The 55,196-nt window shown below is 74.2% G+C and carries 56 protein-coding genes, 1 tRNA gene and 1 pseudogene (2 of these 58 only partly in view); 34 read left to right on the plus strand and 24 right to left on the minus strand.

Going from position 1 to position 55,196, the window contains the following annotated elements:
• Positions 1-287: the beginning of a winged helix DNA-binding domain-containing protein gene (locus GVV04_RS12180; protein ID WP_161687613.1), read on the minus strand. 790 nt of this gene lie to the left of the window's left edge; only the first 287 of its 1,077 coding nucleotides appear in the window; the start codon lies at positions 285-287; its stop codon lies beyond the left edge, outside the window.
• A 65-nt stretch (positions 288-352) separates the two neighbouring features.
• Positions 353-778 (minus strand): VOC family protein, encoded by a 426-nt coding sequence (locus GVV04_RS12185; RefSeq protein ID WP_161687615.1) that lies wholly within the window; start codon positions 776-778, stop codon positions 353-355.
• 62 nt (positions 779-840) lie between these two features.
• Between GVV04_RS12185 and GVV04_RS12190 the strand changes: the two genes are divergently transcribed.
• Positions 841-1,821 carry a helix-turn-helix transcriptional regulator gene (locus tag GVV04_RS12190; protein ID WP_328822332.1) on the plus strand — a complete coding sequence of 327 codons (981 nt, stop codon included), beginning with the start codon at positions 841-843 and terminating at the stop codon, positions 1,819-1,821.
• Here the strand turns inward: GVV04_RS12190 and GVV04_RS12195 are convergent.
• From GVV04_RS12195 to bcp, 4 genes and pseudogenes are all read right to left on the minus strand, one after another.
• Positions 1,801-2,331: pseudogene (locus tag GVV04_RS12195) on the minus strand (N-acetyltransferase family protein); the annotation flags it as partial. The gene GVV04_RS12190 and the pseudogene GVV04_RS12195 overlap by 21 nt on opposite strands.
• Positions 2,332-2,419: 88 nt before the next feature.
• A tRNA-Leu gene (locus tag GVV04_RS12200) sits at positions 2,420-2,493 on the minus strand.
• Entirely contained in the window at positions 2,484-3,080 is a 597-nt protein-coding gene (locus GVV04_RS12205) for an HNH endonuclease signature motif containing protein (RefSeq protein ID WP_161687617.1), read from the minus strand. Before GVV04_RS12205 ends, GVV04_RS12200 begins: the two co-directional genes overlap by 10 nt.
• A 31-nt stretch (positions 3,081-3,111) precedes the next feature.
• Positions 3,112-3,588 (minus strand): thioredoxin-dependent thiol peroxidase, encoded by a 477-nt coding sequence (bcp, locus tag GVV04_RS12210; protein WP_161687618.1) that lies wholly within the window; start codon positions 3,586-3,588, stop codon positions 3,112-3,114.
• 160 nt (positions 3,589-3,748) lie between these two features.
• Here bcp and GVV04_RS12215 point away from each other — a divergent pair, with 160 nt between their 5' ends.
• The 4 genes from GVV04_RS12215 to GVV04_RS12230 are packed head-to-tail and all read left to right on the plus strand — an operon-like array spanning position 3,749 to position 6,460.
• A complete protein-coding gene (locus GVV04_RS12215) occupies positions 3,749-4,468 on the plus strand; it encodes an energy-coupling factor ABC transporter permease (RefSeq protein WP_161687619.1) in 720 nt (239 codons plus the stop codon).
• On the plus strand, positions 4,465-4,917 hold the full coding sequence (locus tag GVV04_RS12220) for a PDGLE domain-containing protein (RefSeq protein WP_235965973.1): 453 nt from the start codon (positions 4,465-4,467) through the stop codon (positions 4,915-4,917). The genes GVV04_RS12215 and GVV04_RS12220 overlap by 4 nt, the downstream gene beginning before the upstream one ends.
• A gap of 11 nt (positions 4,918-4,928) precedes the next feature.
• Positions 4,929-5,699 (plus strand): cobalt ECF transporter T component CbiQ, encoded by a 771-nt coding sequence (gene cbiQ, locus GVV04_RS12225; protein ID WP_161687620.1) that lies wholly within the window; start codon positions 4,929-4,931, stop codon positions 5,697-5,699.
• Positions 5,696-6,460, plus strand: a complete 765-nt coding sequence (locus tag GVV04_RS12230; RefSeq protein ID WP_161687621.1) for an energy-coupling factor ABC transporter ATP-binding protein — start codon at positions 5,696-5,698, stop codon at positions 6,458-6,460. The genes cbiQ and GVV04_RS12230 overlap by 4 nt, the downstream gene beginning before the upstream one ends.
• Positions 6,461-6,503: 43 nt before the next feature.
• On the opposite strand, the gene GVV04_RS12235 is transcribed toward GVV04_RS12230, so the two are convergent.
• From GVV04_RS12235 to GVV04_RS12250, 4 genes are read right to left on the minus strand one after another with little or no spacing between them, the layout of a single operon-like run.
• Positions 6,504-7,661: a hypothetical protein gene (locus GVV04_RS12235; RefSeq protein ID WP_328822333.1), complete on the minus strand. Its 1,158-nt coding sequence runs from the start codon at positions 7,659-7,661 to the stop codon at positions 6,504-6,506.
• Complete coding sequence (locus GVV04_RS12240) at positions 7,658-8,371, minus strand: DsbA family protein (protein ID WP_161687622.1); 714 nt, start codon at positions 8,369-8,371, stop codon at positions 7,658-7,660. Before GVV04_RS12240 ends, GVV04_RS12235 begins: the two co-directional genes overlap by 4 nt.
• Positions 8,364-8,885, minus strand: a complete 522-nt coding sequence (locus GVV04_RS12245) for a MauE/DoxX family redox-associated membrane protein (RefSeq protein ID WP_161687623.1) — start codon at positions 8,883-8,885, stop codon at positions 8,364-8,366. The genes GVV04_RS12240 and GVV04_RS12245 overlap by 8 nt, the downstream gene beginning before the upstream one ends.
• Before the next feature lie 31 nt (positions 8,886-8,916).
• The gene (locus GVV04_RS12250; RefSeq protein ID WP_328822334.1) at positions 8,917-9,531 is read right to left on the minus strand and encodes a sigma-70 family RNA polymerase sigma factor; all 615 of its coding nucleotides are present in this window, start codon (positions 9,529-9,531) and stop codon (positions 8,917-8,919) included.
• A 107-nt stretch (positions 9,532-9,638) separates the two neighbouring features.
• Between GVV04_RS12250 and GVV04_RS12255 the strand changes: the two genes are divergently transcribed.
• The 4 genes from GVV04_RS12255 (at position 9,639) to GVV04_RS12270 (ending at position 13,549) form a co-directional block, all read left to right on the plus strand.
• Complete coding sequence (locus GVV04_RS12255) at positions 9,639-10,283, plus strand: zf-HC2 domain-containing protein (RefSeq protein WP_161687625.1); 645 nt, start codon at positions 9,639-9,641, stop codon at positions 10,281-10,283.
• Between the two features lie 101 nt (positions 10,284-10,384).
• Positions 10,385-12,052 (plus strand): copper resistance CopC/CopD family protein, encoded by a 1,668-nt coding sequence (locus GVV04_RS12260; protein WP_161687627.1) that lies wholly within the window; start codon positions 10,385-10,387, stop codon positions 12,050-12,052.
• 15 nt (positions 12,053-12,067) lie between these two features.
• Positions 12,068-12,790: a YcnI family copper-binding membrane protein gene (locus tag GVV04_RS12265; RefSeq protein WP_161687629.1), complete on the plus strand. Its 723-nt coding sequence runs from the start codon at positions 12,068-12,070 to the stop codon at positions 12,788-12,790.
• 159 nt (positions 12,791-12,949) lie between these two features.
• Entirely contained in the window at positions 12,950-13,549 is a 600-nt protein-coding gene (locus GVV04_RS12270; protein ID WP_161687631.1) for a hypothetical protein, read from the plus strand.
• Positions 13,550-13,816: 267 nt separating this feature from the next.
• Here GVV04_RS12270 and GVV04_RS12275 read toward each other — a convergent pair whose 3' ends face one another.
• Entirely contained in the window at positions 13,817-15,106 is a 1,290-nt protein-coding gene (locus tag GVV04_RS12275; RefSeq protein WP_161687633.1) for a glycosyltransferase family 87 protein, read from the minus strand.
• A 67-nt stretch (positions 15,107-15,173) separates the two neighbouring features.
• On the opposite strand from GVV04_RS12275, the gene orn reads away from it, so the two are divergent.
• The gene (gene orn / locus GVV04_RS12280) at positions 15,174-15,770 is read left to right on the plus strand and encodes an oligoribonuclease (RefSeq protein ID WP_161687635.1); all 597 of its coding nucleotides are present in this window, start codon (positions 15,174-15,176) and stop codon (positions 15,768-15,770) included.
• 42 nt (positions 15,771-15,812) lie between these two features.
• On the opposite strand, the gene GVV04_RS12285 is transcribed toward orn, so the two are convergent.
• Positions 15,813-16,010: a DNA repair protein gene (locus GVV04_RS12285; RefSeq protein ID WP_161687637.1), complete on the minus strand. Its 198-nt coding sequence runs from the start codon at positions 16,008-16,010 to the stop codon at positions 15,813-15,815.
• 385 nt (positions 16,011-16,395) lie between these two features.
• Between GVV04_RS12285 and GVV04_RS12290 the strand changes: the two genes are divergently transcribed.
• From GVV04_RS12290 to GVV04_RS12300, 3 genes are all read left to right on the plus strand, one after another.
• Positions 16,396-16,845 (plus strand): DUF4396 domain-containing protein, encoded by a 450-nt coding sequence (locus GVV04_RS12290; protein ID WP_161687638.1) that lies wholly within the window; start codon positions 16,396-16,398, stop codon positions 16,843-16,845.
• A 155-nt stretch (positions 16,846-17,000) separates the two neighbouring features.
• A complete protein-coding gene (locus GVV04_RS12295; protein WP_161687640.1) occupies positions 17,001-17,663 on the plus strand; it encodes a GNAT family N-acetyltransferase in 663 nt (220 codons plus the stop codon).
• A 95-nt stretch (positions 17,664-17,758) separates the two neighbouring features.
• Positions 17,759-19,201 carry a cation:dicarboxylate symporter family transporter gene (locus tag GVV04_RS12300; protein ID WP_161687642.1) on the plus strand — a complete coding sequence of 481 codons (1,443 nt, stop codon included), beginning with the start codon at positions 17,759-17,761 and terminating at the stop codon, positions 19,199-19,201.
• Between the two features lie 246 nt (positions 19,202-19,447).
• Here the strand turns inward: GVV04_RS12300 and GVV04_RS12305 are convergent, their stop codons facing one another.
• A complete protein-coding gene (locus GVV04_RS12305; RefSeq protein ID WP_161687644.1) occupies positions 19,448-20,899 on the minus strand; it encodes a glycoside hydrolase family 3 N-terminal domain-containing protein in 1,452 nt (483 codons plus the stop codon).
• A gap of 176 nt (positions 20,900-21,075) precedes the next feature.
• Here GVV04_RS12305 and GVV04_RS12310 point away from each other — a divergent pair, with 176 nt between their 5' ends.
• Complete coding sequence (locus tag GVV04_RS12310) at positions 21,076-22,245, plus strand: ROK family transcriptional regulator (RefSeq protein ID WP_161687646.1); 1,170 nt, start codon at positions 21,076-21,078, stop codon at positions 22,243-22,245.
• Positions 22,246-22,325: 80 nt separating this feature from the next.
• On the opposite strand, the gene GVV04_RS12315 is transcribed toward GVV04_RS12310, so the two are convergent.
• On the minus strand, positions 22,326-23,336 hold the full coding sequence (locus GVV04_RS12315; protein ID WP_161687648.1) for an ABC transporter permease subunit: 1,011 nt from the start codon (positions 23,334-23,336) through the stop codon (positions 22,326-22,328).
• Positions 23,333-24,349, minus strand: a complete 1,017-nt coding sequence (locus GVV04_RS12320) for an ABC transporter ATP-binding protein (protein WP_161687650.1) — start codon at positions 24,347-24,349, stop codon at positions 23,333-23,335. Before GVV04_RS12320 ends, GVV04_RS12315 begins: the two co-directional genes overlap by 4 nt.
• Before the next feature lie 131 nt (positions 24,350-24,480).
• Between GVV04_RS12320 and GVV04_RS12325 the strand changes: the two genes are divergently transcribed.
• Both GVV04_RS12325 and GVV04_RS12330 read left to right on the plus strand, forming a co-directional pair.
• Positions 24,481-25,323, plus strand: a complete 843-nt coding sequence (locus GVV04_RS12325; protein ID WP_161687652.1) for an ABC transporter ATP-binding protein — start codon at positions 24,481-24,483, stop codon at positions 25,321-25,323.
• A 19-nt stretch (positions 25,324-25,342) separates the two neighbouring features.
• On the plus strand, positions 25,343-26,242 hold the full coding sequence (locus tag GVV04_RS12330; RefSeq protein ID WP_161687654.1) for a ribokinase: 900 nt from the start codon (positions 25,343-25,345) through the stop codon (positions 26,240-26,242).
• A gap of 50 nt (positions 26,243-26,292) precedes the next feature.
• Here GVV04_RS12330 and GVV04_RS12335 read toward each other — a convergent pair whose 3' ends face one another.
• The 4 genes from GVV04_RS12335 to GVV04_RS12355 all read right to left on the minus strand — a co-directional run bounded on the left by GVV04_RS12335 (position 26,293) and on the right by GVV04_RS12355 (position 30,166).
• A complete protein-coding gene (locus GVV04_RS12335) occupies positions 26,293-27,018 on the minus strand; it encodes a hypothetical protein (protein WP_161687656.1) in 726 nt (241 codons plus the stop codon).
• A gap of 77 nt (positions 27,019-27,095) precedes the next feature.
• Positions 27,096-28,028 (minus strand): alpha/beta hydrolase family protein, encoded by a 933-nt coding sequence (locus GVV04_RS12340; protein WP_201753310.1) that lies wholly within the window; start codon positions 28,026-28,028, stop codon positions 27,096-27,098.
• A 442-nt stretch (positions 28,029-28,470) separates the two neighbouring features.
• Entirely contained in the window at positions 28,471-28,953 is a 483-nt protein-coding gene (locus GVV04_RS12350) for a DUF6232 family protein (protein WP_161687660.1), read from the minus strand.
• 691 nt (positions 28,954-29,644) lie between these two features.
• Positions 29,645-30,166, minus strand: coding sequence for a DUF6232 family protein (locus GVV04_RS12355; protein WP_161687661.1), 522 nt, complete (start codon positions 30,164-30,166; stop codon positions 29,645-29,647).
• Positions 30,167-30,263: 97 nt separating this feature from the next.
• Between GVV04_RS12355 and GVV04_RS12360 the strand changes: the two genes are divergently transcribed.
• The 3 genes from GVV04_RS12360 to GVV04_RS12370 all read left to right on the plus strand — a co-directional run bounded on the left by GVV04_RS12360 (position 30,264) and on the right by GVV04_RS12370 (position 33,025).
• On the plus strand, positions 30,264-31,037 hold the full coding sequence (locus GVV04_RS12360) for an enoyl-CoA hydratase/isomerase family protein (protein ID WP_161687663.1): 774 nt from the start codon (positions 30,264-30,266) through the stop codon (positions 31,035-31,037).
• A 71-nt stretch (positions 31,038-31,108) separates the two neighbouring features.
• Positions 31,109-32,731: an acetolactate synthase gene (locus tag GVV04_RS12365; protein WP_161687665.1), complete on the plus strand. Its 1,623-nt coding sequence runs from the start codon at positions 31,109-31,111 to the stop codon at positions 32,729-32,731.
• 111 nt (positions 32,732-32,842) lie between these two features.
• Entirely contained in the window at positions 32,843-33,025 is a 183-nt protein-coding gene (locus tag GVV04_RS12370) for a hypothetical protein (RefSeq protein ID WP_235965975.1), read from the plus strand.
• Positions 33,026-33,135: 110 nt separating this feature from the next.
• On the opposite strand, the gene GVV04_RS12375 is transcribed toward GVV04_RS12370, so the two are convergent.
• The 3 genes from GVV04_RS12375 to GVV04_RS12385 are packed head-to-tail and all read right to left on the minus strand — an operon-like array spanning position 33,136 to position 34,266.
• The gene (locus tag GVV04_RS12375) at positions 33,136-33,549 is read right to left on the minus strand and encodes a PLD nuclease N-terminal domain-containing protein (RefSeq protein ID WP_161687667.1); all 414 of its coding nucleotides are present in this window, start codon (positions 33,547-33,549) and stop codon (positions 33,136-33,138) included.
• 28 nt (positions 33,550-33,577) lie between these two features.
• Entirely contained in the window at positions 33,578-33,877 is a 300-nt protein-coding gene (locus GVV04_RS12380; RefSeq protein WP_161687669.1) for a DUF202 domain-containing protein, read from the minus strand.
• Positions 33,874-34,266 (minus strand): YidH family protein, encoded by a 393-nt coding sequence (locus GVV04_RS12385; RefSeq protein ID WP_161687671.1) that lies wholly within the window; start codon positions 34,264-34,266, stop codon positions 33,874-33,876. The genes GVV04_RS12380 and GVV04_RS12385 overlap by 4 nt, the downstream gene beginning before the upstream one ends.
• Positions 34,267-34,307: 41 nt before the next feature.
• On the opposite strand from GVV04_RS12385, the gene GVV04_RS12390 reads away from it, so the two are divergent.
• From GVV04_RS12390 to GVV04_RS12430, 9 genes are all read left to right on the plus strand, one after another.
• Positions 34,308-35,105 (plus strand): GNAT family N-acetyltransferase, encoded by a 798-nt coding sequence (locus tag GVV04_RS12390; RefSeq protein WP_161687673.1) that lies wholly within the window; start codon positions 34,308-34,310, stop codon positions 35,103-35,105.
• 2 nt (positions 35,106-35,107) lie between these two features.
• A complete protein-coding gene (locus GVV04_RS12395; protein ID WP_161687675.1) occupies positions 35,108-35,515 on the plus strand; it encodes a hypothetical protein in 408 nt (135 codons plus the stop codon).
• Positions 35,516-35,755: 240 nt separating this feature from the next.
• Positions 35,756-36,535, plus strand: a complete 780-nt coding sequence (locus GVV04_RS12400; RefSeq protein WP_161687677.1) for an electron transfer flavoprotein subunit beta/FixA family protein — start codon at positions 35,756-35,758, stop codon at positions 36,533-36,535.
• Between the two features lie 11 nt (positions 36,536-36,546).
• Positions 36,547-37,506 (plus strand): electron transfer flavoprotein subunit alpha/FixB family protein, encoded by a 960-nt coding sequence (locus GVV04_RS12405; RefSeq protein ID WP_161687679.1) that lies wholly within the window; start codon positions 36,547-36,549, stop codon positions 37,504-37,506.
• Between the two features lie 369 nt (positions 37,507-37,875).
• Positions 37,876-39,051 (plus strand): cysteine desulfurase family protein, encoded by a 1,176-nt coding sequence (locus tag GVV04_RS12410; protein WP_161687681.1) that lies wholly within the window; start codon positions 37,876-37,878, stop codon positions 39,049-39,051.
• 135 nt (positions 39,052-39,186) lie between these two features.
• Entirely contained in the window at positions 39,187-40,260 is a 1,074-nt protein-coding gene (mnmA, locus tag GVV04_RS12415) for a tRNA 2-thiouridine(34) synthase MnmA (protein WP_161687683.1), read from the plus strand.
• 18 nt (positions 40,261-40,278) lie between these two features.
• Positions 40,279-41,283 (plus strand): uroporphyrinogen decarboxylase/cobalamine-independent methonine synthase family protein, encoded by a 1,005-nt coding sequence (locus tag GVV04_RS12420; protein ID WP_161687685.1) that lies wholly within the window; start codon positions 40,279-40,281, stop codon positions 41,281-41,283.
• A 36-nt stretch (positions 41,284-41,319) separates the two neighbouring features.
• A complete protein-coding gene (locus GVV04_RS12425; protein ID WP_201753312.1) occupies positions 41,320-41,688 on the plus strand; it encodes a VOC family protein in 369 nt (122 codons plus the stop codon).
• A gap of 48 nt (positions 41,689-41,736) precedes the next feature.
• A complete protein-coding gene (locus tag GVV04_RS12430) occupies positions 41,737-42,738 on the plus strand; it encodes an ADP-ribosylglycohydrolase family protein (RefSeq protein WP_161687689.1) in 1,002 nt (333 codons plus the stop codon).
• A 120-nt stretch (positions 42,739-42,858) separates the two neighbouring features.
• Here the strand turns inward: GVV04_RS12430 and GVV04_RS12435 are convergent, their stop codons facing one another.
• On the minus strand, positions 42,859-43,437 hold the full coding sequence (locus tag GVV04_RS12435) for a type II toxin-antitoxin system PemK/MazF family toxin (protein ID WP_161687691.1): 579 nt from the start codon (positions 43,435-43,437) through the stop codon (positions 42,859-42,861).
• Positions 43,438-43,763: 326 nt separating this feature from the next.
• Between GVV04_RS12435 and ligA the strand changes: the two genes are divergently transcribed.
• The 6 genes from ligA (at position 43,764) to GVV04_RS12465 (ending at position 54,553) form a co-directional block, all read left to right on the plus strand.
• Positions 43,764-45,887 (plus strand): NAD-dependent DNA ligase LigA, encoded by a 2,124-nt coding sequence (gene ligA / locus GVV04_RS12440; protein WP_161687693.1) that lies wholly within the window; start codon positions 43,764-43,766, stop codon positions 45,885-45,887.
• A 213-nt stretch (positions 45,888-46,100) separates the two neighbouring features.
• The gene (locus GVV04_RS12445; RefSeq protein WP_161687695.1) at positions 46,101-48,590 is read left to right on the plus strand and encodes a putative bifunctional diguanylate cyclase/phosphodiesterase; all 2,490 of its coding nucleotides are present in this window, start codon (positions 46,101-46,103) and stop codon (positions 48,588-48,590) included.
• A gap of 197 nt (positions 48,591-48,787) precedes the next feature.
• The gene (gatC, locus tag GVV04_RS12450) at positions 48,788-49,093 is read left to right on the plus strand and encodes an Asp-tRNA(Asn)/Glu-tRNA(Gln) amidotransferase subunit GatC (RefSeq protein ID WP_117666131.1); all 306 of its coding nucleotides are present in this window, start codon (positions 48,788-48,790) and stop codon (positions 49,091-49,093) included.
• Entirely contained in the window at positions 49,090-50,565 is a 1,476-nt protein-coding gene (gene gatA / locus GVV04_RS12455) for an Asp-tRNA(Asn)/Glu-tRNA(Gln) amidotransferase subunit GatA (RefSeq protein WP_161687696.1), read from the plus strand. Before gatC ends, gatA begins: the two co-directional genes overlap by 4 nt.
• Positions 50,566-50,578: 13 nt before the next feature.
• Positions 50,579-52,078, plus strand: a complete 1,500-nt coding sequence (gatB, locus tag GVV04_RS12460; protein WP_161687698.1) for an Asp-tRNA(Asn)/Glu-tRNA(Gln) amidotransferase subunit GatB — start codon at positions 50,579-50,581, stop codon at positions 52,076-52,078.
• Positions 52,079-52,195: 117 nt separating this feature from the next.
• On the plus strand, positions 52,196-54,553 hold the full coding sequence (locus tag GVV04_RS12465; RefSeq protein ID WP_161687700.1) for a transketolase-like TK C-terminal-containing protein: 2,358 nt from the start codon (positions 52,196-52,198) through the stop codon (positions 54,551-54,553).
• Between the two features lie 588 nt (positions 54,554-55,141).
• Here the strand turns inward: GVV04_RS12465 and GVV04_RS12470 are convergent.
• Positions 55,142-55,196, minus strand: the end of a protein-coding gene (locus GVV04_RS12470; RefSeq protein ID WP_161687702.1) for a metallophosphoesterase. 1,529 nt of this gene lie beyond the right edge of the window; only the last 55 of its 1,584 coding nucleotides appear in the window; its start codon lies off the right edge, out of view; it ends in the stop codon at positions 55,142-55,144.

Below are 55,196 nucleotides of genomic sequence, written 5' to 3' on the forward strand. Positions count from 1 at the left end.
TGGTGGCGTGGCCGCCAGTTCCATGCGTCGTCCGCGGTGACGAGGTGCATGGTGCGGCGCATGAGGTGCAGCCGTACCAGGGCCCGCTGATCGAGGAGCCGGGTGAGTTCCTCGGGGTCGAAGCCGTTCATCCGGGACCAGAGGCCGACGAAGGGTTCCTGCGGTTCCTGGGCCTGCAGTCCGCCCAACTGGGCGACCATGCTGAGCACGGTCGTGTCGGTGCGTTCGAGCAGGAATTGGCGTGCCAGGGTCGCTCGGTTGAGCGCGCGGGCGTCGAGCGTGGTCACAGCTGCTCCGTCATGGTCAGGGCAGGCGGCCCGGGCGGCCCGGGCCGTGTGCATCGGGCGGGGTGTCAGCCGGCGTTGTACTCGACCGCGACGTCGAGAACCCAGGTGACGCCGAAGCGGTCCTTGAGCATGCCGTAGAGCGGGGCCCAGCCGGCGGGGCCGAGGTCCTGGATGACGGTCGCGCCTTCGGACAGGCCCTTCCAGCAGATGGTGATCTCGTCGTCGTCCTGGCCTCGGACGGAGACGAAGACCGGCTTGTCACCCGGGCTGTAGGACTGGTTGCCGGGCACGTCGTAGGCCATGACGTGGAAGCCGTTGTCGGCCTGGACCTGGCCCCACATGACCTGGTCGGCCTCGGCCGGGGCCGAGACGTTGTGGGCGTCGGAGTAGGTCACCAGGGCGAGCTGGCCGCCGAACACGGACTGGTAGAACTCCAGCGCCTCGCGGGCGTCGCCGCGGAAGTTCAGGTGGGTGGTGGTGATGATCGTCATGAGACGAGACTCGCAGCAGTAGGTGCCAGGATGTGGCACCTACTACGGGCAGAATCGAATTCATGCCGAAAACCTCCGCCCGACTGCTGGCCCTGCTGTCGCTGCTGCAGGCCCGCCGGGACTGGCCCGGCACGCTGCTGGCCGAACGCCTGGACATCAGCCTGCGCACCGTGCGCCGCGACGTCGACCGGCTACGCGAACTTGGCTACCCCATCGCCGCCGTCAAAGGCCCCGACGGCGGCTACCGGCTCAGCGCCGGCACCGAACTACCCCCGCTGCTGTTCGACGACGAACAGGCCGTCGCCCTCACCGTCGCCCTGCAGATCGCCGCCACCACCCCCGGCGACGGCCTCGCCGAAGCCGCCGCACGGGCGCTGAACACCATCCGGCAGGTCATGCCCGCCCGGCTACGGCACCGCGTCAACGCCCTGGAAGTCACCGCCGTCGAGCCGCCCACCACTCGGCCGGTCGCACCGGTCGACGGCGACGTGCTCCTGGCGATCAGCGCAGCCGTCCACGCCCACGAGGTGCTGCGCTTCGACTACGGCTCCGAGAGCGCGGACAGGCCCCCGCGCCGCGTCGAGCCCCACCACGTCATCACCTGGGACGGGCGCTGGTACCTCGTCGCGTGGGACCTCGACCGCGACGAGTGGCGCATCTTCCGCGTCGACCGGATCATCCTGCGCACCCCCAACGGGCCCCGGTTCACCCCACGCACGCTGCCCGGAGGAGACGTCGCCACCTACGTCATCGGCAGGTTCCGCGGCTCCGACGACGCCTCCGGGGGCTGGCCCTGCCGAGGCACGGTGATCCTCGACCTGCCCGCCGCCACCGTAGCCCTCTACACCAGGGACGGCGTCGTCGAGGAATTCGGCCCCGACCGCTGCCGGCTCACCCTCGGATCATGGTCATGGCCCAGCCTCGCCGCCGCCGTCGCCCGATTCGACGCCGACATCGACGTCATCGGCCCCGACGAACTGACCAACGCCTTCGCGCACCTCGCCCGCCGGTTCACCAGAACCGCGGCCGGCACTGGCGGTTAGGTCGAGCCACATGAGGACCTCGTCCCGGTCGTCGCCCAGGGCAACCCGCAGCGCGCCCGGCAGCCGGCCCACCTCCCGGTACCCGAGCCGCGCGTAGAACCGCTCCAGCCCCAACCCGCCCCGCACCGTGACGTGCAGCGCCTCCCGCCCCAGCTCGCGGCCGAGCCGCTCCGCCTCCCGCATCAGGGCCGAGCCGAACCCCCGGCCCTGGGTGTCGGGGTGCACCATCACCCGCTTCAGCACGCACCAGTGCGTTTTGAGGTGGAACCGGTTGTCGGCGAAGACCAGCACGGCGACGGGGCGTACGCCGTCGTACCCGACGAGCAGCCGGTCCGGGCCGTCGACGAGATCGGCGAAGGTCGCCTCGGCGGTGGGGCGGACGTCGGCAACGGTGACCGGCGCGACGAAGCCGACCGCGCCGCCGGCGTTGGTGGCGTCGACCCAGAGGCGGACGATCTGCTCGCGCAGTTCGGGGGTCAGCTCGGGATCGAGGACGAAACGCAGACTCACGCCGCCATCCTGGCCCAGCCGTCAGCGGGGGCACTACGTGTCGTGACGTGCGTGACACCATCCTCGGCGAATGGTGTCAGGTGTTAAGTAGGGCCGACGGGATTCGAACCCGCACTGGTACGGACCTAAACCGTATGCCTCCTGCCGTTGGGCTACGGCCCCTTTACCGCGTACACCGCCATCTTCCACGACCACTGAGGCGGCCGACGAAGTCGCCGGCCGATCGGAAAGCCCGTTGGTGTCACGGCCATCGGATCGTAGACCACATCGGGTGCGACCACAGCCGGCCGGCGGGCCCCGGCGTACGTGGCGGTCTGACTGTGGCAGTTCGGGCAGAGTAGCCGCAGGTTGTGCGGCCGGTTGTCCAGAAAATCGCCGTTGATGTGATCGACGTGCAGCGTGAGGGCCGCCCCTTGCCAGTTCGGGCCGGTGTCGCACACCTCGCACTCCTCCGGCAGCCCGATCAACGCCAGCGCTCGCTTCAGCCGGCTCCCGGCGACCCGTCGCGATCCCTCAGGCCGCCGGACCAGGAGCGCCGACGCCGGAACCCGGATGTTGCGCTCTCCCCGGTTGTGAGCACCTCCGGTGAAGTGTGAGGTGTCGATACCGAAGCGTTTGAGCTGACGGCTGATGTGCGCGTGCGAGCCGCCGCTGAGACGCACGCCCAGCAGCCGCATCACCTCGGTGATGCTGCGGGCCTGTGCCGCCGCAGTAGCCAGCGCCTCCGGCGGGTATTTGTAACGGGCCATGTGCGAACGGTAGTGGCCCGGTGCGACAGGCTCAGTCCAGGCCGAGGTCGCGGCGCAGCTTGGCGACGTGGCCGGTGGCCTTGACGTTGTAGAGCGCCCGCTCGATCTTCCCGTCCGGGTCGATGACGAAGGTGGACCGGATCACCCCGGTCACCGTGCGGCCGTACGACTGCTTCTCGCCGTACGCGCCGTACGCGGTGAGCACCGCCCTGTCGGCGTCGCCGACCAGCGGGAAGGTGATGGCGTCCCGTTCGCGGAACTTCGCCAGCTTCTCCGGCTTGTCGGGGGAGATGCCGACCACCTCGTATCCGGCTGCCTGGAGCGAGGCGAGCGAGTCGCGGAAGTCGCACGCCTGCTTGGTGCAGCCGGGCGTCATCGCGGCGGGGTAGGCGTACAGGATGACCTTCCGGCCGCGCAGGTCGGCCAGGGAGAGGGTCTCGCCGGTGTCGGTCGGCAGGGTGAACTCGGGCGCGGGGTCACCGGGGTTGAGGCGGGCGGGCGCGGTCATGGCGGAAACCCTACCGCCGTCCCGGCGCGGGCCGGCGGGGGCGACGCGCCGGCATTCGTGATCAACTTCATGCTTGTTGCAAGCTATTGGCAACAGTGCTGCTCTGGAAATAAACTCACCCCGTCGGTGTGGGCCCGCCCACCGCACCCCGGGAGGTCGAGTGGAAACCCTGGCGATGCACATCTCCAACGGGATCGTCAACGGTCCCGTCGCCGCCCTGTTCGCCGTCCTCGCGCTGGCGGTGCTGGCCCTGTGCGTGCTGCGTGGCCGGCGCGACCTGGACGACCGGCTCGCCCCGATGGCCGGCCTGGTCGCCGCGTTCATCTTCGCCGTCCAGATGCTCAACTTCCCGATCTTCACCGCCGGGGTGAGCGGTCACCTGCTCGGCGGCGCGCTCGCCGCGATGCTGGTCGGCCCGTGGGTCGGCGCGCTCTGCGTGGCGGTCGTGCTGGTCGTGCAGGCGCTGGTCTTCGGTGACGGCGGGGTGGCCATGCTCGGCCTGAACATCAGCAACATGGCCGTCCTCGGCACCGCCGCGGCGTACCTGCTGATCACCCTGCTGCTGCGGGTGCTGCCCCGCACTCCGGCCGGGCTCGGCGTGACCGCCTTCGTCTCGGCGCTGGTCAGCGTCGTCGTGGCGTCCCAGGGCTTCGTGCTCCAGTACTGGCTGGGCGGCACCACCGACCTGGGCGGCAACCTGGCCGGCCTGGCCGGCACCATGGCCGGCGCACACCTGCTGATCGGCATCGGTGAGGGCCTGATCACCGCGACCACCGTGGTCACCGTCGCGAAGGTCCGCCCCGATCTCGTGTACGCGCTGCGCGCCCTGAAGCCGGCCGCGCCGGCTCCCGTCGTCCCGGTCGCCGGAGGTGCCCGATGAGCAAGCGTCCCTGGGGATTCGTCGTCGGCGGCCTGCTGGTCGCCCTGCTGCTGGCCGGCGTGGTCAGCAACTACGCCTCGGCACACCCGGACGGGCTGGACTCGTCGCTGCTCAAGGGCTGCACGGTCAACGCCGAGGACGAGATCACCGGCGGCAGCTGCCCGGCCCAGCAGGCGCAGGACCACGAGCTGGCCGACAGCCCGCTGGCCGACTACGGCATCCGGGGCGTGGACAACGAATTCCTCTCCACCGGCCTCTCCGGCGTCCTCGGGGTGCTGCTCACCTTCGCCGTCGGCGGCGGCGTGTTCTGGCTGCTGCGCCGCCGGGGCCCGGCGCAGCGCGCCGGCCACGCCACCGCCGCCGGACCGGCCGGCGATGGCCGGGCCGGGGACGACCCGGTCGGCGGCGGGCGCGGCGACGACGCCTCGCGCGTGACGAACAGCCGGTAGGCGGGGCTGCGATGGGGGCCGGCCACGCCCACGTGCTCTACCGGGAGTCGACCTCGCCGGTGCACCGCCTCCCGCCGGAGGTGAAGATCGCCGCGATGGTGCTGTTCACCCTCGCGGTGGTGGCCACCCCGCGCGCCGCGTTCTGGGCCTTCGGCGGGTACGCCCTGCTGGTCGCGGTGGTGGCCGCGCTGGCCCGGGTGGGGCCGGGCTGGCTGCTGCGCCGGGCGGCGATCGAGCTGCCGTTCGTGCTGTTCGCGTTCGCGCTGCCGTTCCTCGGGGCGGGCGAGCGGGTCGACGTGGCGGGGCTGAGCCTCTCCGTCGACGGGCTGCTCGGCGGGTGGAACATCATCGCCAAGGGCACCCTCGGCGTACTGGCGTCGTTGCTGCTCGCGGCGACCACGACGACCCGGGACCTGATCGTCGGCCTGGACCGGCTGCGCTGCCCGCAGATCCTCACCCAGATCGCCACCTTCATGCTGCGCTACCTGGACGTGCTGGTCGGCGAGGCCCGCCGGATGCGGGTGGCCCGGGTCTCCCGGGGTGACGACCCGCGGTTCCTGTGGCAGCTGCGCGGCTTCGCGGCCGGCATCGGGGCGCTGTTCCTGCGCGCGTTCGAGCGCGGCGAGCGGGTCTACCTGGCGATGGTGTCGCGCGGCTACTCCGGCCGGATGCCGGCGGTCTGGCAGGGCGCGGGCGCGGCGACCGCCGGGCAGTGGCTGGCCGGGGCGGTGGTGCCGCTGGTCGCGGCCACCATCGCCGGCTCCGCCGTCGTCCTGCAATGATCGGGTACGTGCAGACCCCCGATCCTGTCTCCCTCGACGTGCGTGGCGTGCGGTTCGCCTACCCGGACGGGCACGTCGCCCTGCACGGGGTGGACCTGACCGTGCCGCGCGGCGAACGGGTGGCGCTGCTCGGCCCGAACGGCGCCGGCAAGACCACCCTGGTGCTGCACCTGAACGGCATTCTCACGGCCACCGAGGGTTCGGTGCGCGTCGGCGGGCTGACCGTCAGCCGGGACCGGGCCACCCTCGCGGAGATCCGCCGCCGGGTGGGCATCGTCTTCCAGGACCCGGACGACCAGCTCTTCCTGCCCACCGTCGCCGAGGACGTGGCGTTCGGGCCGGCCAACCTGGGGCTGCGCGGGGCGGAGCTGACGGCCCGGGTGGACGAGGCGCTGGCGGCGGTGGGGATGGGCGAGCACCGGGACCGCACCCCGCACCACCTGTCGTTCGGGCAGCGCCGCCGGGTGGCGGTGGCCACCGTGCTGGCCATGCGGCCGGAGATCCTGGTGCTCGACGAGCCGTCGTCGAACCTCGATCCGGCGGCCCGCCGGGAGCTGGCCGGGATCCTGCGCGCCCTGCCGGTGACGCTGCTGATGGTCACCCACGACCTGCCGTACGCGCTGGAGCTGTGCGACCGATCGGTCATCCTCGACGAGGGACGCATCGTCGCCGACGCCCCCACCCGCACCCTCCTGGCGAACGAGGAGCTGCTGTCGACCCACCGCCTGGAACTTCCCTACGGCTTCACCCCCCACCCCTGACCCGGGGCCATTCGGGGAGCCGTGGCGCCCGGTGGGCGGGGCGCTAGGACGGTTCGTTCCCCAGCGCGAGCCCCTGATCGACGCCGGAGGGCGGCGGGGCGGGGCGGGCCGCGGCGGCGGCGCGGAGGCGGAGGACGCCGGCGGCCGTGGCGCCGGCTCCCGCGGCCAGGACCAGGGTGACCAGGAGACGGGCCAGGCCGCCGGGCCAGGGGGCCGGGGGAACCGAGCGGCCGAGGACGGCGAGGTTGGTGACTCCGACGAACAGGGTCAGGCAGGCCCCGGCCAGCGCCAGCGCGAAGTCGGCGGCGGGGCGGCGGGCCAGCGCGTACCCGCCCGCCGCGAGCGCCCCCAGGCCGGTGAGCAGCGCCCAGACCTGCCCGGCGAGCAGGCCGGCCAGCACCCCGCCCACCCCGGACGCCCCGGCGTCCAGCTCCCGGCCGACGGTGAGCACGATCGCGGCCACCCCGCCGACGGCCAGCGCCGCGCCGACCCCGGCCAGCGCCCGCGCCGCCGCCCCGGTGCCGGCGGCCAGCAGCCCGGCGGCGCCCAGCGCGAGGAAGCCGAGGGTCGCCGCCACCCACCACGGGTACGGGTCCGGCGGCGGCACCCAGTCGAGGGTGCCCCGGACCTCCACGGGCTCGGCGCCGTCGCGCAGTGGCACCGCCCAGTCCAGGACCCGCTGCTCCCGGGTCGGGTCGGCGCGCACCCGCGCGGGCGGCTCGGGCTCCTGCCACCGGATGCGCCGGTCGTGCCAGCGGGCCGCCGGCCCGTCGTCGATCCGCCGCCAGTCCGGGGCGGCGGCCGGGTCGGCCTGGGCGGGCAGGGTGGCGTCCCCCGACAGGGTCCGGTTCAGGTATGTCGCCGGGGAGCGGCTGTTCTCGAACACCCCGTCGGGCCCGACCCGCAGGTACGGCTCCCCGGAGTAGCCGATCACCTCGACCGGCCGCCCGGTGTGGTTGACCAGCTCCAGCCGGGCCCCCGCCTCCACCACCCGGACGGTCAGCCCCGGGCGGGCCGGGGCGATCCCGATCGTCTCGGCCCGGTAGTCGGTGCCGTCCGGGGCCTCCCCGCCGTGCGCGGCGGCCGGCGCGGCGGCGCCGAGGACGGCGACCAGCGCGGCGGCGGCGACCAGCCCACCCCGGCGGGCCGCCCGCCCAACCCGGCGTAGCGGCCCGCCCCGGCGCAGTGGCGCGAGGGTCACTTGCCGGCCGCCACCGCCGCCGTGATGCCCTCGGGGCTGCGGTCGGAGAGCTCCTTGCCGTTGACCTTGATCGTCGGCGTGCCGGTGATCCCGGCCTTGCTCGCCTCCTCGGTGACGTGCTCGGTCCACGCCCGGTACGTGCCGTCGGAGAGGCAGGAGGAGAAGTCGTCCCGGTTCAGCCCGACGCCGGCGCCGATGTCGGCCAGCTCGTCGTTGCTCAGCCCGGCGCCGCCCTCCGGCGGCTGCCGCTCGAACAGCGCGGCGGCGAACTCCCGGAACTTGCCGCCCTTCGCCGCGCACCCGGAGGCGGCCGAGGACCGGCTGGAGTATTCGGTGGTCGAGAACCGGTTGAGGTAGGCCACCGGGTGGAAGACGACCCGGGCCTTGCCCTCGTTGACCAGCTGCTCGATCGTTGCGCCGCTGGTCTGCTGGAACTGCTTGCAGGCCGGGCAGATGAAGTCCTCGTACAGGTCGATGGTGGCCGGTCCGTCCCCGTACGCGACGCCGGTGCCGTTCTCGGTCGCGCCGGGCGGGGCGGTGAAGGTGTCGGAGCGCTGGCTGGACCAGACGGCCCAGCCGATCCCGCCGGCGATCACCAGCACGGCGACCGCCGCCACCGAGGTCCAGAGGGTCCGCCGCCGGCGGCGTTCCCGGGCCAGTTGTTGCCGGACCACCCGGGCGGCGTCCCGCTGTCCCTTGCGACTACTCATCCTCGTCCTCCACAGGTGCGTCCGCGAGCCAGCCGTCCACGGAGACGGGGGTGCGGGGCCAGCTCAGCAGGAATCCGGCCAGCGCCAGGAATCCCAGGTCCCGGAGGATCTCCGGGAGGTAACTCGGGGCCTGCCCGGCGGCGAGCTGCCCGCCGCTGCCGAAGCAGCCGCAGTCGATGGCCAGGCCACGGGCCCAGGCCGAGGCGATGCCGGCGACGAAGACCACCAGCAGCGCGGCCGACACCCCGGCAGCCAGCCGGGTGGCCAGCCCCACCAGCAGCAGCAGCCCCAGGGCCAGCTCGACGAAGGGCAGCGCCGCGCCGATCACCGTCGCGACGTCGTACGGCAGAACCTGGTACGCGTTGACGGCGCGCCCGGAGGCGGCCAGGTCGCCGACCTTGGTCCCGCCGGCGACGAGCCAGACGGCGGCTAGCCCGAGCCGGGCGGCGACGCCCAGCCACGGGCGGACGGCGGGCCAGCGAAGGGCCCCGATGTGTCGTGCGGTCATGGTCATTGGTCGCCCCGGCTCCGACGGAAGTTCCCGGTCATCCGGCGAGCGCGTCGTCGACCGCCTCGACCAGGTCGGCGCGGGCCCGGGCCACCCGGGAGCGGATGGTGCCGACGGGCACCCCCTCCACGGCGGCGGCCTCCGCGTACGACAGGCCGAGGAGCTGGGTGAGCACGAACGCCCCGCGCCGCTCGGCGGGCAGCCGGCGTACCAGATCGGTGGCGCCGAGCTGCCCGGCGGGGTCCGGGTACGGGCGGTCGGCGTGCGCGTGGCCGACCAGCCGCTCGGCGAGCCGTCGCCGACGGACCACGGTGCGCAGGTGGTCGGCGCAGGCCCGGCGGGCGATGCCGAGCAGCCAGGTCCGGACGCTGGAGCGCCCCTCGAAGCCGGGCAGCGCCCGGAACGCCCGCAGGTAGGTCTCCTGGGTGAGGTCGTCGGCGCTGTCCCGGTCGACCAGCGCGGCGGCGAACCGCCACACCTCGGCCTGGGTGGCCCGGACGAACGCCGCCTGGGCGACGGGGTCGCCGCCGCGCGCGGCGAGCGCCCAGTCGGTCGCGCCGTCCCGGGCGGCGTCGCCCGCCGGACCCCGGGCACCGGCGACCGCGGCATCGGGCGGACCGACGGCGGCGGGGTCGCGCGGGGCGGGGATCACGTCACATCAGGGTACGCGGCAGATTTGGGCCGGGCAGGGTCCTTCGGCCCTTCCATGGCGTGGCCCACTCGGGGAACTTTCCCGGTGCCCGGCCCGACTATCCGCTCATGACATGCGACGACGTGCGCGCGGCGTTGTCGGCGCGGCTGGACGGCGAGGACCCGCAGGCGCGGGCGGCGGCGCTGGACGGGCACACCGGCTCCTGCCCCGGCTGCCGGTCCTGGCTGGCGCGGGCCGAGCGGGTGACCCGGCTCACCCGGCTGCGGCCGGTGGAGGTGCCCGACCTGACCAGTTCGATCCTCGCGGCGGCGGCCGCCGACCGGGCGTCGGCCCGGGACGTCGCCGCCACCACCGCGCGGGCCCGGCGCCAGGTGCTGCGGGTGGCGGTGGCGGTGGCCGCGGTCGCCCAGCTCGCCGTGGCGCTGCCGGTCCTGCTCGCCGGGTTCGGGGTGGGCGCGGACCCGCACACCGGCCGGGAGATGGCCTCCTTCGACGTGGCGCTCGCGGTCGGTTTCGCGCTGGCGGCCTGGCGGCCCGAGCGGGCCCGGGCGTTCCTGCCGGTGGCGGTGGTGCTGGCGGCCTGCCTGGCCGCCACCAGCGCCCTGGACATCGCCAACTCCACCACCGCGCTGGTGCACGAGGTGGGGCACCTGGCTGCGGTGGCGCAGGCGGGGCTGCTGTGGGCGCTCGGGCGGGCCGGCGGGGAGCCGGACCGGCCGCTGGGCGTTGCCGTCGCGGCGGGGCGCGGGTGAGGCCCGTCACCCCGGCGGGCGCTCCCGAACACCGGGTCCGGGCCGACACGGGTGCCGGCCCGGGTCGCCGATCGGCCCCCGCGTCGGCGAGCATGGCCGACATGACTGCTGCCAATCTCCGGCCTCCCCGCCGCCGGCTCGCGCGGGTGGGCGCGCTCGCCGGCCTGCTGGTCACCGTCGTCGCCCTGCTGCTGGCGCCGGCCACCCCCGCAAGCGCCCACGCGGTGCTGGTGAGCAGCAGCCCGGCTGCGTCCGCCGTGGTGCCCGGCGGGCCGGCCGAGGTGGTGCTGACGTTCAGCGAGCCGGTGCGCAAGGTGGCCGGGAAGATCCGGGTGATCGCCCCGGACGGCGCGCGGGCCGACCGGGGGGAGCCGGCCTTCGAGAGCACGGTGGTGACCGTGCCGGTGGACCCGTCCGCCGGGCGGGGCACCTACCTGGTCAGCTACCGGGTCATCTCGGCGGACAGCCACCCGGTGTCCGGCGCGTTCACCTATTCCGTGGGCGCCCCGTCGACGCCGCCGACGGACGCGGGGTCCGACAACCGGGCCGACCCGGTGGTGGAGAACGGGGTGAAGGTCGCCAAGTACCTCGGGTACGCGGGGCTGCTGCTGCTGGTCGGCCCGGCGCTGGTGCTCGGCGCGCTGTGGCCGCGTCGGCTCTCCCGCCGGGGGCCGGCCCGGCTGGCCTGGACCGGGCTGGGCCTGCTGGTGTTCGCCACGCTCGCCGAGCTGTGGTTGCAGGTGCCGTACACCGCCGGGGGCGGGCTGTTCGACGTGACCGGGGCGGGCCTCGGCGACGTGCTGGGCAGCACGTACGGCGCGACGCACCTGGTCCGGCTGGGCCTGCTCGCGGCGGCGGCGTTCCTGCTCCGCCCGCTCTTCGTCGGGCCGGTGGGCCGCACCGACGGGGTGATCCTGGCGATCCTCGGCGGCGCGGCGCTGCTCACCTGGCCGCTGGCCGGGCACCCGGCCGCCTCGCCCGCCCCGGCCGTGTCGGTGGTGGTCGACGCGGTGCACCTGGGCAGCATGGCGGTCTGGCTGGGCGGCCTGGTGATGCTCGGCGGGTTCCTGCTGCGCCGGGCCGACGAGCGGGAGTTGGGCGCGATCCTGCCGATCTGGTCGCGCTGGGCGGCGCTGGCCGTCGCGGCGCTGCTGCTCGCCGGCACGGTGCAGGCGCTGATCGAGGTGGCCACCCCGACCGCCCTGGTCGACACCACGTACGGGCGGCTGGTGCTGGCCAAGATCGTGCTGTTCGTCCTGGTGCTCGGCGTGGCCGCGTACTCCCGGGCGCTGGTGCGCCGGCGCACCGCCGCGGGGCGGCCGACGCCGGTGCGGCGGGCGGTGTGGGTGGAACTGGCGATCACCGCGGTGGTGCTCGCGGTGTCGGCGACGCTGGTGCAGACGCCGCCGGCCCGCACCGCCGGCGCCGACGTGGCCGGCACGCAGGCAGGCCTGTTCACCACCACCCTGTCCAGCCCGCTCTACTCCCTCCAGGTCGAGATGGACCCGGCGGAGCGGGGCAACAACTCGCTGCACCTGTACGCGTACACGTTGGACAACCGGCCGCAGCCGGTGGAGGAGTGGAAGGCCACCGCCGCGCTGCCGGCGGCCGGGATCGAGCCGATCGAGATCCTGCTGCTGCCGCTGACCGACAACCACGCGACCGGGGAGATCAACCTGCCCGCCGTGGGGGAGTGGCAGTTCCGTTTCACCGTCCGGACCTCGGACATCGACCAGGCCACGGTGAGCGCCACCGTGAGCATCCGCTAGAGAGAGGCAGTTCCCATGCTCCGTCACCGGCGTTCCGCTACCGCCGCCGTCCTGGCCCTCGGCGTCGCCGCCGTGGTGCTCGGCGTGGCCGCGCCCGCCTCGGCGCACGTCTCGGTCAACCCGAAGGAGGCGACCCAGGGCGGCTACGGTCGGTTTGCGTTCCGGGTGCCGAACGAGAGCGACGAGGCCTCCACCACCAAGGTCGAGGTGGTGCTGCCGGAGAACGCTCCGGTGGGTTCGGTGTCCACGATGCCGGTGCCGGGCTGGACGGTGGCGGTGGAGAAGCGCAAGGTGGACCCGCCGGTGCAGGTGCACGGCAGCGAGGTCGCCGAGGCCGTGTCGAAGATCACCTGGACGGCGACCGGCGACGCGGCGGTCAAGCCGGGCCAGTTCCAGGAGTTCCCGGTCTCGATGGGGCCGCTGCCGGAGGTGGACACGATGGTGTTCAAGACGCTCCAGACGTACTCGGACGGCAACGTGGTGCGCTGGATCGAGGAGCCGTCCGCCGCCGGCGCCGAGGAGCCGGAGAAGCCCGCGCCGGTGCTCACCCTCACCGGGGCGGCCCCGTCGGCGGGGGCGTCGGCGCCGGCCGCCGCAGCCGCCGACGACGATGACGACTCCGACGGCGGGGCGGGCACCGCGTTCGGGGTGGCGGGGCTGGTCGCCGGGCTGGCCGGCCTGGCCCTGGGCGGCCTCGCGTTCGCCCGTACCCGGCGGGAGCCGGCCGCGAGGTCCTGAGCCGTCCCGTCCCGTACCGCCCCTGGCCCGCCGGTCCACACCGGCGGGCCAGCCCCTTTTCCCGCGTCGCCGTACGCCGTTGCTGGTGATATCGGGTGATTGTGTGATTTGCATCGGTATGGTCGTCCGGGTACCCGGCCACGGAAGGAAACGACACGGATGCGGTTCGCTCGCACGCTCGTCGGCATGCTGCTGCTCACCATCGGGATCCCGGCGCTGCTGGCCGGCGCCGCCCTCGGCCTCGCGACCCGGCGCGCAGACCCCGCCGACGGCATCGCCGCCCGGATCGGCGCGGTGGACCTACACGCGGAACTCGCCGCCGGCTGGCTCCCCGTGGCCGTCTGGGCGCTGATCGTCCTGGGTGGCCTGCTGGTGGTGTCCGCCGCGCTCCTGCTGCGACCGGTGCGCCCCCGCGAGGTGGTCTTCGTGGTCGAGCCCGACCAGGTGCCGGTGCTCGCCGGCCGGCTCGGGATGACCTCGCTCGACGCGCTCGGCGCCCGCCCCGCGCCGGCCCCGGCGGTCTCCGCCGAACGGCAACTGGTGGCGGTGGGTCCGCCTGCCGGCCGCCCCCGCCCGGCGCTGGGGCCGGCCCCGGCCCGCCGCCCGGCCACCCTGGCCGACCTCACCCCGCCGTCCCGGTCGGCGTCGCTGGCCTGGCCGCCGCTGAACCCGGAGGCCACGGCCCGGCCGGTGCGCATCGAGCCCCGCCGCATCCGCCCGGCCGCGCCCGGCCCGGCCCGCGCCCGCCAACCCTCCTGACCGGTGCGTGCCCCGGCCCGGCCCGCGCCCGCCAACCCCCGTGGCCGGTGCGTGCCCCGGCCCGGCCCGTGCCCGCCAACCCCCGTGGCCGGTGCGCCGAGCCCGCGCCGTGGGGCGGGTGCGCCTGTTCGCCGGAGGCGTTGACGGGAGAATTCGTCCGTCGACGGCGAGCGGCCCTCCGCGCTGCCGACGCGGAGGGCCGCCTCACCGGGGGATCGGTGCCACGGGAGATACCCGACGTACGGGCAAGATTAGCCGGTATTGGCGCTACTCGGGGGTTCTGTCCAGTTGGTGCGATTTTTTGTCCCGGGCGGCGGTCGGCCCGCCCCGTCGGGCGACCGGCAGAGCCACCAGCAGCAGCAGGCTCAGCAGCACGTACGTGTTGCGGATCAGGAACTCCCCGGGCGAGTCCGTGCGGACCGGGGCCACCCCCCAGTTCTGGAACGAGACCACCCCGTAGACGATCACCGCGCCGGTGAGCACGGCCAGCCCGGTCAGCCACCGGCGCCGCCGCGCCCCGCCGGGCGTGGCCGGTTCCGCGCCCAGCGCCGTGTCGGCCAGCACCACCATCGCCGGGACGAACCAGTAGATGTGGTGGGTCCACGTGATCGGGCTGACCAGCGCACCCACCAGCCCGGTCAGGGTCAACCCGGTGAGCACGTCCCCGGCCGAGGCGGCGCGGGCGGCCCGCCACAGCCCGTACCCGGCGACGAGCAGGGCCAGCGCGAGCCACAGCGCCCGGTTCGGCTCGGCCGGCGCGGTGAACCGGCTGAGCAGCCCGAACAGCGACTGGTTCCCGGTGTAGTCGGCGCGACCGACCCGGTTGGTCGCCCACAGCTCGTGGGTCCAGAACCGCCACGAGTCCGACGGGGCCACGGCCGCCGCGAGCAGGGTCGCCCCGGCGGCGGTCGCCGACGCCACGGCCGCCTCCCGCCAGCGGCGGGTCGCCAGCAGGTAGACGATGAAGATGCCGGGGTAGAGCTTCAGGGCGGTGGCCAACCCGATGCCGACCCCCGCCCAGCGCCGCCCCTGCGGCACCCCGAAGAGCAGGTCGGCCAGGATCAGCACGACCAGCAGCATGTTGATCTGACCTAAAGTGATCGTCTCCCGGGTGCTCTCCATCGCGAAGACCAGCAGCACCGCGACGGTGAGGGTGAACGTCCGGGGCAGGCCGTGCCGGGCGATGACCGGGGCGACCAGCCAGCGGGTGGTCACCACCACGGCGAGCGCGGTCAGGGCCGTGAAGACCGCGATCGTGAGGCCCAGCGGCAGCAGCGCGAACGGGCGCAGCAGCAGTGCGCTCAGCGGGGGGTAGGTGAAGTACAGCTCGCCCTGGACCCGGTCGGGCTGCGCGTAGTCGTAGAGCGGGTTGCCGGCGGCCCACCACTTCATCGCCCGCATGTAGATCTTCAGGTCGAAGAAGTCGTGCACCAGCCCGGGCAGGTACAGCGCCGGGAGGACGGCAGCCAGGGCCAGCACTGTGACCAGCCGGCGGACCCTGCGGCCGCCCGGCTCGGCGGCGGTGACGGAGGGTGGTGCGATCGGTTCGGCTGGCACGGGGAAACCCTAGCGGTCCATCCGGCCGACAGTGCCGAGGCGCGAGGGCGTGGGCTGCGCGTAGGCTGTGGCCGTGGCTGACCTCCTCGTCTGGATCGACTGTGAGATGACCGGATTGGACCTCGGCAGGGACGCCCTGATCGAGGTCGCCGCGCTCGTCACCGACCCCGACCTCAACGTGCTCGGTGACGGTGTCGACGTGGTGATCCACGCCGACGAGGCGGCGCTGGAGGGGATGCCGGAGATCGTCCGGACCATGCACGGCAAGTCCGGCCTCACCGAGGAGGTCCGGCGTTCGGCCGTGACCCTGGCCGAGGCCGAGAGCCTGGTGCTCGACTACGTCACCAGCCACGTCAAGGACCCGCGCACCGCGCCGCTGTGCGGCAACTCCATCGCCACCGACCGGGGCTTCATCGCCCGGGACATGCCGCGCCTGGACGCGCACCTGCACTACCGGATGATCGACGTCTCCTCCATCAAGGAGCTGTGCCGGCGCTGGTACCCGCGGGTGTACTTCGGGCAGCCGAAGAAGGGGCTGGCCCACCGGGCGCTGGCCGACATCCGGGAGAGCATCCGCGAGCTGGAGTACTACCGGCGTACCCTCTTCGTTCCGCTGCCCGGCCCCGATGTGGACAGCGCCAAGGCCATCGCCGCCGAGCTCTGAGCCGCTCCCCTTCCCTGGTCCCCGGCCCCTGGCCGTGCGGGCTCAGCGGGCGGTGAGACCGCGCCGGGTGGAGACGCCGGCGGGCAGTCGGTTCAGCTCCGCCCAGGACAGCGCCGGCTCCGTGCGGCGCGCGTTGCGCACTTCGCGGTACGCCCGCTGCGCGGGGAACCGCCCGCTCCCGGCCTCCCGCCAGCGGCGTTCGGCGTCCTGCTGGTACCGGTCATATGGCAGATTCGGCATGACCATACCGTCCCAAAGAAAGTTGTACATGTATGGAAATGGCTATGACGTTCGATCGATGCGTCCGGTTCCCGTCGTCGGCAACCGGACAACGAATCGATGGTCATCGGTGATCTTCCGTACGTCTACCCGCCCGTCGGGTGCCTCAATCGGCCTGCGCGCGATCTTTCCGGCCCGGCCCGCCGGATCTCTCGGCCGGTGAGGGTGTGGCGGGTCGGAGACCGCTCGCCGTCGGGCAGGGGCTGACCCGGCAGGGCACGCGTGGCGCGTGCCGGCCGGCGGGGCTCCGGGCTGTGCCAGGTTGGCGGCGTCCGCCGCGCCCCTGCTGCTCGGGAGTGACGGACGTCGCTTGTCGCATACCCCCGGGGGGTATACGGTCGCCGGCATGGAGAACGCGAATCTCACCCGGCTGGCCGTCGCGGCCACCCTGCACTGCCTCACCGGCTGCGCCATCGGTGAGGTGCTCGGCATGGTCGTCGGCACCGCCCTGGGCTGGTCGACCCTGCCGACCGTCCTGCTCGCGGTGGCCCTGGCCTTCCTCTTCGGGTACTCGCTGACCATCCGGCCCGTGCTGCGCTCGGGCGTGCCGCTGCGCCAGGCGGTCGGGGTGGCGCTGGCCGCCGACACGGTGAGCATCCTGGTCATGGAGGTGGTCGACAACGGCGTGATGCTGGCCGTCCCCGGCGCCATGGAGGCCGGCCTGACCAGTTGGCTGTTCTGGGCCAGCCTGGTCGGGGCGCTGGCCGTGGCGTTCCTGGTCACCGTCCCGGTCAACCGCGCGCTGATCGCCCGGGGCCGGGGCCACGCGGTCGCGCACAATCACCATTCCCACTGACCACCCCACCCCCACCCCGCTCCGGTCGCCCCGCCCCGATGATCAAGAGGTTTGCGTCACGGAGCCGTTGACGGTTGACGTAAACCTCTTGATCAACAGGGTGGGGCGGGGCAGGGTGGGGTTCGGGTTCGGTGCAGTGGGTGGGAGGGGGACGGGTGGTTGACCGGCGGCTGTATCTGCACCTGGCGACCTGGCTCGGGCAGTGGCCGGCTGGTCCCGGGCTGCACGTGGTCCGCTCGCACCGGCGTGCCCTGCCAGCCTGGGACGGCCGGCTCCGCCCGGCGATCGCGGTCGGCGACGGCAGTGGCACGGTGCTCTCGGTGGCGGCCCGGCACGTCCCGGCTGTCCGGGCGCTGGCCGGTCGGTCGGAGCGGCAGCTGATCGCCGGCCTGCCGGCCGCCGTGGACCACCCTGGGTGGGTGTGCCACGAGGACGTTTTCCGGTGGACCCTGGCCCCGGCCCCGCTGCCGGACGTGGGGGAGTGGGTCGCGTCGACCGAGCCCGGGCTGCCCCGGTGGCTGCGGCTGTTCGACCGCGAAGTGCTGGTGGTGCGGGGCGCCGACGGACGGTACCTGGCCGGAGCGGCGATCAAGCGGCACGACGTTCACGGGCACGAGCTGGCCGTCGGCACCGCACCGGAGGCCCGGGGGCGCGGGTTGGCACGCCGGCTTGTCGCCAGGGCCGCCCGTCGGGTGCTCGACGGGGGCGCGGTGCCGACGTACCGGCACGATCCCGCCAACGTCGCGTCGGCGAGGGTCGCCGAGGCGGCCGGTTTCGCGGACCGGGGTTGGCGGTCGTACGGGGTGTACCCGCCGTGAGCCCAGGCCCCGGCGGCCCGTAGCTGCCCGCAGGCCCCGGCCGATGCCCGTGGCCGCCGGTGTGACGGCGGACACCGGTGGGTAGGGGTGGCCGCATGCCTGACAACCGCGCATCGACACCGGAGCCCGAGGCTGAGCCCGGGCCGAGCCCCACCGGGCCGCCCGGCCCGTCCCGCCGCAAGGACCGCACCCGGTACCTCTACCTCGCGGTCATCGCCGCCGTCCTCGCGGGCATCGTGGTCGGGCTGGTCTTCCCCGACTTCGGCAAGTCCCTCGCCCCGCTCGGCACCGGTTTCGTCAACCTGATCAAGATGATGATCGGGCCGGTGATCTTCTGCACCATCGTGCTCGGCGTGGGCTCGGTACGGAAGGCGGCTCAGGTCGGCAAGGTCGGCGGCCTCGCCCTCGGCTACTTCCTGCTGATGTCGACCGTCGCGCTGGCGATCGGCCTGGTGGTCGGCAACCTGATCCACCCGGGCTCGGGGCTGGCGCTCGACGGCGCGCTCGCCGGCGCGGGCCAGAAGGCTGCCGGCGGGGAGTCCGAGGGCACCGTCGACTTCGTTCTGGGCATCATCCCGACCACCCTGTTCTCCGCGCTGACCGAGGGTGACGTGCTCCAGGCGCTCCTCGTCGCGCTGCTGGTCGGATTCGCGGTGCAGAGCCTCGGCCGGCGTGGCGAGCCGGTGATCAAGGCGATCGCCGTGCTCCAGCGGGTGGTCTTCAAGGTGCTTGCGATGATCATGTGGCTGGCGCCGGTCGGCGCGTTCGGGGCGATCGCCGCCGTGGTCGGCGCGACCGGCGTGGACGCGCTGAAGAGCCTGGCCCAGATCATGCTCGGCTTCTACGCCACCTGCGCGATCTTCGTGTTCCTGGTGCTCGGCGCGCTGCTCTGGTTCGTCGCCCGGATCTCGATCTTCAAGCTGCTGCGCTACCTGGGCCGGGAGTTCCTGCTGATCCTGTCCACCTCGTCGTCGGAGTCGGCGCTGCCCCGGCTGATCGCCAAGATGGAACACGTCGGGGTGAGCAAGCCGGTGGTCGGCATCACCGTCCCCACCGGATACTCGTTCAACCTCGACGGCACCGCGATCTACCTGACCATGGCCGCGCTGTTCATCGCCGAGGCGATGGGCAAGCCGCTGTCGATCGGCGAGCAGGTCTCGCTGCTGCTCTTCATGATCATCGCCTCGAAGGGGGCGGCCGGGGTGACCGGGGCGGGCCTGGCCACCCTGGCCGGCGGCCTCCAGTCGCACCGCCCGGACCTGGTCGACGGGGTGGGGCTGATCGTCGGGATCGACCGGTTCATGTCCGAGGCCCGGGCGATGACCAACTTCGCCGGCAACGCCGTGGCCACCGTGCTGGTCGGCACCTGGACGCAGGGCTTCGACCGGGACCGGGCGAAGCGGGTGCTGCGTGGCGACGACCCGTTCGACGAGGTGACCATGCTCGACGACCCGCACGGGGACGACGTGCCCCGCGACGGAACGGAGGCGGACGCGCGGGCTGCCGACCCGGCCCGCCCGGTGCCCGCCCTGCGCTGACGCTCGCCGGCCGGCACCGCAGGCGGGGCGCGGACCGTGGATCCCGGGCCGGATCCACGGTCCGCAGCCTTCCCCCAGGCCCTCCCGGTCGTGCCCGCCAGCCGCCGTCCCGCCCATGACGCTACGTATCGATAATGGGTCGAGCAAGGGGGGATTGGCGGGTTGTCGGTGTCGTCTAGTGGACTTGACCTGGGGTGCGGTGAACCGGCGGCTTCTGGGATTGGTGACGCAGAGTGCGGTTCGGGGTCAGTCGGCCAGGCCGAGCACCTCCGCCGCGGCCCGCCCGTTCGCGTGGCTGGCCCCGTACGTGTTCACGTAGGCGCGGGCGCCCGTCGGTCGCCACCGACCCGGCCAGCCCATCTCCACCACGATCACCGGGTGCGTGGCGGCCAGCGCGTCGACCAGGTCGGGGACGCCGGGGAGCCGGTGCAGGTGCCGGCCCACCAGCACGATGGGCCGGGCCCCGGCGAGCCCGCGCAGGGACGCCGGGTCGGCCTCGGCGGCCACCACCCGCATCTCCTCCAGCCCGGCCAGGTGCGGGCCGAGCCCCCACGGCACCCGCTCCTCGACGATCGTGGACGCGGTGTGCAACTGGACCACCAGCGGCCGACCCAGCCCCGTGATGTCGCCCTCGACGCGGACGGCACGCCGCGCGGCGGCGTACCCGAGGTCGGTCGGGGCGGGGGGCGGCGTGCCGGCGGGCCGGGTCCAGGCGGCGAGCGCCGCGGTGCGACCGGCGGCCTCCTCCACCCGGGCCCGGTCCAGCCGACCGTCGACGAGCGCGTCGACGATCTCGGCGGCCACCCGCTCGACCAGCGCGGCGTCGACCTCGCAGCCGATGCAGAGCAGGTCCGCCCCGGCGGCGAGCGCGCGGACGGCGGCCGGGCCGACGCCCCCGGCGGCGAGCGCCGCGCCCTTCATCTCCAGCGCGTCGGTGATCACCGCCCCGGAGAAGCCGTACTCGTGGCGCAGCAGGTCGACCAGGACCGCCCGGCTGAAGGTGGCCGGGTCGTCCCCGGTCAGGGCGGGGATCCGGATGTGCGCCGTCATGATCGACCGCACCCCGGCCCCGATGGCGGCGGCGAACGGCGGCAGGTCCCGCTCGCGCAGCACGGCCGGCGGCACGTCCACGGTGGGCAGCTCGTGGTGCGAGTCGGCGGTCGCCGCGCCGTGGCCGGGGAAGTGCTTGGCGCAGGCGGCCACGCCCGTCGACTGGAGGCCGGCGACGGCGGCGGCCGAGTGGACGGCCACCCGGGCCGGGTCGGCACCGAACGAGCGGGTGCCGATCACCGGGTTCTCGTCGGCGGTGTTCACGTCCACGACCGGCGCGAGGCCGACGGTGATCCCGAGGGCGGCCAGCTCGGCCCCGATCGCCGCGTACACCCGCCCGGTCAGCGCCGGGTCGTCGATCGCGCCGAGCGCGGCGTTGCCCGGGTACGGGCTGCCGGTGGCGCGGGCGAGCCGGGTGACGTCGCCGCCCTCCTCGTCGATGGCGACGAGCACGTCGGGCCGGGCCGCGCGCAGCGCCGCCGTGCTCGCCGCGAGCTGGGCGGGGTCGTGCACGTTCGTGCCGAACAGGGTGTGCCCGGCCAGGCCCGCACCCACGAGCTCGACGGCCCAGTCCGGCGGGACCGGCCCCGGGTACGCGGCGAGCAGGGTGCCCAGTGCGAGTCGGCGCAGTCCTGGATCGGTCGCCACGAGTCTGTTCCCTTCCGGTGCCCTGAGGGCACGAATGTCGTACCGGGGCCGCCGGTGGGACCACGGTGGCTGCCGGGTCGTCCGACCACCCGGGTTCGGGCGGCCGTTAGGCTACGGGCACCCGTCTGCAGGTCGGTAGTGGGTAGTAAAGTTTACGAAAAGCTAGAGGACATGGCATGAGTGCGACCCGGCTGCCCGGCACCCCCCGCCTGTTACGAGCGCTCAACGACCGCGCGACGCTGGAGCTGCTGCTCGAGCGCGGGCCGCTGACCCGGGCCCGGATCGGCGAGCTGACCGGGCTGTCCAAGGTCACCGCCAGCCAGCTGGTCGAGCGGCTGGAGGAACGCGGCCTGGTCGCCCGGGTCGGCGAGCAGGCCGGCGGGCGGGGCCCGAACGCCCAGCTCTACGCCGTCCGGCCCGGCAGCGCGTACGTGGTCGGGGTGGAGGTCGGCGCGGACCGGGTGGTCGCGGCCTGCGCCGACATCACCGGCGCGGTGACCGGCCGGGTGGAGCAGTCCACCCGGGACACCGACGACCCGGTCGGCGTGGTGCACAACGCCGTAGTCCAGGCCGCCAGCAGCGCCGGGGCCGAGTTGTCCGGCGTGCGCCGGGTGGTGCTGGGCACGCCCGGTCTGGTCGACCCGGGCACCGGCGACATCACCTTCGCCTTCAACCTGCCGCGCTGGCACCGCGGCCTGCTCGCCGCGTTGCGCGAGGACCTGGACACCCCGGTGGTCTTCGAGAACGACGTGAACCTGGCCGCCGTCGCCGAGGCGCAGTCGGGCGCGGCCCGGGAGTTGGCCGACTTCGTGCTGGTCTGGTTGGGCGCGGGCGTCGGTCTGGCGATCATGCTCGGCGGCCGGCTGCACCACGGCAGCAGCGGCGCGGCCGGCGAGATCGGCTACCTGCCGGTGCCCGGGGCGCCGATCCCGCGCGACGTGTCCCGCCGGGCCAAGCCGGCCTTCCAGCAGCTCGCCGGCAGCGACGCGGTGCTGGCGGTGGCCCGGGAGCACGGCATCGTCGCCGACCGCGCCGCCGAGGCGGTGCGCGCGGCGGTCGAGGCCGATGCCGCACCGGTGCTCGACGAGCTGGCCCGCCGGCTGGCCCTGGGCGTGGCGAGCACCTGCGTGGTGCTCGACCCGCCGCTGGTGGTGCTCGCGGGTGAGGTCGGGCGGGCCGGCGGTGCGGCGCTGGCCGGGCGGGTGCAGCGCGAGGTGGCCGCGATCACCCTGGTCCGGCCCCGGGTGGTGCCGACCGGGCTGACCGAGGAGCCGGTCCTGCACGGTGCGCTGCGCACCGCGCTCGACGCCGTGCGGGACGAGGTGTTCGGCAGCACCGTGGGTTGACCACACGTCCGTCACCGTAGAAATTCTTCACCATGACCCGGGGCGCTGCAACAAGTTGTCGCGCGCCCCGGGTGCGCAGGTCAGATCAGGTCGCGGCGGCGGAACACGGCGAACGCGGCCACCGTCAGCCCGCCGACCAGCGCCAGCAGCACCGCCAGCCCGAGCCCCCAGCCGAGCTGGTAGGTGCCGTCGCAGTAGCCGGACGACAGGTCCTGACACACGGTGGCGTCGGCGAGCCGGGCCTCGCCGGTCAGCCAGGCGTCGAGGTAGGTGGAGAGCATCCAGTCCTCGCCCCGCGGTATGCCCACCACCTCCACCACCACCCGCAGGCCGAGCTCCCACACCACCGTGTACGCCATGACCGCGCCGAGCGCCGCCGCCGTCCGCCGGCCGAGGATGGCGATGGCGAAGCCGGCCGTCGCGGCGAACAGCACCAGCGCCACCCCGCGGGCCCAGGTCAGCCACAGCCACGGCCAGAAGTCCCCGCCGGTCGCCCCGGGCATCCCGGCGGTCTGCCCGATCAGCCAGAACGTGCCCCCGTACGCCGTCGACGCCAGCACCGACACCACTGTCAGCGCGCCGAGCAGCGTGCCCAGCTTCGCGCCGAGCACGGCGAGCCGCCGGGGTCGCCAGATCAGCAGGTTGACCACCCCGCCGGTGGACAGGTCCGCCCCGATGTACGAGGCGCCGACCAGGAACCCGAACAGCACCAGGAACAGGATCAGGAGGTACAGCAGCGGACGGGCCTGGGCGGCGAAGTTGAACACCCCCTGGAGGTGGTCGGTGGCAACCGGCAGCCGGTCCCGCTGGGCCCAGTCGAGCGCCGAGCAGTCGTCCGGGAAGTCGTCCGCCTCCTCCGGCGGCAGGGTTCCTCGCGCGGCAGCCAGGCACTGCTGGTACGCCGCCTCCAGGGACTGCCGTTCCTCGGCAGCCGCCCGCTGGGCGTCGGCGACCTCGGTCGACGACGGCCGGTGCGAGCCGACCAGGGTGGTCATCGCGGTCACCGCGAACGCCGCCACCAGCAGCGCCAGCATGAGCTGGACGAAGCGGCGCGCGGCCAGCCGTTCCAGCTCGGCCCGTACCAGGTTCATGCCCTTGCCTCCGGGTCGTCGCCGACGGTCACGTCGAGGTCGATGAGCCGGCCCTCGCCCGCGTCGGCGGGGGCCGGCTCATCGACCAGCTCGGGACGCTCCGCCCCGTCGTCGGTCAGCTCCAGGAAGACGCTCTCCAGGTCGGGCCGCAGGGGCACCAGCTCGCGGACCCAGAGCCCCTGCTCGCCCAGCAGCCGGCTGAGCTCGCCGACGTCCGACACCCCGCCGACGACGAGGTGCTCGGCGTACTCGTCCACCGGCAGCCCCGCCCGGCGCAGCAGCTCCGCAGCCCGCCCCTGCTCGGGCACCCCGACCCGCCACTCGTGCTGGTCGTGGCCGGCCAGCACGCCCTCCACCGGCCCGGCCGCCACCCGCCGCCCCCGGGAGATGATCGTCACGTGGTCGCAGATCAGCTGGATCTCGCCGAGGATGTGGCTGGACAGCAGCACGGTCGCCCCGGCGGCCGCCAGGTCCCGCATCAGGTCCCGCATCTCCCGGATGCCCGCCGGGTCCAGCCCGTTCGCCGGCTCGTCCAGGATCAACAGCTCCGGCTCCTTGAGCAGGGCCGAAGCCACCGCCAGCCGCTGCCGCATGCCCAGTGAGTAGCCCTTGACCTCGTCGTCGCCCCGGCCGCGCAGCCCCACCTGGTCCAGCACCTCGTCCACCCGCCGGGTCGGCACCCCGCCGGCCAGGGCGAGCAGCCGCAGCGTGCGGTGCCCGGTGAAGTTGCCGAAGAACTGCGGTGTCTCCACGATCGCGCCGACCCGCCCGGCCACCGCGGCCGACCGGTGCGGCACATCCTCGCCGAACAACCGCATCCGGCCCGCGTCGGCGCGGACCAGCCCGAGCAGGGCGCGCAGCGTGGTGGTCTTGCCCGAGCCGTTCGGCCCCAGGAAACCGTGGATCTCGCCCCGCCCCACCAGGAGGTCGAAGCCGTCGACGGCGACCTGGCGGCTGCGGTACGGGCCGTGGAACGTCTTGCGCAGCCCCTCGATCTCGATGACCGCGCTCACCCGAGACGCTCCCAGCAGCGGAATGGCATCTGCATCCTCCCCCGTGCGGTGACCAACGCCACGGCGCATCACCCTATGGCGTGGCTGCCGCCCATGGGGGGCGGCGCAGTGGTGCGTGGTTGGATGGGCGGGTGACTGGTGACCTGATCCCCGGCGTCGTCGGCCCCGCCCCTGCCACCGCCCCCGTGGACGCGGATCTGGTGGTCAGCCTGGACGGTGTGGGCGTACGCCGGTCCGCCACCGCGCTGCTGCACAACGTGGACTGGCGGGTCGAGCTGGACGAGCGCTGGGTCGTGCTGGGCCCCAACGGGGCCGGCAAGACGACGCTGCTGAGCCTGGCCGCCGGTCGGCTGCATCCGACCACGGGCACGGCGCACGTGCTGGGCGAGCGGATCGGCCGGACCGACGTCAACGAGCTGCGGACGCGGATCGGCCTGACCACCGCCGCCCTCGCCGAGCGCGTGCCCGCCGAGGAGCGGGTCGCCGACGTGGTGGTCACCGCAGCCTGGTCGGTGGTCGGGCGCTGGCGGGAGAGCTACGACCGCACCGACGAGGCCCGGGCCCATGCCCTGCTCGGTCAGCTCGGCATCGGCCACCTCGCCGACCGGGCGTACGGCACCCTCTCCGAGGGGGAGCGCAAGCGGGTGCAGATCGCCCGGGCGCTGATGACCGACCCCGAGCTGCTGCTGCTGGACGAGCCCGCCGCCGGGCTCGACCTGGGCGGGCGCGAGGACCTGGTGGCCCGGCTGGCCGAGCTGGCGTACGACCCGGACGCTCCGGCCCTGGTCCTGGTCACCCACCACGTCGAGGAGATTCCGCCGGGCTTCACCCACGCCCTGCTGCTGCGCGAGGGCGGCGTGATGGCCCAGGGGCTGCTCGCCGACACCCTGACCGCCGAGAACCTCTCCAAGACCTTCGGCCTGCCCCTGACGGTCGACCGCGTCGGCGACCGCTGGGCGGCCCGCGCCGCCTGAGCCGCGAGGAGTGTCGAGCGTGCAGCAGACCCGGGTGGTCGTGGTGGGCAGCGCCAACATGGACCTGGTCGCCACCGCGCCGGCCCTGCCGCGTCCCGGTGAGACGCTGCTCGGCAGCGACTTCGTCATGGTCCCCGGCGGTAAGGGCGCCAACCAGGCCGTCGCCGCCGTGCGGGCCGGCGCGTCCTGCGTGTTCCTCGGCGCGATCGGCTCCGACGCGTTCGGGGTAACCCTCAGGGCCCGGATCACCGCGGCCGGTGTCGACACCGGCCAGCTCCGGGTGGTGTACGGGGCGTCCGGTGTCGCCCTGGTCATGGTCGGCGCCGACGGCGAGAACGCGATCATGGTCACCCCGGGGGCGAACGCCGCGTTCACCGATCTCACCGAGGGCGAGCTGGCCGCCGTGCGCGCCGCTGACGTGCTGGTCGCCCAGTTGGAGATCCCGGTCGCGACGGTGACCGAGGCGGTGCTGGCCGCCCGCGCCGCCGGCACCCGGGTGATCCTCAACGCGGCGCCCGCCCAGCAGGTGCCGGACGAGCTGCTCGCCGCCGTCGACCTGCTGGTGGTCAACGAGAACGAGGCGCTGGCGCTGACCGGGCACGGCCGGGACGACCCGGGCGCGCTGCTGGCGCTCGCGCCCCGGGCGGTGCTGACCCTGGGCGGGGACGGCGCCTGGTACGTCGAGCGGGACGCCGAGCCGGTGTACGTCCCGGCGGTGCGGGTCGACGTGGTCGACTCGACGGCAGCCGGGGACGCGTTCACGGCGGCCCTCGCCGTGGCCTGGGGCGAGGGGCGGGACCTGCCTGCCGCCGTGCGGTGGGCGGCGGCGGCCGGCGCGGCCTGCGTACGCCGGCTCGGCGCGTCCGTGGCCCTGCCCCGCCGGGCCGAGATCGACCAGCTCCACGCCCCGTCGGCCTGACGGGGCAGGCGCAGTCGGTCGGTCGACCCCGCGTCGGTCCGCGTCGTCGGTCAGCCCGCGTCGTCGGTCAGCTTTTCGCCCCGGCGGCGCAGCATGCCCAGGCCGGGGATGCCGGCGACGGCGAGCTTCAGGTCCCGGGTCACGTCGAGCAGGTCGTGCAGGTCCGGCCCGACCCGGTCCAGGGTGGCCAGGATCGGCAGGATGTCGGCGGTGAGGTGCTCCTTGAGCTTGGGCAGCTCGTCGGCCAGCCGGATAGCCGCCGTCACCTCCTCGTGGCTGAGTTCCTCGACGAACCGCGTCGCCATCGGCGCGGCCCGGCGCAGCGCCGGCTCGTACGCGGCGAGCAGCTCGCCGGCGGTCTCGGCCGCCCTGGCGGCGGCGTCCACCGTGCCGGCGGCCCGGCCGGCCACCCGCTCTGCCTCGGCGACCACGACGGCCGCTGCTGCGGAGACCTGCTCCGTCTGACCGACCACCACGGTGGCCGCTGCGGCGACCTCGGTCGCGGTCCCGATCACGGTGGTGGCGGCGGCGCTGATCACGGCGACCTCGCGGACGGCCACCTCGGCGTCGTCGAGCACCCGGTCGGTGCGGTCGAGGGTGCCCTCGATCCGGTCCACCACCCCGTTGATCCGGTGCAGCAGCGCCTCCACCCCGTCGAGTACCGCGAACGCGCGGGCCGGCACCGCAGCGAACGACGCGGCCGAGCCGAACGCCTGGTCCAGGGCGGAGCGGGTGAGGCCGACGACGGCGCCGGGCCGCGGGAAGGGGATCGCCATCTCACCAGTGTGCCCTGGGCCGGCCAGCGGCACCCGGCGACCGGGGAGCGGTACACGTCACCCCCTCCCGGGGCCGGTCAGCGCACGCCCTCGAAGCTGACCTGCGGGTCGTTCTGCGCCGGCGCGCCCCACACCGCGTTGTCGTACGACGTGTCGCCGGTCAGGTAGCGCAGGAACCATTCGGTGAGCAGTCGGCGGCTCAGCGTGAGCTGGGTGTCCCGGCTGATGGACCCGAAGTCGCAGAAAGCCGCCCCGCTGTCCATGAATCCACAGTGGAAGCCACCCTTGATGATCCGGAGCTGCTTAACCGGCGGCTTCGCCTCGTACATCGGGCGCTGGTTGCCGCTCACCCCGGCGGTGGTGTCCCGGTCGCCACCGATCAGCCGGACCGGCACGGTCAGCGTCGCGGCAGCCGCCTTGGCGGACGGGTTGGTCTCCGCCGCGGCCAGGTTCGCCACCGTGACCACCTTCGGGTTGCGGGCCGCGGCCAGGATGCTGGCCCCGCCGCCCATCGAGTGCCCGGACAGACCGAGCCGGTCGCCCCTGACGTGCCCGGCGAACCGGGAGCCGGCCGTGGTGTCCTGAGCAGCGGCCCAGGTCAGGGCGGCGTTGAGGTCGTCGGCGAAGGCGCCGTGGTTGGGCAGGAGGCCGCCCTGCGAGGCGGGGGCCACCACGATGAAGCCCCAGGTCGCCAGGTGGGAGATCGTCGAGTAGTACCTCGATACGCCCTGGAGGAAGCCGTGGCCGAAGGCGATGACCGGGAACCGGCCGGCCGCCACCGGTTGCCCGCTGCCGGCGGTGGTGGCCGGGTAGTAGACCCGGGCGGAGAAGGAACGGCCGGCGGCGCTGACCGTCGTGTCGACGTATCCGGACGCGTGCGCGCCGGGCGCGGACGGGTCGGCGAACGTGGCGGCCGGGGCAGGCGCCGGTGCGGGCGCCGCGCCGTGCGCGGGCGCGGGCAGCGCCAGGGTGAGCGCCGCCGCGAGCGCGACGGTGACCTTCCTCAACATGACAGCCTCCATAGATTGATGGACGCCTATTCAATCAGGAGGCAGGGGTGGACGGTGCTGTCCACGTCCCGGTTTTGCCATAACCGAGAAGTGTGGCCGGCCGCGGGCCACCCGGACGGCCCACCAGATCAGCGGGGCCTGCAACGGCAGCCGGCCGTAGGCGATCGCCCGCTTCGCCGGGTTCCGCCGCCGCCAGTCGTGCGCCATCTGCACGTTCGCCGGAAGGACCGCAGCGAAGAGGCACGCCGCGGCCAGGCCCCCACGGCGTCGGGTCGCGCGGCCACCGCCAGCTCGGCGACACCGCTGGCGTACGTCCAGCAGCGGGCGGGCCCGGGCAGCGCCCGTGGCACGATCGGATCGTAGAAGCCGGGCCGGACGAAATGGGTGACGGCGGCGGCGGCGAGCAGTCCGGCGAGCGCGACGGCCTCGCCGCGACGACTGGTCATGGATAATCTCTCTGCTGCTCGACGGCGCGCTGTACAGCCCGGTAGATCTGCCCGAACCGTAGCGCGTCGGGCGTGCGCAGCAGCATCACCTCTTGGCCGTGGTGCTGCACCCACAGCTCGTTCACCCGGTTCCCCCGCTCGTACGAGCGGTCCAGCCAGCCGAGCGGCAGCTCCAGGAACGGGACCAGGGCCAACGCGCCCACGGCACAGGCGGCCAGGATGATCAGGGCCAGCGTCCAATTGCCCCGGTCCTGCGCCGACCAGGCGAGCGACACCACACAGAACAGCGCCACCAACGGCGGCAGCGACAGAAGCAGCACCAGCGCGCCCCGGCCGACCACCCGCCCCCGCACGGCGAGCGTGGTCCGCCCCCGCGCGTGCCAGACGTACGTGACGTCGGCGATTGCGACGGAGTGGCCGCCCGCCCGGATCGACTCGGAGGTCACCTGCACCACGTCGTCCCGGTAATAGAGGGTCATCACTAAGCCTAACCGGCCGTGGCCGCGCCGCGCCTCCGCGTGCGGGGTCTTTCCGGCGCGGATCCAGCGGTGGCCGGCGCGGATTCGGCGCGGATCTGGCGTGGGGCCGGCGCGGGGCTGGCGTGGGGCCGGCGCGGGGCCGGCGTGGCGGGCGGTGGTGTGGTGGGGCGGTGGGCCCCGGGCCCTTTGGAGCTGCCCCGTCTGTGCGCCCGCGGCGAACGGGGCCACCGCCGCCGAGTTTGCCGGTCGGGTCCCGCAGCCTGCGCGCCCGCGACGAGCGGCGCATCCGAGCGGCGGCTGTGCGGGGTGTGCGCCGTGCGCGTGGCGGGGATATGTGCCCTTCGCATCGGTTAGCGGGGGTATGCGCCCTTCGCGTCGGTTAGCGGGGGGCCTGCGCGTCGGCTGGGCGGGGGTGTGCGCCGTGCGGCGGCGGGTGGGCGAATCGGTCGGCGCGGCGGCCGAGTCTGCCCGGGTACGGCGAGCTTCCGCGCCGGCGGCTGTGCGCGGTTCGTCGGCCCGTCCTCCGGGTCTGCCCCGTCTGTGCGGGCAGCTCCGTATGCGGCCGGAAGCACCCCGTCGGACGCGAGCGGCGAACCTCCCGGCCCCAGGCGTACCGTCCGTCGGGCGGGATCGGGCGGGATCGGGCGGGATCGCGACGTCGAGGGTGGTGCGGAGGGGGCGAGCAGGGCCTCTACGGCCCGTTGCGCGGCCTGGCGATGCTGCCCGACGGGCCCGTGTTCCGCGCCGGGAGGGCCGGCGACTGGCCACTCTCCACCGCCCGCTGAACGGCCCGGTAGATCTGCCCGAAGCGCAGCGCGTCGCGGGTGCTCAGCAGCAGCACCGGCTGCCCGCGCCACCGGACCCACAGCTCCAGCTGCCGGCTGCCCCGGGCGTACGAGCGGTCCAGGTGTTCGAAGAGGAAATCGGCGACCGGCCCGACGGCGAGCCCGACCAGCACCGAGGCCCCCACGATGGCGATCGTGACGGTCAGCGAGCGGTGCAGCCACAGCGCCAGCGCCACGCCCAGCGCGGCGGCGACCAGTGGCCCGGCGAGCGCGGCGCCGAGCGCGCCACGGCCGGCGAGCACCCGCCAGGACCGGCTGCCGCGCAGGTGCCAGACCATGCTGATCTCGGCCAGCGGGTACGCCCGCCCGTCCACGTGGATGGCGGCGGAGGTGACCTGCACCGACCTGTCGTCGTAGTACCTGACCATGGCGGACTCCGGGACGCGGGGCTGACACCAGACTACTTACCCCAACGACCCGGGCCGTAAGGTTGGCACGCGACTTCGACGAGGAAGTGAGGGCGGCGTGAGCGAGTTCGTGCGGCTGGAGATCAGGGACGGCATCGGCACCATCCGGCTGGAGCGGCCGCCGATGAACGCGCTCAACAAGCAGGTCCAGGAGGAGTTGCGGGCCGCCGCGACGGCCGCCGCCGCCGACCCCGAGGTCCGCGCCGTCATCGTGTACGGCGGGGAGAAGGTCTTCGCGGCCGGCGCGGACATCAAGGAGATGGCCGACATGTCCTACGTGGACATGGCGGGGCGGGCTGCCGGCCTGTCCAGCGCGCTCGGCGAGTTCGCCCGGATCCCCAAGCCGGTGGTCGCCGCGATCACCGGGTACGCCCTCGGCGGCGGTTGCGAGCTGGCCCTGGCCTGCGACTGGCGGGTGGTGGCCGAGGACGCCAAGCTCGGCCAGCCGGAGATCAAGCTCGGCGTCATCCCCGGCGCGGGCGGCACCCAGCGGCTGGCCCGCCTCGTCGGCCCGGCCCGGGCGAAGGACCTGATCATGTCGGGCCGGATGGTGGACGCCCAGGAGGCGCTGCGGATCGGCCTGGCCGACCGGGTGGTCCCGGCCGCCGAGGTGTACGCCGCCGCCGTCGAGCTGGTGAAGCCGTACCTGAAGGGGCCGGTGCAGGCGCTGCGGGCGGCGAAGCTCGCGGTCGACGGCGGCCTGGACATGGACCTCACCTCCGGCCTGGCCTGGGAGAGTCAGCTCTTCGCGGCGCTGTTCGCCACCGACGACCGGCGCGAGGGGATGGCCGCCTTCGTCGAGAAGCGCAAGCCGGACTTCACCGGCCGCTGACCCGAGAACGGTTCACATTCCGCCTACCGGCCAGTAGCGTGTGACTCCGGCCACGGACGAGAGGATCGGCGATGACGGAGCGGGTCGAAGGTCACGGCGGGGAACTGGCGCTCGCGGCGCTGCGCGCGCACGGCGTACGGGAGATGTTCACCCTCTCCGGCGGGCACGTCTTCCCGCTCTACGACGCGGCCCACAAGGCCGGATTCCCGCTCTACGACGTCCGGCACGAGCAGTCGGCGGTCTTCGCGGCCGAGGCGGTGGCCAAGCTCAACCGCCGCCCCGGCCTCGCCGTGCTCACCGCCGGCCCCGGCGTCACCAACGGCATCTCCGGGCTGACCAGCGCGTTCTTCAACGCGTCGCCGGTGCTGGTGCTCGGGGGCAGGGCCCCGCAGTTCCGCTGGGGGTCCGGCAGCCTCCAGGAGATGGACCACCTGCCCCTGGTCGCCCCGGTCACCAAGCACGCCGAGACGGTGTTCAGCGCCGACGACATCCCACGCGCGGTCAGTGCCGCGTTGACCACCGCGCTCACCCCGCACCGGGGCCCGGTCTTCCTGGACGTCCCGCTGGAGGCGGTCTTCTCCGTCGGCGACGCCGAGCTGCCCGAGGTCGCCCCGCCCGCGCCGGTCGAGGCCGACCCGGCGGAGGTGGCGCGGGCCGCCGCGCTGATCGCCGCCGCCAGCCGCCCGGTGATCATCGCCGGCTCCGACGTGTACGCCGGGGACGCCGTCGACGCCCTGCGGGCCGCCGCCGAGGCGTTGCAGGTGCCTGTCTTCACCAACGGCATGGGTCGGGGCGCGCTGCCGCCGACCCACCCGCTCTCCTTCGCCAAGGCCCGCCGGGTCGCCCTACGCAACGCCGACGTGGTGGTCGTGGTCGGCACCCCGCTGGACTTCCGGCTCGCCTTCGGCGACTTCGGCGACGCCAAGGTGGTGCACGTGGTGGACGCGCCCAGCCAGCGCGCCACCCACGTCCAGCCGGCCGCCTCGCCCGCCGGCGACCTGCGGCTGGTCCTCACCGCGTTCGCCGACCACCCCGGCGACCGGGCCGACCACGCAGACTGGGTCGCCGAGCTGCGCGTCGCCGAGGACGCCGCGAAGGCCCGCGACGCCGAGGAGATGGCCGCCGAGACCGACCCGATCCGACCGGCCCGGGTCTACGGCGAGCTGCGCCGGGTCCTCGCCCCGGACGCCATCACCATCGGCGACGGCGGCGACTTCGTCTCGTACGCCGGGAAGTATCTGGAGCCCGCCCAGCCCGGCACCTGGCTCGACCCCGGCCCGTACGGCTGCCTCGGCACCGGCATGGGCTACGCCATGGGGGCCCGGGTCAGCCACCCGGACCGGCAGGTCTGCGTGCTGATGGGCGACGGCGCGGCCGGGTTCTCGCTGATGGACGTGGAGTCCCTGGTCCGCCAGCAGCTCCCCGTGGTGATCGTGGTCGGCAACAACGGCATCTGGGGTCTGGAGAAGCACCCGATGCGGGCCATGTACGGCTACGACGTGGCCGCCGATCTCCAGCCCGGGCTGCGCTACGACCACGTCGTGGAGGCCCTCGGCGGCGCGGGGGAGATGGTGGAGAAGGCCGCCGACCTCGCCCCGGCCCTGGGCCGAGCCTTCGCCTCCGGCGTGCCGTACCTGGTCAATGTCCTGACCGACCCGGCCGACGCGTACCCCCGCTCCTCGAACCTCGCCTGAGGCCGCCGCTGGCCCCGGCGTAATCCGCCGAGGGCCGAATCAGCGGATTGTCAGCGCCCGTCGCCGTAACGTCAGCCGCGTCTCGGCAGTTTGTCAGTGCCGTCGGACGGGATGCCGGGCTGGCTCCAGCACTGGGTCGAGGTCAACCCGGTGACCATCCTGGCCGACGCCCTGCGCGGACTGCTGGTCGGCGGCCCGGTGGTCGGCCCGGTCGTCCAGTCGATGCTCTGGGCCGTCGCCCTCGCCGCCGTCTTCGCGCCGCTGGCGGTCCGGGCGCTCAGGCGTCGAGTGTGACCCACACCGACTCACCGGCCGTCTCCAGCCGGCCGGCCTGACCGGGGCGGCGTCTCCAGACGGGCGCCGGGCGGCCTGACCGGGGCGGCCTGACCGGGCTCGCCAACGCGTCAGGTCCCCGGCCGGTCGTCCTCCCGGGGCGGGTCGCCCTCCCTGCGGCGCAGGTCGTCCTCGCGTCGGCGCAGGTCGTCCTCCCAGCGGCGGAACAACTCCCGGTCCTGCTCGCGGGAGCGCTCGGCGAGGGAGCTGAGGAACTCCGGGTCGTCGTCCGGGGCGACGGGGCGGCGGCGCTCGGTGGGCGCGCGGCCGAGCGGCCCGGCGGGCCGGGGTCGTCCCCCGGCGGGCTCCCGCCCCGCGACGAACCAGGCGATCGAGCCGACCAGCGGGAAGATCAGGATGATCAGCACCCAGGCGATCCGGGGCAGGCCGCGGACCTGGCCCTCCTCGGCCGAGAGACAGCTGATCAGCGCGCAGACCGCGAGGACGATCTGGATCAGGAAAAGTAGGACGTACAGCCTGGCCATCCACCCATCATGGCGCACCCGCGCCCGATCACCACACTCCTCGTACCGTCAGCAGCACACCCACCGCGGCCTGCCCGACGGCGGCCAGGGCGACCACGGGCATGGTCCGCGATGTGTCGCGCATCGGGCCCGAGCCGACGGCCCGCCGCCAGCAGAGGGCCAGCGCCGCCGCCCAGCCGGCGATCGCCACGCCGGCCAGCACCGCCCCGACCGCGTCCCCGCTGAGGGCCAACCGGACGGTCAGCACGGTGACGACGGTGAGCGCGAGCAGGGTGCGCCGCCAGGCCAGCCGGGTCCGTTCGGGTTGCAGCCCCGGGTCCCCGGTCATTGGCCGCCGACCGCCCGGACGAGCACGGCCACCACCAGCAGCAGCGCGCCCAGCCCCACGGCGAGCGCGAGGACGGCGGGGAAGCGGGACGCCGGCAGTTCCTCGCCGAGCCGGATGGCCCGCTCGGTGCGGGCCCAGTGGTCCACGGCCCGCACCGCCACCGTCCCGCCGAGCAGCAGCAGCGCGACGGCGATCGCCTCGCGCAGGTGCGCCAGCGGCAGCGGCGGCAGGAACTGGGCCGCGGCCAACCCGCCGGCGACCAGCGCCAGCCCGGTGCGCAGCCAGGCCAGGAACGTCCGTTCGTTGGCCAGGGAGAACCGGTAGTCGGGCGTGCTGCCCACCGACCGCAGCTCCCGCGGGTCAAACCACCGCCGCACCGTCTCCCACACGAAGCCGATTATCCGCTTTGCCCCGGGCTTAGCCTGGACCGGTGACCGATCTTGACGCGATGACGCTGCGTGAGGCGTACGACAACCAGCTGAAGGCCTGGGTGCCGGACCCGTTGCCGGCCGGGGTGACCGTGGAGCGGGACGGCCCGCTGGTCCGCATCCTCGGCCTGGATCACGGGGGTTTCCTCGGCTACCGGGACCTGGGCGGCCTGACCGGGGCGGCGCTGGACGAGCTGATCGCCCGGCAGGTGGAGATCTTCCGGGCCCGGGGCGAGCAGGTGGAGTGGAAGCTGCACGGCCACGACGAGCCGGCCGACCTGGCCGACCGGCTGCGGGCCGCCGGGTTCGTCCCGGAGGAGCGGGAGACCGTCGTGATCGGCCCGGTCGCGCCGCTGGCCGCCGCCCTCCCGGTGGTCCCCGAGGGGGTACGCCTGCGTGAGGTGACCGCCCGCGCCGACCTGGACCGGATCGTGGCCATGGAGGAGGAGGTCTGGAACGAGAGCCGGGGCCACCTCGCCGATGGGCTGGAGCGGGAGATCGCCGCCGGCCCGCAGTCGATCACGGTGGTGGTCGCCGAGGCGGGGGAGACCGTGGTCAGCGCCGGCTGGGTGCGCTACGTCCCCGGCACCGGCTTCGCGACGCTGTGGGGCGGCTCGACGCTGGAGGGCTGGCGTCGCCGGGGCATCTACCGGGCGTTGGTCGGCCACCGGGCGCGGCTGGCCGCTCAGCGCGGCCGCACCCTGCTCCAGGTGGATGCCTCCGACGACAGCCGGCCGATCCTGGAGCGGCTCGGCCTCGTCCCGGTCACCACCACCACGCCCTACATCTACACTCCGTGACCATGGGGCAGCGACTGACGGACGACGAGCGGCTCACCCTGAAGACCGGCGCGTTCGGGGCGGTCTTCCTGGTCTCGAACGCCGATCCGGGCATGCTCGCGCTGCTGCGGGAGAGCTTCGCCGCGTCCGGGGTGATGGCGCAGGCGGGGGGCCCGGTGAAGGAGGCCCTCACCACCGGCCCGCTGCCGACGCTGCCCCGCGACTCGGCCCTGGAGGTCGAGTCGGTGGTGCTGCCGGCGCTGGGCCGGGCGGTGGAGATCCTGCGGGAGAAGTCCCCGGAGGACGTGGCCGGCTACCGGTCGTTGGTGCTCGCCGCCGCCGACCGGGTGGCCCGGGCGCACCGGGGCGTGGCGCCGGCCGAGGCGGCGGCGATCGACAAGATCAGGGCAGCGCTGGCCGAGCCGGCGTGACCTCCGCCGCACGCGATCCCGGTCCGGCCGGGGTCGGGTGCGGCGTGCCGATCAGCGACGTGATGCGCGGTGATCTGTGTCACTTCGAGGCTCCCCGAGGTCGAAGCTACTTGCGGGTAACATTGGTTCGTGGCCAAGTGCACAGCAGCCCGCGGTTGACCGGGAGTCAACGGACGCGCAAGGCTGCGCCCGAGACCGGGCGAGCAATCGCAACACCAACAGGAGGGTCGTCGAATCGCGATGAACATTGTCGTACTCGTCAAGCAGGTGCCCGATTCGGGCGCGGACCGCACCCTGCGTCCTGACGACAACACCGTCGACCGCGGTTCGGCGAACAACGTCATCAACGAGATGGACGAGTACGCCATCGAAGAGGCGTTGAAGATCAAGGAGGCGCACGGCGGCGAGGTCACCATCCTGACCATGGGTCCGGACCGGGCGACCGAGTCGATCCGCAAGGCGCTCTCCATGGGGCCGGACAAGGCCGTGCACGTCGTCGACGACGCCCTGCACGGGTCCTGCGCCGTGGCCACCTCGAAGGTGCTCGCCGCCGCCCTCGGCCAGCTGGGTGCCGACCTGGTGATCTGCGGCGCGGAGTCGACCGACGGCCGGGTCCAGGTCCTGCCGCACATGATCGCCGAGCGCCTCGGCGTCGCCGCGCTGACCGGCGCTCGCAAGCTCACCGTCGACGGCGCCACCCTGACCGTCGAGCGGCAGACGGAGGAGGGCTACGAGGTGGTCACCGCCTCGACCCCGGCCGTCGTCTCCGTCTGGGACACCATCAACGAGCCGCGTTACCCGTCCTTCAAGGGCATCATGGCCGCCAAGAAGAAGCCGGTGCAGACGCTCTCCCTGGGTGACCTCGGCGTCGCCCCGGCCGAGGTGGGCTTCGACGGCGCGACCAGCGCCGTGCTGGAGCACACCAAGCGCCCGCCGCGCTCCGGCGGCGCGAAGGTCACCGACGAGGGCTCCGGCGGCGTGCAGCTGGTCGAGTTCCTCGCCACCGAGAAGTTCGTGTGAGGGGTCTGGACATGTCTGAGGTTCTCGTCGTCGTCGAAGCCACCCGGGAGTTCGGCGTCAAGAAGGTCACCCTGGAGATGCTCACCCTCGCCCGCGAGCTGGGCACGCCGAGCGCGGTCGTGCTCGGTGGCCCCGGCGCCGCCGAGGCGCTGAGCGCCAAGCTGGGCGAGTACGGCGCGGAGAAGGTCTACGCCGCCGAGGGCGAGGAGATCGACGGCTACCTGGTGGCCCCCAAGGCCACCGTGCTGGCCGAGCTGGTCAAGCGCGTCCAGCCCGCCGCCGTGCTGCTCGCCTCCGCCCAGGAGGGCAAGGAGATCGCCGCCCGGCTGGCCGTCAAGCTGGACAACGGCATCCTGACCGACGTGGTCGGCCTCGCCGCCGACGGCACCGCCACCCAGGTCGCGTTCGCCGGCTCGGCCATCGTGAAGTCCAAGGTCACCAAGGGCCTGCCGCTGGTCACCGTCCGGCCGAACTCGGTCACCCCGGTGCCGGCCGCCGCCACCCCGACCGTCGAGCAGCTCACCGTGTCGGTCACCGACACCGACAAGCTGGCCAAGGTCGTCGACCGGGTCGCCGAGCAGAAGGGCTCGCGCCCCGAGCTGACCGAGGCCGGCGTGGTCGTCTCCGGCGGTCGCGGCGTCGGCAACGCCGACAACTTCAAGCTGGTCGAGGAGCTGGCCGACCTGCTCGGCGGCGCCGTCGGCGCGTCCCGCGCGGCTGTCGACTCCGGCTTCTACCCGCACCAGTTCCAGGTGGGTCAGACCGGCAAGACGGTCTCCCCGCAGCTCTACGTCGCGCTGGGCATCTCCGGGGCGATCCAGCACCGGGCCGGCATGCAGACCTCGAAGACCATCGTCGCCGTGAACAAGGACGGCGAGGCCCCGATCTTCGAGCTGGCCGACTTCGGCGTCGTCGGCGACCTGTTCAAGGTCGTCCCCCAAGCGGCGGAGGAAATCCGCAAGCGCAAGTGACCGCCGCCCCCTGAGGGGCTCGGCGTTTACACGGAAAGAGTGGCCATCCCGCGCGGGATGGCCACTCTTTCCGTGTAAACGCCGCGTTCGAGGGGGGTGGGGGTGGGGGTGGGGGGCTGATCGGCGGGTCGGGGAGCTGAGCCGGCCCGCCGATCAGCCCGTCAAGGTGCCCCTCGGCCGGGGGTTGCCGGAGTGGGCGGGGGTTGTCGGGTCGTCGGGTGAGACCTCGTAGTACCCCGGAACGGTCAGGAGATTCGCCGCGTGCTGATGTGAGGGAATTCGTCCGCGCCACGGTGGGCTCCCCCGAGCTCGGCGAGGGTGCCCTCCGGCTTAGGGCCGCCGGTGTGCCGGTCAGTAGGCTGAACGGTGATGGCATACCTGGATCACGCGGCGACGACTCCGATGCTCGACGAGGCACTGGAGGCGTACCTGGCCGCAGCCCGCGAGGTCGGCAACGCGTCGTCACTGCACGCGGCCGGCCGGCGTGCCCGGCGCCGGGTGGAGGAGTCCCGCGAGCGGGTTGCCGCCGCGCTGGGCGCCCGCCCGTCCGAGGTGATCTTCACCGGCGGCGGCACGGAGAGCGACAACCTCGCGGTCAAGGGCATCTTCTGGGCCCGCCGGTCCGCGTCCCCGGGCCGGCGGCGGCTGGTCTCCAGCGCCGTCGAGCACCACGCCGTGCTCGACGCGGTCGACTGGCTGGTCGACCACGAGGGGGCCGAGGTGGGGTGGCTGCCGGTGGACGCCGCCGGCCGGCTCGCCCCGGAGACGCTGCGCGCCGAGCTGGCCGCGCACGGCGACGAGGTGGCCCTGGTCACCGCCATGTGGGCCAACAACGAGGTGGGCACCCTCCAGCCGGTCGCCGCGCTGGCCGCCGTCGCCGCCGAGCACGGCGTGCCGTTCCACACCGATGCGATCCAGGCCGTCGGTCAGGTGCCGGTCGACTTCGCCGCCAGCGGCGTCTCGGCGCTCACCGTCACCGGGCACAAGCTGGGCGGCCCCGCGGGCGTCGGCGCGCTGGTGCTCGCCCGGGACGTCGCGGCCACCCCGCTGCTGCACGGCGGCGGGCAGGAGCGCGACGTCCGCTCCGGCACGCTGGACACCGCCGGCATCGTCGCCTTCGCGGTCGCGGTGGAGGCGGCCGTGAAGGGCCAGCAGGAGTACGCGGCCCGGGTGGCCGCCCTCCGCGACGACCTGGTGGAGCGGGTCCGGCACGCCGTCCCCGAGGTGGTCTTCAACGGCGACCCCGCCGACCGGCTCCCGGGCAACGCGCACTTCTCGTTCCCGGGCTGCGAGGGCGACGCCCTGCTCCTGCTGCTCGACGCCCAGGGCATCGCCTGTTCCACGGGCTCGGCCTGCTCGGCCGGTGTGGCCCAGCCCTCGCACGTGCTGATCGCGATGGGTGCCGACGACGATCGCGCCCGTTCCTCGCTCCGTTTCACCCTCGGCCACACCAGCACCCAGGCAGAGATCGACGCCCTGGTGACGGCCCTCCCGACCGTGGTCGACCGCGCCCGCCGCGCCGCCGCCCTCCGTACCCCCCGCTGACCCCCACCCCGCCGATGATGGACTCGTGGCGCCCGGTTCGGCGTCCTGCGCGCCTTCCGTTCCCGGCACCGTTCCATGATCGACGGGGCGGAGGGCGGGGCCGGTACGCTCGGGTGGGGAAGGGAGCGTGACGGGGTGAGGGTTCTTGCGGCCATGTCGGGCGGGGTTGACTCCGCCGTGGCGGCGGCGCGGGCCGTGGAGGCCGGGCACGACGTCACCGGCGTGCACCTGGCGCTGGCCCGCAATCCGCAGACGTACCGCACCGGGGCGCGGGGGTGCTGCACGCTGGAGGACTCCCGGGACGCGCGGCGGGCCGCCGACGTGGTCGGGATCCCGTTCTACGTCTGGGACATGGCCGACCGGTTCCACGAGGACGTGGTCGACGACTTCGTCGCCGAGTACGCGGCCGGCCGTACCCCGAACCCCTGCCTGCGCTGCAACGAAAAGATCAAGTTCGCGGCGGTGCTGGACCGGGCCGTGGCCCTGGGCTTCGACGCCGTCGTCACCGGCCACCACGCCCGGCTCGGCCCGGACGGCCTGCTGCGCCGCAGCGTCGACATCGCCAAGGACCAGTCGTACGTGCTGGCGGTGCTGACCCGCGCCCAGCTCGACAGGTCGGTCTTCCCGCTCGGCGAATCGACGAAGGCGCAGGTCCGCGAGGAGGCGGCCCGCCGCGGGCTGGCCGTGGCCGACAAGCCCGACTCGCACGACATCTGCTTCATCGCCGACGGCGACACCCGGGGCTTCCTGGCCGGGCGGCTGGGCGAGGCGCCGGGCGACGTGGTCGACGCGCTCACCGGCGCGGTGGTCGGCAGCCACACCGGCGCGTACGCGTACACGGTGGGGCAGCGGCGCGGCCTGCACCTGGACCGGCCCGCCCCGGACGGCCGGCCGCGTTACGTGCTCTCGATCACCCCGAAGACCAACACCGTCACCGTGGGGCCGGCCGAGGCGCTGGAGGTCTCCTCGGTGCGCGCCGAGCGTGTGGTGTGGACCGGCGGGGCCCGTCCGGCCGGGCCGGTCGGGTGCGAGGTGCAGTTGCGCGCCCACGGCGACGTGGTGCCGGCCACCGTCGAGCTGACCGGTGACACGCTGCGCGCCGAGCTGGGCCGTCCGCTGCGCGGGGTCGCCGCAGGCCAGGCCGTGGTGGCGTACCGGCCGGATCCGGCCGGTGACGTGGTGCTCGGCTCCGCCACCATCACCGCCTGATCCGTATACCCTTCGCCGGTGACAGATCTTGCGTGGCCCTGGCCGGCCGGCGCGGCGACCGGTATCGGCTCGCTGCCCGGCACCGACGTCGCCGAGGCGCAGCGGGTTGTCCTCGGGGAGCTGCCCGCGTTGCCCCACCTGCCCGAGCTGCCCGGGCGCGGCCCGGGCGCGGACCTGATCGGCCGCGCCGGCGGCCTGCTGGTCGAGCTGCCCGTCGAGCTGTACGCGGGCCGATGGCGGGTCGCCCCCCGGCCGGGCCGGGACCTGCGCCGGGCCCGGGACCTGATGGAACGCGACCTCGACCAGCTCGCCGAGCAGGCCGAGGAGTACGCGGGGACGGTCAAGGTGCAGGCGGCCGGCCCGTACACCCTGGCAGCCTCGCTCGACCTGCCGATCGGCGGGCGGATGCTGCGGGACCCGGGCGCGGTGCGGGACCTCACCGGGTCCCTCGCCGAGGGGCTGCGCGCGCACGTCGCGGCGGTGGCCCGTCGGCTGCCCCGGGCCACGGTGCTGCTCCAGCTCGACGAGCCGTCCCTGCCGGCCGTGCTGGCCGGGCGGGTGCCCACGGAGAGCGGCCTCGGCACGTACCGTCCGGTGGCGCAGCCCGACGCGGCGGACCTGCTGCGCACGGTGGTCGAGGCGGTCGGGGTCCCGGTCGTGCTGCACTGCTGCGCGCCGGACGTCCCGCTGGAGCTGTTCCGCAGCGCCGGAGCGGCCGCGGTCGCGCTGGACCTGAGCCTGGTACGGGACCTGGACCCGCTCGGCGAGGCGATCGACGCCGGGCTCGGGCTGCTGGCCGGCGCCGCCCCGGCCACCCCGCCGCCGGCCGGTGGCGCGCCGACCTCCGCCCAGGTCGCCGACCGGGTACGTCAGGTCTGGGACCGCCTCGGCTTCCCGCGCCGCCGCCTCGCCGATCAGGTGGTGGTCACCCCGGCCTGCGGTCTCGCCGGGGCCAGCCCGCAGTACGTCCGGGCGGTGCTCGAGGCGTGCCGGGACGCGGGACGGCGACTCGCCGAGGACTGAGGTTTCCTGTCGGTCCCGGTGGGCAGAATGACCCCCATGGTTGGACAACTGCGTTCCACGGTGATCGACTGCCCCGATCCCCGCGCCCTCGCGGCGTTCTACGCCGAGCTGCTGGGCTTGTCGGTGGCGGAGGAGGACTCCGAGGGCGACGAGTGGGTGGTGCTCGGCGGTCCGGTCGGCCGCCATCCCCGGATCGCCTTCCAGCGGGCGCCCGACCTGCGCCTGCCGGCCTGGCCAGACCCGGAGCGGCCCCAGCAGTTCCACCTCGACGTCACCGTCTCCGACATCGAGGTCGCCGAGAATGCGGCGCTGGCCCTGGGCGCGCGGCGGCTGCCCGGCGAGGGCGAGGGCTTCCGGGTCTACGCCGACCCGGCCGGTCACCCGTTCTGCCTGTGCTGGGACTGACCCGCGCTCCCGTGGCGGGTCTTGCGACGGCCCGGCATGATCACAAAGATGATCGACTCCTCGCTCCGGCGGGCCTCCGGCTCGCTCTTCGGCCTCGCCTACGGTGACGCGCTGGGCCGGCCGACCGAGTTCCTGACCGTCGCCGAGATCCGCCGCCGGTACGGCCCCTCCGGCCCTCACGAGTTGGAGGGCCATCCCGCGCTGGTCACCGACGACACCCAGATGGCGCTCGCGGTGGGCTGGGCGCTGCACGACGCGCCGGCGTTCACCCCGGAGGCGGTTGAGCCGCTGCTGCGGGAGCGCTTCATGGCCTGGGCGGTCAGCCCGGACAACAACCGCGCCCCGGGGATGACCTGCCTGCGGGCCTGCGCCGAGCTGTCCCGGGGGTTGCGCTGGCAGGAGGCGACCGTGGCCGGCTCGAAGGGCTGCGGCGCCAACATGCGGGTCACCCCCGTCGGGCTGCTCCCCGTCGACTTGGACACCCTGGCCGGCCTCGCCCAGCTCCAGGCCGGGCTGACCCACGGCCACCCCACCGGGCTGGCCGCCAGCGAGCTGACCGCCTACGCGGTCCGGCTGCTGCGCGACGGCGCTGCCCTGGCCGAGCTGCCGGCGCTGCTCGTCGAGCGGGCCCGCGAGCAGCGCCGGGTCTACCGGTCGGACTGGCTCGGCGACCTGTGGCAGCGCCCGGGCGTGGACTCCCCGGAGGACTTCATCGCCCGCGGCTGGGACGAGTGCCTGGCCGCCCTGGGCCGGCTGACCACGACGCTCACCCGTCCCGACGACGGCGGCGACCCGTGCCGGCGTACCGGTGAGGGGTGGGTGGCCGAGGAGGCGCTGGCGACGGCGCTGCTCTGCGCGCTGTGGCACGCCGACGACCCGGTCGGCGCGCTGGCCCGGGGCGCGACCACCGCCGGTGACTCCGACTCCATCGCGGCCCTGGCCGGCGCCTTCGTCGGCGCCGCCCACGGCCTGCCCGGCTGGCCGCGCGCCTGGTCCACCCAGATCGAGTACGCCGACCAACTAACCACCCTCTCCACCCCCCACGACTAACCACCCACCCCACCCCCGACCAGTCCGTTGATCAAGAGGTTTACGTCAGGATCCGCCTCGCTGGCGACGCAAACCTCTTGATCAACGGGGTATTCGGGGGGTGGGGTTTGGGGGTTTGGGTCAGGGGGTGGGGAGGTGGGGGAGGGTGCGCAGTTGGCGCCAGAGGGTGGGGTCGCAGCTGCCCGCGTTGTCGCGGAAGGCCGAGGTGGCGATCCGGATGGGTTCGCTGATGTCGAGGTAGCTGTCGTGGTCGGCACCGGGGTCCCAGTCGCGGGTGGGGATGCGGACGTGATCGTCCCGGTCGGACTTGTCCTGGCTGGTGACCTTGAGCACGTCGGCGCCCCGGCCGTCGGTCCGCAGCACCACGCAGGGGCGGACCTTCGAGCCGGTGCCGTCGGCGTACGGGACCTCGGCCCACCAGACCTCGCCGGGTCGGGGCGTACCGGTGGGGGCGGTGGTCCGCTCGGCGGCGCGCGGCCGGGGCGGGGCGGCCGGTCGGCCGGTCGCCCGGGTGCCGGCGCCCCGGCCGGGGCGGGTGGCGGTGGATCCGGGGCGCGGCCGGTCCCGCTGCGGCCGGGTCCGGTCCCGCCGGGCGCGGGCGCGCTCGGTCCCCGCGCTGCGCCGACGCCACTCGCTCCACGCCCAGCCCGCTGCGACGGCCAGCACGATCGCCAGTGCCCAGAGCAGCCAGTCCGGCATCCGCGCCTCCCTCTGTCCGGCGGCGGTCCGGGCCCGCCGACGTGCGGCGATCCTCGCACGTCGGCGGGATGGCGGCCCGCCGGGCGCGGCGGGCGGGCGGCGGATTGTCACACCCGACCGATACGGTGCGGGGGTAGCTTGATCACGGGAGGTCGCACGACGTGTCCGGTGGCGGCAAGGTGTCGGGGAGCGGCGGGATGTCCGAGAGCGGCAGGGCGTCCGAGGGCGGTGGGATGTCGGAGAGTGGTAGGGCGTCGGGGGACGATCCGGCGTCGACGGCGGGTCCGGCCGCGCCGGACGGTGTTGAGGGCGACGGTGTTGAGGGCGTGGTCCCGCAGCAGGTCACCCCGGCACAGGAGGCGGCGGCGGGAGCCGAGCCGACCCCCGAGGCGCGGGAGCGGCACGCCCTCCTCAGCCAGGAGTTGACCGAGCACCAATACCGCTACTACGTGCTGGACTCCCCGATCGTCACCGACGCCGAGTTCGATCGGCAGCTACGCGAGTTGGAGGCGCTGGAGGCCGACTTTCCGGCCCTGCGCACCCCGGATTCTCCGACCCAGCGGGTCGGCGGCACCTTCTCCACCGACTTCACCCCGGTCGCCCACGCCGAGCGGATGCTCTCCCTGGACAATGCCTTCGCCGACGAGGAGCTGGCGGCCTGGGCCGAGCGGGTCGAGCGGGACGCCGGCGGCCCGGTGCCCTACCTGTGCGAGCTCAAGGTCGACGGCCTGGCGATCAACCTGACCTACGAGAAGGGCCGGCTGGTGCGAGCGGCCACCCGGGGCGACGGGCGCACCGGCGAGGACGTCACCGCCAACGTCCGCAGCATCCGGGACGTGCCGGCGCGGCTTACCACGTCGGCGGAGTTCCCCGACGTGCCCGAGTTCATCGAGGTGCGCGGCGAGATCTACTTCCCGATCGCCGGCTTCGCCGACCTCAACGCCAGCCTGGTGGAGCAGGGCAAGGCCCCGTTCGCCAACCCGCGCAACGCCGCCGCCGGCAGCCTGCGCCAGAAGGACCCGCGGATCACCGCGTCCCGGCCGCTGCGGCTGGTGGTGCACGGCGTCGGCGCCCGGCGCGGCTTCACCCCGACCGCCCAGTCCGAGTCGTACGCGGCGCTGAAGGCGTGGGGGCTGCCGACCAGCGACCGCTGGCGGGTGGTGCCCGACATGGTCGGCGTCGCGGAGTTCATCGCGTACTACGCCGAGCACCGGCACGACGTCGAGCACGAGATCGACGGCGTGGTGGTCAAGGTGGACCCGGTCTCCATCCAGGGTCGGCTCGGCTCGACCAGCCGGGCCCCGCGCTGGGCGATCGCCTTCAAATACCCGCCGGAGGAGGTCAACACCAAGCTGCTCGACATCGACGTCAACGTCGGCCGCACCGGCCGGGTCACCCCGTTCGCCGTCCTGGAGCCGGTCCTGGTGGCCGGCTCGACGGTGGCCCTGGCCACCCTGCACAACGCGCAGGAGGTGGAGCGCAAGGGCGTGCTGATCGGCGACACGGTGGTGATCCGCAAGGCCGGCGACGTGATCCCCGAGGTGCTCGGCCCGGTGGTCGACCTGCGTCCGGCCGACGCCCGACCGTTCGTCATGCCGACCACCTGCCCGGCCTGCGGCACCCCGCTGCGGCCGGAGAAGGAGGCGGACGTCGACATCCGCTGTCCGAACAGCCGTAGCTGCCCGGCGCAGCTGCGCGAGCGGGTGTTCCACCTGGCCGGCCGGGGCGCGTTCGACATCGAGGTGCTCGGCTACAAGGGCGCGGCGGCGCTGCTGGACGCGCAGGTCATCACCGACGAGGGTGACCTGTTCTCCCTCGATGCCGAGAAGTTGGCCCGCTCGCCGTTCTTCGTCAACAAGGACGGCAGCCTCGGCAGCAACGCCGCGAAGCTGATCGACAACCTCGCCGTGGCCCGGGAGCGCGACCTGTGGCGGGTGCTGGTGGCGCTCTCCATCCGGCACGTGGGCCCGACGGCTGCCCAGGACCTCGCCCGGCACTTCCGCTCGATGGCGGCCATCGAGGCGGCCGGCGAGGAGGAGCTGTCCTCGGTCGACGGCGTCGGCCCGACGATCGCGGCCAGCATCAAGGAGTGGTTCGCCGTCGACTGGCACCGCGAGGTGGTCCGCAAGTGGGCCGAGGCGGGCGTACGGATGGCCGAGGAGGCCGCCGAGGAGGGGCCACGCCCGCTGGAGGGGCTCACCGTCGTGGTGACCGGCACCCTGGAGGGGTTCTCCAGGGACCAGGCCGCCGAGGCGATCCAGACCCGGGGCGGCAAGGTCACCGGCTCGGTCTCCAAGAAGACCGGCTTCGTCGTGGTCGGGGACAACCCCGGCTCCAAGGCCGACAAGGCGGTCAGCCTGAAGGTGCCGGTGCTGGACGAGGAGGGCTTCCGGGTCCTGCTCGACCAGGGCCCGGACGCGGCCCGGGAAGTGGCCCGCGTCGGCGAGTGACCCCACCGCCCCGGGTGCCACCTGCGTGGATGGAGCGGCCGGAGGGACCTGCGGAGGCGGGTCGTGAAACTTGACCGCACCTGGTCGCGTATACCAACTTAATTACGACTACGACCGATTCGTGGCTGTCGTCTCGGAAAAAGCGGCACTCAGGGCGTTTCATGGGGGCACGACGGGCGCAGGGCCCGCCGTGGCCGCTGCCCGGGAGGTGCGATGGAGGCCGTCGATCCGCGAAACTCCGTCCCGCCGGGACGGGTGACGCCCTTCTACGGCTTCGTCGCCGCCGTCGCGGCGCTGGCGATCCTGGTCTCGGCCGGGCCGTTGACCGAGCTGCCGGGCCGGCTCTCCGAGCTGCCGGTGGCGTTCTGGACGATGGCGGCCCTCGCCGTGGTCTGCGACGCGCGGCCGTTCGTGCCCCCGGGGCGCCGGCAGCCCTCGGCGGTTTTCCCGTCCACCTGCTTTACCTTCGCCATCCTGCTCGGCTGGGGGCTCGGCCCGGCCGTGGCGGTGCAGACGGTCGCGGTGGCCGTCTCAGGCTGGCGGATGGGCCACGCCGCCTGGCGGTCCGGCTTCAACGCCGCCCAGTACGCCTGCGCGCTGGCCGCCGCCGCGGTGGTCACGGGCCTGGGGCCCGGCGGGATCTTCGATGGTGGGCACCTGGGCTGGACTGACGTGCTCGCCGTCGGCGGGGCGGCGGCGGCCTGGTTCGTCGTCAACTACGGTCTGGTCAGCACCGCGATCCGGTGGCGTTTCGGGGGCCGCTGGTGGCCCGGCGTCCGGTCGGGCCTGGGGTACGAGCTGATCTCCACCGGCTCGTTGCTGCTGCTCGCCCCGGTGCTGGTGGCCGCCGCCCGGGCCAGCGCCGCGCTGATCCCGCTGGTGCTGGTGCCGCTGTTCGCGGTGTACCGGATGGCACACCTCGCCGCCGAGCAGGAGCAGCTCGGCGCGCTCGACCCGCTCACCGGCCTGCCCAACCGAAAGGCGCTGCTCGCGGAGGTGGCCGAGCAGGTCCACCTGCACGCCGAGCGGGCCGCCCGGGGCGACCCGGACGCCCACCTGGCGCTGCTGCTGATCGACCTCGACCGGTTCAAGAACGTCAACGACGCGCTCGGTCACGCCGTGGGCGACCGGCTGCTGGTCGAGGTGAGCGCCCGGCTGGCCGGCGCGGTGGGGGAGCGGGACCTGCTCGCCCGCCTCGGCGGGGACGAGTTCGCCATCGTCAGCACCGGGCTGACCGGCGTGGACGCCGCCCGGGAGACCGCCGAGCGGCTGGTGGGCGCGCTCGCCGAGCCGGTGGCGCTGGACGGGCTGCCGCTGGACGTCGGCGGCTCCATCGGCATCGCGCTCTACCCCGAGCACGGGGAGGACTTCGCCACCCTGATGCGCCACGCCGACGTGGCGATGTACGACGCCAAGCAGCGCAGCGACACCGTCGCCGTGTACGCCGCCGAGTCCGACCACAACTCCGCCGAGCGGCTGGGTCTGCTGGCCGACCTGCGGCGCGTACTCGAATCGGGGTCGGAGGGTCGGGGGGCGGCCGGGGTGCGCGGCGGTGACGGCGCCGCGCTGCCCGCCGCCCTCGCCCCGCCGACCGCCGGCCGCGGCGGGGGGCGCTCGGTGCCGGGGTTGGCCCGCTGGGGCGCCCGCCGGCACCGGGAGCACCCGGGGCCGGCCCACCCCGATGAGCTGATCCAGCGGATCGTCACCGCCGCCGACCCGATCCGGCGCCGAGCCACCGTGACCGGCGCCGAGACCGGCGCCGCGACCGGCGCCGCGACCGGCGCCGAGACAGCCGGCGTGACCGGCGGCGGGCCGGGGCAGCCGGTCGAACCGGGTGGCGGCGGGGCGGCGGAGGCGGATCCCGGGACCGGGGTCGCGTACGCGGAGCCGGCCGGCCGGCGGCCGGGGCACGACGAGCCGGGCGACCCTGGCGAGATCACCATGTACTACCAGCCGCAGGTAGCCATCGCCACCGGCGAGGTGGTGGGCGTGGAGGCGCTGCTGCGCTGGCGGCATCCGCGCCGGGGGATGGTCGACCCGGAGGAGCTGATCCGGGTCGCCGAGCAGAGCGCGGTGATGCGGCTGCTCACCCGTCGGGTGGTCGACGACGTGGTGGAGCAGCTGGCGAAGTGGTCGGCGGCCGGGATCAGCCTGCGGGCGGCACTCAACGTCAGCGTCCGGGACCTGCACACCGGCGAGATCGCCGACCAGATCGCCGACCGGCTGGCCCGCTTCGGCGTCGAGCCGGAGCGCCTGCAACTGGAGATCACCGAGGGCGCGCTGATGGCCGACCCGCGCCGGGTGCTGGCCACCATCTCCCGGCTGCACGCCATCGGGGTGGCCATCGCGCTGGACGACTTCGGCACCGGGTACTCGTCGATGCAGCACCTGCGCCGGTTGCCGCTGTCCGAGGTGAAGGTGGACCGGTCGTTCGTGCTCGGGATGGCCGACGACGCGGACGACGCCGCCATCGTCCGGTCGATGATCGAGCTGGCCGGGGCGCTCGGCCTGCGGGTCGTCGCGGAGGGGGTGGAGGACGAGCGGACCTGGCGGCTGCTGCACGCCGCCGGCTGCGACGTGGCGCAGGGCTGGTTCTACGCCCGGCCGATGCCGGCCGAGGAGTTGGCCGCCTGGCTCGCCCGGTACCGGCCGCTGCGGCCGGCCGCGCGGGGCGCGGAGAGCCGGCCCCCGCGCAGTCGCTGACCAGACGGCACCCTGGGCGCCGCAGGGCCGGAAGGGCAGTCGGGACGTCGGGGGCGCCGCAGGGCCGGAGGGGGAGTCGGGGACGCCGGGCCGGTGCTGGACAATAGACTCGCTCCGGTCACCGCACGTCATCGTCATCCCGACGCGCGGCGGGCCACCCGCCAGAAACCAGCACGACAGCCACGAAGGGGGCACTGATGGCCGCCATCTCCCGCGAGGAGGTCGCGCACCTGGCGCGACTGTCGCGGCTCGCCGTCACGGAGGAGGAGCTGGACACCTTCGCCGGCCAGCTCGACACGATCCTCCAGGCGGTCGCCCAGGTCGGCGAGGTCACCGCGGCGGACATCCCGCCGACCTCCCACTCCGTACCGTTGACGAACGTGCTGCGCGAGGACGTGGTGGTGCCGGGCCTGACCCCGGCGGAGGCCCTGTCGGGCGCGCCCGACGCGGAGGAACAGCGGTTCCGCGTCCCGCGGATCCTGGACGAGGATGTGGCGTCGTGACTGACCTGACCAAGCTGACCGCCGTCGAGATCGCCGGTCTCGTCGCCGGCGGGGAGACCTCGGCCGTCGAGGTGACCCGGGCCCACCTGGACCGGATCGCCGCCGTCGAGGGCCGGGTGCACGCCTTCCTGCACGTCGACACGGAGGGCGCGCTCGCCGCCGCCCGCGCGGTCGACGAGCGCCGGGCGGCCGGGGAGGAGCTGGGCCCACTGGCCGGCGTCCCGGTGGCCGTGAAGGACGTGCTCACCACCAAGGGCGTGCCGACCACCGTCGGGTCGAAGATCCTTGAGGGCTGGCGCCCGCCGTACGACGCGACGATCGTGCAGCGGCTGCGGGCGGCCGGCACGGTGATGCTCGGCAAGACGAACATGGACGAGTTCGCCATGGGCTCCTCCACGGAGTACTCGGCGTACGGCCCGAGCCACAACCCGTGGGACCTCGACCGCATCCCGGGCGGCTCCGGTGGCGGCAGCGCCGCCGCCATCGCGGCGTACGAGGCGCCGCTGGCGATCGGCTCGGACACGGGCGGCTCGATCCGCCAGCCCGGCGCGGTCACCGGCACCGTCGGGGCGAAGCCCACCTACGGCGGCACCTCCCGGTACGGCCTGGTGGCCTTCTCCTCGTCGCTGGACACCCCGGGCCCGTGCGCGCGTACGGTGCTCGACGCGGCGCTGCTGCACGCGGCGATCGGCGGCCACGACCCGCGCGACTCCACCTCGATCCCGCAGCCGATGCCCGACGTGGTGGCGGCGGCGCGGCTCGGCGCGACCGGCGACCTGACCGGCGTGAAGCTCGGCATCGTCAGCGAGTTCGTCGGCGAGGGCGCCGAGCCCGGTGTGATGGCGGCGTTCCACGAGTCGGTCGACGCGCTGACCAAGCTCGGCGCCGAGATCGTCGAGGTCTCCTGCCCGCACTTCAAGTACGCGCTTCCGGCGTACTACCTGATCGCCCCGAGCGAGTGCTCCTCCAACCTGGCCCGCTACGACGGCGTCCGGTTCGGCCTGCGGGTCGGCGACGACGGCAACCGGTCGCTGGAGGAGGTCATGTCGCTGACCCGGGAGGCCGGCTTCGGCCCCGAGGTCAAGCGCCGGATCATGCTCGGCACGTACGCGCTCTCGTCGGGCTACTACGACGCCTACTACGGGCAGGCGCAGAAGGTCCGGACGCTGATCACCCGGGACTTCACCGCCGCCTTCGAGCAGGTCGACGCGCTGATCTCGCCGACCACCCCGTTCGTGGCGTTCCCGATCGGCGCGCGCACCGCCGACCCGTACCAGATGTATCTGGCGGACCTGTTCACCATCCCGACGAACCTGTACGGCGGGCCGGGCATCTCGGTGCCGTGCGGCCTCTCCGAGGGGCTGCCGGTCGGCCTCCAGGTGATGGCCCCGACGATGGCGGACGACCGGATGTACCGGGTCGCCGCCGCGCTGGAGTCCGCGGTCGGCACGTTCACCCCACCGGCATTGTGAGGCAGGAGCACCGATGACGACCACCTTGCCCGCGTACGACGACGTCGTTGCGCGCTACGAACCGGTGATCGGCCTGGAGACCCACGTCGAGCTGGGCACGAACACCAAGATGTTCTGCGGCTGCCCGACCGACTTCGGCGGCGAGCCGAACACCCGGGTCTGCCCGGTCTGCCTGGGCCTGCCCGGCTCGCTGCCGGTGGCCAACAAGGCGGCCATCGAGGCGACGATCCGGATCGGCCTGGCGCTGAACTGCTCGATCGCGCCGTGGTCCCGGTTCGCCCGGAAGAACTACTTCTACCCGGACATGCCGAAGGACTTCCAGATCAGCCAGTACGACGAGCCGCTGTGCTTCGAGGGCTACCTGGACGTCGAGGTGAACGGCGAGCTGGTCCGGATCGGCATCGAGCGGGTGCACCTGGAGGAGGACACCGGCAAGTCGCTGCACGTCGGCGGTGCCACCGGCCGCATCCACGGCGCGACCGAGTCGCTGGTCGACTACAACCGGGCCGGCATCCCGCTGGTGGAGATCGTCACCAAGCCGGTCCCCGGCATCGGCGCGCTCGCCCCCGAGGTGGCCCGCGCGTACGTCACCGAGCTGCGCGACGTGCTCCGCTCCCTGGGCGTATCCGACGTGCGGATGGAGGAGGGGTCGCTGCGCTGCGACGTGAACACCTCCCTCAACCTGCCCGGCGCCGAGTGGGGCACCCGCACCGAGACGAAGAACGTCAACTCGCTGCGTTCGGTGGAGCGGGCGGTCCGCTCGGAGATGCTGCGCCAGGCGTCGGTGCTCGACGCGGGCGGCCGGATCGTCCAGGAGACCCGGCACTTCCAGGAGGACACCGGGGGCACCCGGCCGGGCCGGTCCAAGGAGACCGCCACCGACTACCGGTACTTCCCGGAGCCGGACCTGGTCCCACTCGCCCCGGAGGCCGCGTGGGTGGCCGAGCTGAAGGCCGCCCTGCCGGAGCTGCCCCGGCTGCACCGCCGCCGGCTCCAGGAGCAGTGGGGCCTGTCCGACGCCGACATGCAGTCGGTGCTCAACGCCGGCGCGGTCGAGCTGATCGAGGCCACCGTCGCCGCCGGGGCCACCCCCGCCGCTGCCCGCAAGTGGTGGCTGGGTGAGCTGTCCCGCCGGGCCAACGAGACCGGCGTGGAGCTGGCCGACATCGGGGCCACCCCGCACCAGGTCGCCGAGCTTCAGGGGCTGGTCGACGCCGGCAAGCTCAACGACAAGCTGGCCCGGACCGTCCTGGAGGGCGTGGTGGCCGGCGAGGGCTCACCCACCCAGATCATGGCCAACCGGGGCCTGGAGGTCGTCTCCGACACCGGCGCGCTCACCGCCGCCGTGGACGAGGCGATCGCCGCGAACCCCGGCGTCGCCGAGAAGGTCCGCAGCGGCAAGGTCGCGGCGGCCGGCGCGCTGGTCGGCGCGGTCATGAAGACCACCCGGGGCCAGGCCGACGCCAAGACCGTCCGCGAGCTGATCCTGGAGCGCCTCGGCGCCCAGGGCTGAGCCCCGACCGGGAAGGCCGCCGCCGGGACCCGGCGGCGGCCTTCCCGCCTCTTCGAGTACGCGGCCCCCGCACCCCCCTCGCGAGGGCGTCAACGGCGACGCCCGGATGGAGCCACCGTGAACCAGCACGACCTCGATGTCCTCGACGAGATCCAGCGGCGGGTGCTCTGGCTCGCCACCCGGATCGTCGACGCCGCCAACCACGACCGGGACACCGGCGACGGGGTGAAGGTCGGCGGCCACCAGGCGTCCAGCGCCTCCCTGGTCACCGCGATGACCGCGCTGTGGTTCGCCCATCTCGACGCCGAGGACCGGGTGGCGGTCAAACCGCACGCCTCCCCGGTCTTCCACGCCGTCCAGTACCTGCTGGGCAACCTGGACCGGTCGTACCTGCCGAGGCTGCGGGCCCGGGGCGGCCTCCAGTCGTACCCGTCGCGCACCAAGGACCCGGACGGCGTCGACTTCTCCACCGGCTCGGTCGGCCTCGGCGCCGCCGCGCCGCTGTTCGCCGCCGTCACCCGGCGGTACGTCGACGCCCACTTCGGCGAGCGCCCGCACTCCCGGTTCGTCGCGCTGATCGGCGACGCCGAGCTGGACGAGGGCAACATCTGGGAGGCCGTCGCCGACCCCGCCACCAACGGGCTGGGCAACGTGATGTGGCTGGTCGACTTCAACCGTCAGTCGCTGGACCGGGTCGTCCCCGGGGTGCGGATCAACCAGTGGCGCGGCCAGTTCGAGGCCGCCGGCTGGCACGTCGTCGAGGTCAAGTACGGCCGCCGGCTCGCCCAGGCGTACGCCCGGCCGGGCGGGGAGGCGCTGCGCGACTGGATCGACGCGATGCCCAACGAGCAGTACCAGTCGCTGTTCGGGCTGGCCGGCCCGGCGCTGCGCGCGCAGTTCCTCGACGGGGCGCCCGCCGGGATCGCCGAGCTCATCGCCGACATCGCCGACGACGAGCTGGGTCCGCTGGTCACCGACCTGGGCGGGCACGACCTCGCGGCGATGCTCGACGCGTACGCCCAGTGCGACGCGGTCACCGACCGGCCCAGTGTGGTCTTCGCGTACACGGTGAAGGGGTGGGGGCTGCCGATCGCCGGCAACCCGCGCAACCACTCGGCGCTGCTGTCCACCGGGCAGGTCGACGCCCTGCGCGCCGCGCAGGGCCTGACCGCCGAGACCGAGTGGGACCGCCTCGACCCAGCGACCCCGGCCGGCATCCGGGCCGGCGAGCGCCGCGAGGCGCTGTCCCGCGCGCCCCGCGAGCGGGCGCTGCCGGTCACCGTTCCGGAGACCACCCGGGTACGCGCCAACAAGCCCGTCTCCACCCAGGAGGTCTTCGGCCGGGTGCTGGTGGAGCTGGCCCGGGACGAGAACATCGCCCCGTACCTGGTCACCACCGCGCCGGACGTGGCCACCTCCACCAACCTGGCCGGGTTCATCAACAAGACCGGGGTGTTCGCCCCGACCGCGCAGCGGTCCTGGACGGAGGACCGGATGCTGCGCTGGACGGAGAGCCCGTCGGGCCAGCACATCGAGCTGGGCATCTCGGAGATGAACCTGTTCCTGCTGCTCGGCCAGCTCGGCCTGTCCTGGGACCTGTCGGGGCAGCCGCTGCTGCCGGTCGGCACGGTCTACGACCCGTTCGTGCTGCGCGGCCTCGACGCGTTCCTGTACGGCACATACTCCGGCTCCCGGTTCGTGGTCGCCGGCACCCCGTCGGGCATCACCCTCGCCCCCGAGGGCGGCGCACACCAGTCGACGATCACCGCCTCGGTCGGGCTGGAGCTGCCCGGGGTCACCTTCGTCGAGCCGGCGTACGCGGCCACCCTCGACTGGCTGCTCTGCGACGCGATCGGGCAGATCGCCGCCGGTGGCGTGCCGGCCACCACCGCCGCGCCGGCCGAGGACGGGGCGTACTACTTCCGGCTCAGCACCCGCCCGATCGACCAGGCCCCCTTCGAGGCGGCCCGGGCCCGGCTGGGCGACGCGGTGCTGCGCCGGCAGGCGGTCGCCGGGGCGTACCGGCTGGTGGACGCGCACGAGGCGTACCCGCACCTGGCCGACGCCCCGGTGGTGCAGCTCGCCGCGTCCGGCGCGGTGCTGCCCGAGGTGCTGGCCGCCGCCGCCGAACTGGCCGAGGAGGGCATCGCCGCGCACGTGGTCGACGTGACCAGCCTGGACCGGCTCTACCGGGCCTGGCAGCGCACCCTGCGCCAAGGCGTGCGGACGGCCACCGTGCCGAGCGTGCCGGGGGCGCTGCGGTCGGCGTTCGTCGACCGGGTGCCGGTGGTGACCGTGCACGACGCCGCCTCGCACGCGATGGCCTGGCTCGGTTCGGCCCTCGGCGCGCACGCCGTGCCGCTGGGGGTGGACGAGTTCGGCCAGTCCGGCAGCGTCCGCGAGCTGTACGAGCTGCACGACCTGCTGCCCGGCAGCATCGTCAACGCCGCCCTGGCCGCCCTGTCCCTGCGCTGACCCGTTGCCGCCGTCCCCGGCCCGCCGCGCTCAGGGCACCGTAGCGACATCCACCGCATGGGGGTAAATGCGGTGGATGTCGCTTGATCGATGGATTGCGCCGAAAGCCCTGACCATGTTGTCGGCCCTGGCCGATGTGGGTGGGCGGGTGAGGTGGGAAAGCGGGCCGGCCGTCCGAGTGGCTGGGGTGCCGGGCGGGTAGTGCCACCTCGCCCCTTTGCTCTGCTGCCGCCACCGCAACACCAGCACTGCCGTGCAACGACCAGCACCAGCGTCGCGCAGTCGCTTCGGGTCGGGTGGCGGCACGTAGGGGTCGGCAGAACCGTCACGCTCGGCGAGCGTTGCGCCGGGGGCAGCAGTGCAAAGGGGGCGCTGCGGGGTTGCCCGCCGGTCGGCGACGGCGTTCCCGCCCCGCCCCTGGGGTGGGGTGGGCTTCACGATCGTCTGCTGATTTTGGAGAACTCGCCCGGCGTGTCGTCTCACAAATCAGCAGACGATCACGCCACGACAGGCTGCCCTGCACCCCGGACGCCACCGCGCACATCGTCGCCACCAAAGGGTGGGCTCCGTCGACGACTTCGACACACGCTAGCGGGTCGGGGTGGGGGTGACGGGGACCTCCGCGCCGGCCTTCGGGTCCCGC

It is taken from the genome of Micromonospora rubida, assembly GCF_009908295.1.
In the GTDB taxonomy this organism is placed as follows: Bacteria; Actinomycetota; Actinomycetes; order Mycobacteriales; family Micromonosporaceae; genus Micromonospora; species Micromonospora rubida.

What these genes read in the sequence shown, in the direction of transcription:
- GVV04_RS12350 (WP_161687660.1), bottom strand. Translation starts at nt 28,953, where the DNA reads ATGACCCTCTATTACCGGGACGACGTGGTGCAGGTGACCTCCGAGTCG.
- GVV04_RS12270 (WP_161687631.1), top strand. Translation starts at nt 12,950, where the DNA reads ATGCGGTTCGCTCGCACGCTCGTCGGCATGCTGCTGCTCACCATCGGG.
- GVV04_RS12300 (WP_161687642.1), top strand. Translation starts at nt 17,759, where the DNA reads ATGCCTGACAACCGCGCATCGACACCGGAGCCCGAGGCTGAGCCCGGG.
- GVV04_RS12190 (WP_328822332.1), top strand. Translation starts at nt 841, where the DNA reads ATGCCGAAAACCTCCGCCCGACTGCTGGCCCTGCTGTCGCTGCTGCAG.
- GVV04_RS12205 (WP_161687617.1), bottom strand. Translation starts at nt 3,080, where the DNA reads ATGGCCCGTTACAAATACCCGCCGGAGGCGCTGGCTACTGCGGCGGCA.
- GVV04_RS12230 (WP_161687621.1), top strand. Translation starts at nt 5,696, where the DNA reads ATGATCGGGTACGTGCAGACCCCCGATCCTGTCTCCCTCGACGTGCGT.
- GVV04_RS12220 (WP_235965973.1), top strand. Translation starts at nt 4,465, where the DNA reads ATGAGCAAGCGTCCCTGGGGATTCGTCGTCGGCGGCCTGCTGGTCGCC.
- GVV04_RS12370 (WP_235965975.1), top strand. Translation starts at nt 32,843, where the DNA reads ATGCCGGGCTGGCTCCAGCACTGGGTCGAGGTCAACCCGGTGACCATC.
- GVV04_RS12265 (WP_161687629.1), top strand. Translation starts at nt 12,068, where the DNA reads ATGCTCCGTCACCGGCGTTCCGCTACCGCCGCCGTCCTGGCCCTCGGC.
- GVV04_RS12355 (WP_161687661.1), bottom strand. Translation starts at nt 30,166, where the DNA reads ATGGTCAGGTACTACGACGACAGGTCGGTGCAGGTCACCTCCGCCGCC.
- GVV04_RS12430 (WP_161687689.1), top strand. Translation starts at nt 41,737, where the DNA reads ATGATCGACTCCTCGCTCCGGCGGGCCTCCGGCTCGCTCTTCGGCCTC.
- GVV04_RS12410 (WP_161687681.1), top strand. Translation starts at nt 37,876, where the DNA reads ATGGCATACCTGGATCACGCGGCGACGACTCCGATGCTCGACGAGGCA.
- GVV04_RS12335 (WP_161687656.1), bottom strand. Translation starts at nt 27,018, where the DNA reads ATGGCGATCCCCTTCCCGCGGCCCGGCGCCGTCGTCGGCCTCACCCGC.
- GVV04_RS12400 (WP_161687677.1), top strand. Translation starts at nt 35,756, where the DNA reads ATGAACATTGTCGTACTCGTCAAGCAGGTGCCCGATTCGGGCGCGGAC.
- gatC (WP_117666131.1), top strand. Translation starts at nt 48,788, where the DNA reads ATGGCCGCCATCTCCCGCGAGGAGGTCGCGCACCTGGCGCGACTGTCG.
- GVV04_RS12365 (WP_161687665.1), top strand. Translation starts at nt 31,109, where the DNA reads ATGACGGAGCGGGTCGAAGGTCACGGCGGGGAACTGGCGCTCGCGGCG.
- GVV04_RS12445 (WP_161687695.1), top strand. Translation starts at nt 46,101, where the DNA reads ATGGAGGCCGTCGATCCGCGAAACTCCGTCCCGCCGGGACGGGTGACG.
- GVV04_RS12245 (WP_161687623.1), bottom strand. Translation starts at nt 8,885, where the DNA reads ATGACCATGACCGCACGACACATCGGGGCCCTTCGCTGGCCCGCCGTC.
- GVV04_RS12260 (WP_161687627.1), top strand. Translation starts at nt 10,385, where the DNA reads ATGACTGCTGCCAATCTCCGGCCTCCCCGCCGCCGGCTCGCGCGGGTG.
- gatB (WP_161687698.1), top strand. Translation starts at nt 50,579, where the DNA reads ATGACGACCACCTTGCCCGCGTACGACGACGTCGTTGCGCGCTACGAA.
- bcp (WP_161687618.1), bottom strand. Translation starts at nt 3,588, where the DNA reads ATGACCGCGCCCGCCCGCCTCAACCCCGGTGACCCCGCGCCCGAGTTC.
- GVV04_RS12290 (WP_161687638.1), top strand. Translation starts at nt 16,396, where the DNA reads ATGGAGAACGCGAATCTCACCCGGCTGGCCGTCGCGGCCACCCTGCAC.
- GVV04_RS12340 (WP_201753310.1), bottom strand. Translation starts at nt 28,028, where the DNA reads ATGTTGAGGAAGGTCACCGTCGCGCTCGCGGCGGCGCTCACCCTGGCG.
- GVV04_RS12435 (WP_161687691.1), bottom strand. Translation starts at nt 43,437, where the DNA reads ATGCCGGACTGGCTGCTCTGGGCACTGGCGATCGTGCTGGCCGTCGCA.
- GVV04_RS12240 (WP_161687622.1), bottom strand. Translation starts at nt 8,371, where the DNA reads ATGAGTAGTCGCAAGGGACAGCGGGACGCCGCCCGGGTGGTCCGGCAA.
- GVV04_RS12185 (WP_161687615.1), bottom strand. Translation starts at nt 778, where the DNA reads ATGACGATCATCACCACCACCCACCTGAACTTCCGCGGCGACGCCCGC.
- GVV04_RS12255 (WP_161687625.1), top strand. Translation starts at nt 9,639, where the DNA reads ATGACATGCGACGACGTGCGCGCGGCGTTGTCGGCGCGGCTGGACGGC.
- GVV04_RS12405 (WP_161687679.1), top strand. Translation starts at nt 36,547, where the DNA reads ATGTCTGAGGTTCTCGTCGTCGTCGAAGCCACCCGGGAGTTCGGCGTC.
- GVV04_RS12315 (WP_161687648.1), bottom strand. Translation starts at nt 23,336, where the DNA reads ATGAACCTGGTACGGGCCGAGCTGGAACGGCTGGCCGCGCGCCGCTTC.
- GVV04_RS12285 (WP_161687637.1), bottom strand. Translation starts at nt 16,010, where the DNA reads ATGCCGAATCTGCCATATGACCGGTACCAGCAGGACGCCGAACGCCGC.
- cbiQ (WP_161687620.1), top strand. Translation starts at nt 4,929, where the DNA reads ATGGGGGCCGGCCACGCCCACGTGCTCTACCGGGAGTCGACCTCGCCG.
- GVV04_RS12310 (WP_161687646.1), top strand. Translation starts at nt 21,076, where the DNA reads ATGAGTGCGACCCGGCTGCCCGGCACCCCCCGCCTGTTACGAGCGCTC.
- GVV04_RS12425 (WP_201753312.1), top strand. Translation starts at nt 41,320, where the DNA reads ATGGTTGGACAACTGCGTTCCACGGTGATCGACTGCCCCGATCCCCGC.
- GVV04_RS12395 (WP_161687675.1), top strand. Translation starts at nt 35,108, where the DNA reads ATGGGGCAGCGACTGACGGACGACGAGCGGCTCACCCTGAAGACCGGC.
- GVV04_RS12375 (WP_161687667.1), bottom strand. Translation starts at nt 33,549, where the DNA reads ATGGCCAGGCTGTACGTCCTACTTTTCCTGATCCAGATCGTCCTCGCG.
- GVV04_RS12380 (WP_161687669.1), bottom strand. Translation starts at nt 33,877, where the DNA reads ATGACCGGGGACCCGGGGCTGCAACCCGAACGGACCCGGCTGGCCTGG.